Genomic DNA, 45,728 nt, shown 5'->3' with positions numbered 1-45,728 from the left:
GTGTGCGCGGGCCACGCGGCTACGACGCCGCCAAGAAGCTGGTCGGGCGCAAACGCGTGGCGCTGGTCGATGCCGAGGGGCACGTCCTGGGGCTCGCCGTCGTGCCGGCCAACGTTCAGGATCGCGATACGCTGACGGCGCTGGATAACGGCAAGGCGGCGTGGCCCAGCCTGCGTCTGGCCATCCTAGACGGTGCCTTCACCGCCGAGCGCTGCAAGGACTGGTGCCATCTGCACGGCATGCGCCACCGCGTCGTCGAGAAGGACCCGGATCAGAAGGGCTTCGTCGTGCTGGAGCGGCGCTGGCTCGTCGAGCGCACTTTCGGCTGGCTCAGCCACTGGGGCGGCCTGCTGCGCGAGCGTGCCGGCCGTCTCGACGTGGCGACCGGTCGCCTCACCTGCGTCGCCTGCCTCATGGCCGCCAACGCCCTCAACAATCCAGCCTAAGCTCTCGCCCTCAAACAGGCTCTCAGATCCATCCATATTGCAAGCCGATCGGGCGCAGCTCTAGTCGACGCCCGCCGAGAGCAAAACAAGGGAATTGCCACGGCGGCGCCGCGCCGGTCTCCTGGGATGTCCGTGCCGCGTCGTCCCGGCATTTCCTCCCTACAGGTGGGCGGGAACGATACGAAGTTACAGCCGTCCTAGAACGAGCGAGAAGCTGAGCAAATATGGCGAAGTGGAAGCCGGCGGGCCACCTACAAATTGGCCAACGTCGACCCAGGTGTGTTAACAACGGTCCATGTCCTCGTTCCTGGCGCCAAACGCACGCAATAGGCTAACCCAAATGGCCGAGATCAGTAAGTTAGATTTATCCCGCAGATTTTATCAATGTATATCTTACATAGAATAAATATCCCAACGTAAGTCCGAGAATGACTCCTTGTAGACAATTCAACGAAATGCCAACGAGACGGGCTGAGCCATGGAAAAAGAAAAGAATAAGGGATTTGCTGCTGCGTTTAGCGAACGTATTCCGATAGCGGGCCCATCGATTACTGAAGTGGAAATTAATTGTGTAATTGATGCTGTGAAGAACGGCTGGTACAATAACGCGTTTGAGCATATTCTAAGATTTGAAGAGGCGTTTTCGAACGCCGTCGACCGAAAATATGCAGTTTCACTACCGTCTTGTACTGCGGGCATACACCTTGCACTATCGGCGCTAAATATTGGCCCAGGAGACGAGGTCATCGTACCCGATTGCACTTGGATTGCAAGCTGCGCGCCGGTCAACTACGTTGGAGCTACTCCAGTTTTTGCAGATATCGACAAAAATACTTGGTGCATTTCTGGAAATTCGATTGAAGACTGCGTATCGAGCAACACAAAAGCCGTCATTGCAGTTAATCTTTATGGCAACATGCCAGATTGGGATGACATACTTCGCATCGCACGAAAGTACAACTTATTCATCATAGAAGATGCAGCTGAGTCAATTGGGTCGCTATATCGAGGGAGGCCCGCCGGTTCCTTCGGAGATTGCTCGGTATTCTCGTTTCACGGATCAAAGACTCTTACGACGGGCGAAGGCGGCATGTTCGTCTGCAATGATAAAAAAATGTATGATCGCATAAACAAACTGAGAGACCATGGTAGGGTACCGGGCGATGTGATGTTCAACAATGATGAGATTGGTTATAAATACAAGATGTCCCCTATCCAGGCGGCACTCGGGCACGCCCAACTTTCCCGTCTGAGCGAGCTTGTGGCGATGAAGCGTCGAATATTTAGTTGGTATAAAGAACGCACCGCAGCAATAGAAGAAATTACATTAAATCCAGATAGCGATAATGTATTCAATAGTTATTGGATGTCAACTGCGATCCTGAACGCATCAACTCAGCTAAACAAGACAATTCTTATTCCGATGTTAAGGGACAGCGGTATCGATGTACGTCCATTCTTTAATCCTCTATCATTGATCCCAGCGTACAGTAGAACAGCCCAAGCAAAAGCTGCTCGTGAGCGAAACCATGTCGCGCATAGCATCTCGCCGTGGGGCATTAACTTACCAAGCTCTCTTGTCATGACCGAGTCCGACACAGATCGAGTAGTAACCGTTCTCCTGGAACTGATTCAGAAGAAATTGTAAGAAGTTCGATTACCAATCATATGAAGCTCTATTTTCCAAACAAAGAATAGAATGGCGATATGTCGTGTTCTACGAGCTATCTTAACAATGTTGGACAAATTATGAAGGATTCTCAATTTGCCCATAGCAAAGTGTACCAATAAACCATCTCATGAATTTATGTATACATGATATAATTTTCATATGATTGTGATCTATAAAATTCACAGTGGCCGCAACAAGGATTCATCAAGAGATGCCTCCACCGTCTGCCGATAGTGTAAAATTTCAAATACAAGTTTTTGGCTTAATGGAAAATCGGTTTACATCAAACGGGTTGAAAACCAGAAGAAAAATTGAGATATTTCACTGCATCCCAGATTCGCATGGCCGAACATAGTTCGATTTAAAGATAGGGCATATCTAACACAGGTTGATCAATGATTATGAGGCGTGATCACGGTAGTTCACCCATTGCTAGTAAATTCAATGGCGCAAGTCTGCTTTAACAACGCATGAATCGCAAAGGAGCATCTGGTGAGCGACGACCGAAAGATTTTCGACGAACAAAGGCGTACCAGTTCTATTGACATGGGAAAAGATGAGGCCTTATTTCGCGAGTCTACAAAACTGTTGGCTTTAGCAGACAAGTATCGATACTCTTACCTGTGGAAGTGGCTTGGAGTGCCGATAATACAACTCCCATCCGATGTATTAGCCATGCAGGAGGTGGTTTGGGACAGGCGACCGGATGTGATTATTGAAACCGGTGTGGCGCGAGGGGGTTCGATCATTTTTTTCGCGTCGCTGCTTGAGTTGATAGGGAACGGCCGTGTCATTGGCATCGACATTGATATTAGGCAGCACAATAGACGTTCAATTGAAGACAATATTTTCTCGAAGCGGGTAACGTTATTGGAGGGATCGTCGATAGCCGATAATTTATATGAGCAAGTCATGAATTTAATACCGTCTGGTAGTTCAGTAATGGTAGTTCTTGACTCTGACCATTCTTACGATCACGTAAGGAAAGAATTGGATTTGTACGGAAAACTTGTCAGCCCGGGCCAATATATGATTGTCGCTGACACGATGCTGGGCAGAATGACAGCAGATGAAATCCCAAAAGAGCGTTCGAAGATTTGGTATAAGGGTGACGAGCCGCTTTCGGCACTTCATGATTATCTAAATGAGCATGATGATTTTGAGCTCGACGAAGAACTAAACGGAAAAATGATCCTTTCCAGCTCTACGGGCGGCTATTTAAGGAAGAAATTCGACGGCCATTTAGTTCAACATTCCGATCGGGGTTAGCTATGCAGCAGCATTGGGTAAAGAGGGGTTTTATCTACAATGTTTCGGGATTCGGGTTCTTTAAAAGTCACGTAACAAGGCCAATACCTTATCTCATCGACGACTCTAAGTTACGAATTTTCTTTGCATCGCGCGACAACACAAATACGATGCTTCCGACTTTTATTGACGTTGAACCGGGTGACCCTAGAACTATCATCGCCATGCCGGAGGTACCCCTCGTCGACCTTGGCGAAAAGGGCACATTTGATGACTCGGGCGTTGTCTTCGGTAGCTATGTTGACTACGGAGAAGATGTAATGTTCTATTACGGCGGGTGGAAGCGTCGCCGTGAAGTAAGCTTTGAAGTTTCTATTGGAATGATAAAGTGGAATAAAGCGGCCGACACTTTCGAAAGAGTTTTCAAGGGTCCTATAGTCGCGCAGGACATCTATCATCCTTTTATGGCAGCAAATCCATTCGTAATCAAAGAAGGTGATCGTTATCGAATGTGGTATTGCTCTGGCACGGGCTGGAAATTCCCAGAAGGGAATCCGGAGCCTCTATACACCGTATTTCATGCTGAATCGCATGATGGCGTTAGGTGGCAAGTCTCGACAGAGCCCTGCATTCGATATGCTTACGACGGCGAGGTGATTTCGGCGCCATGGGTCAGTAAAACACCAGACGGCTACACGATGTGGTATTCGACGCGTGGTTGCAAGGATCGTGTCTCGAAAAACTACGTTATCGGCATGGCCCGGTCGGCGGACGGCTATAAGTGGATAAGATGTGATGAAGAGGTCACTCTTATTAGGTCTGATTCAGGTTGGGACTCTGAAATGGTTTGTTATCCCGGGTTTTATAAATACAAAGGGCGCGATTTCATGATTTACAGCGGAAACCATGTTGGGGTTGGCGGCATTGGATATGCAATACTGAATAATGATTAACATTGGCTGGAAGCTATTTTATCATTTTAATGATTGTATATCACGCTTGCCGACAACAGCATTTAGCTGCTATTGAGATGACTTTCAATTGAGTTTCGGCTCCCATCATCGACGCGCCTAGCGGGACTTATGATGATAAAACATGATTATGACGAGAATTTACTTGATCACACTATTATTATAGCGACCTATAATCGGCCAGAACTATTCCGGTCATTAGTTAATTACATCGTTCGAAAGTCTACGACAGTCAGGGTTTTAGTCCTGGACTCAAGCAGATCTGACGTCGTAGCCCTAAATTCTTCCGTTGTTGGTCCTCACAAGAACCAAATATGCTATAATGTATATGATCCGAGCTTAGATCCTATCGTGAAAATAGTTATGGGTATAAGAAAGGTCACAACTTCTACGGTCTCTTTCTGTGCAGACGACGATCTATTATTTTTTGACGGCCTGTTGGAGGCAAGAGAATTTCTGTTGAGCGACGCATCTTACTCAGTCGCGCACGGGCTTTACATGAATTTCACACTTTCGGATGAGAATATTTCAATATTTAATGAATACGGTGGAGCGGGGATCGAAGCTTCACATCCCGGTGCGCGGCTGTTCCAGTTTCTTCGCCATTACGAAGCTGTCTTCTATGGCGTGTGCCGTACAATTGATCTCCGAACTGTCATTGAAGAGAGTGCACGTTTAGATGGCGACGCTTTCCAGGAGCTTTTCCAGTCTTGTGCGCTAGTTATTGCTGGTAAAACAAAGCGGTTCCCGAAATATTTCTATGCCCGAAGATCTGGACCTCCAGCCGACCCATCAAGAAGGAAGTGGCAAACTTTTTTTTGGTTTTCAGATAACCCCGCGGAAGTTTTCAGTCAATATGCGATCTATCGCCATGCGCTGTGGAGATACTATAAGTTAAACGTCATTGATGGCGAATTTGATCGCGATGAGTTTTTTAGGGTATGTGATATATCCCATGCTTCGTACTTCGCGAGCGGCTTCTCGGAGCACTACCATTATACCCGCCTAGAACAGCTTTGGCCGAATGACGGGTACAGATTCCATTCGGACATTTTCCAAGCGTTACGATCCCAGAGTGAAAGGGGCGGGGTAATGGGTCGCATTGAATCTCTTATGGGCAGGCTCCAGAGTATATCCGAACGTAAAAAATTAAGTCAGATCAACAAGACTGTTCGAACGTTGGAACGCAAGGTGTTTGATGACACAGGCTTCGGGCGCAGGTTAGATTTACATCCTTCTGCTAGTTGGGCGGCTGATCTTCCCGTGTTTACGACAGCATATAATGAGTTGTGTTACTATCTGATGACTGACGTATAGGGTTTCCAAAATGCTCGTGCTTACCCGGTCCTGCACCGTGTTTGGGCCGTTTTAGGGCCTTGCCGCGACTACCAGCCCGGGTCCGGATCAAAGCCGCGCGAGATCTGCGGCAGGACCTTTTCAGCCCAGGCCTTAGACGCCCCCACGAGTAGCAGGGATCGGGCTTGACGCCGCTTTCAGCGCTCGCCGGAAGGCTTCCCGCTGTAATTACCCAGGCCTGTGATGGCAGGGTTCAGGCACCGATGGTTTTGAGGACGGTGCTGAAGGGGCTGCTGCCTGTGAGGCGGGCGGTGTCGACGACGGTGCGGATGGCGGCCTCGCCCTCAGCCGCCCACATGGCGCGGTATCCGTTGGTCACCTTCCGCTGGACGACAGCCGGACGAAGCAGCCGCTCGGAGCCGTTGTTCGTGGGCTCGACCTTTCCGGGATAGGCGAGGAAGACCAGGAGCTGATCGCGCGCGCGGCTAATCTTAGCCTGCAGATCGCGGGTCAGGTCACAGCGGCTCGGCGTGGTCAGGATGGCGCCGAGTTGCCGATCCAGGCTCCGGCGCTTGGCGGCCAAGGTCGAGACGGCCAGATCGGTGACGCGCTCGGCCAGGGCGAACACGCTTCCCAGCCAGAGTTGCAGGCGCCAGGGGACGGGATCGTCGCTGACCTCGACGACGTAGGCGACATCGCGGGCCAGATGCGCCAGGCAGGTCTGGTGCTCATCCGCGTGGCCTTGTTGGGCCGTGTAGCGGTCGGAGATCCACACCGCGGGCCGATGCCCGTCCATCATCTCCCGCACCACGACGGCGCCGCGCGTCGGCGAGGCCGTGTGCACCACGGCTTGCGCCGAGTGGAAGATCCAGTGGTAGGCGTTCGAGCCTTCGATGCGCACGCCGGTCTCGTCGCAGGCGACGACCTCAGCCCGGCGCAGGGCCGCGACGGCCGCGTCGCGACCCGGACGGAAGCGGCCCTGCGCGCGGCGGAGCAGGTTCATCAACCCGCCCTGGCTGAGCGTCAGGCCGAACAGGTCGGAGAGCGCCGCCTGCAGCCGCTCGTAGGACAAGGCCTGAAAGGTCTTCAGGTCCGTCGCCACCGCGTGCAGCCGTGGGCCGAAAGGCGTGCCGCGCGCCGCCTCCGGCACAGGTGCGACGCCCTGCTCGCCGCAGCTCGGGCACCGAACCGCCAGACGCTGGTGCTGCGTCACGATCGGCGCCACCGCGGGCAGCTCGATTTGTTCAGAGACGCTGACGATCACTGCCGGAAGAGCGGCGTGCAAGCGGCGACCGCAGCACGTGCACGCCTCAGGACGATGCTCGACGATCATAGCGGGATCGGCGCTCAGCACCCGGCTGTGACCCTCGTGACCGGGCTTGGCGCCGCCGGGCTTGGACTGCGCGCGCTGCTCCTTGCGATCGCTCGCAGGCGGCTTGGACGACGTGCGCGAGGTCTTCTCTGGCCGCTGCAGCCGCAGCACCAACTCGATCAGCTCCTCGCGGCTCAGCCGTTCCAGTTCGCTTCGGCCCATCCCGCGACGGAATCAGCGAAATCCGACCCGCGCAAGAGGCAAGCTCGTCCCGGCAAGCCGCGCAGCGGTGGGCGTTCAGCCGCCGACCAATCCACCCCGTGAGTAATTACGGCCCGCTTATGGGCCGTTCGACCTCTAGGGGCCCGTTCGAGTAACGAGGCTTGAAGCTGCTTTGAGAGGGCGAGACCGGAAGCGCTGATGGCGTATCACCGGGCTGAGCGGCTGGCCTGTGCCAGGTGTCAAGCGAAGTGAAGATTTGACCCCATTGGTGGAGAGGGCCCCTGAGGTGGGTAGGATCAGGCGGCGGTTTTGACCGTCTGCCGGGGCTGCTGCTCCTCGAACTGCACGGGGCTCAGATAACCGAGCGCGGAGTGCTGGCGGCGGGTGTTATAGACTTCTTCGATGAAGTGCGGCAGCCTTAGCCCTCCGGATGGGCCTCCCGGTACTCCGCCCAGAGCACCATCAGGTTGACCCCGGGGCGGCGCAGGGCGCGGGCGTTGTCGAGCAGCACCTCGCGCGGTACGCTGCCGAAGGCCTGGAACGCGCTCTCCAGCCCGGCGAACCAGTCCGCCTGCCGCTCGTGGCCAAAGGCGCGCACGTGCAGGCGGCGGGAGTAACCGAGCGTGACCACAAACAGCGACACCCGGGTCGGCACGCCGCCGATCTCGACCCGTCGCTCGCCGAAGTCGATCTGCATCTGCTCGCCCGGCCGCGTCTCGAACCGGACGCTCGCCCGCGCGGCGATCACCGAGTCCCGCCGCAGCGGCGCCACCGCCCGCTCGACCGTGCGCAGGCTGACGTGGACGCTCTTCTCGGCAGCTAGATCCTGGCGCACGACGTCGGCGTTGCCCGCATGCCGCCGGAAGCGCTCGGCCAGCCAGTCCGCCAAGCCATCGAGCCGCAGCTACCGGCTGCGCGAGAAACGTCGCAGTGGCCTCCTGCAGGAGGCTGCGGCCCCCAACCCATCCGTGATCCCGTCATAAGCCGAAGAGGGACCGGCCGCTTGTAAAATCCTTCCAACTCATGGTCTCTGAACAAAGCAAACTGCTTACACCTTCCCCGAGATTGGCAATCGCATCAATTATCGAAACATATGGCGTAAAATCACCAGCTAACTGAGCATATGAGATCTTCTTGTAGTTTATATACTCGACTTGTACATGATGTTCGTCGAATCTACTATGATCAAGATAATTCGCCGCCCCATGCCCCGTAATATATGTAGATCCACCGAGCGCCATGCAAATCTTAAGGAGTCGTTCTGTTCCAGAACCTTCAAGCCCGATCTCTGAAGAACGAATGAAACGAGGATTCAATTTAAGCCATCGCGCAAGAAACTCTAAAGCATTTATATTGAAATCTGCCAAGCAGCTCGTATCATAGTGATAAATCTCACGGACGAGCTCAAACATAGTATCAAAATACCTCGCCTTCGAATAGATGTGTCGAATGCGCTCGAGATGTTTAGTTCTCCATCTTTCTTCTGCAAATTTTACCTGTTTTATCAGCACATTTGCATACTGCCTTTCAATTGGTGCCGTTAGCCAAGATGTAGAGGGCCCAGTCTTCAATTGAACTCTATTTGTAAAACTCCGGCCGAATGGGAGCTGCACATCGTCATAATGAACATATATGTCCGCCATCTTGATCTGCTCGAATACGCCAATCCAGGGCAAGAACAACGGTTGCAATACAACAATCTTGTTCTGCATCACTGCGACCTCGCATTCTTCAGGTACCATTTGCCTGATAGGCAGACTTGTCAAAAATAGATCTACAATTGAAACAATCCCAAAAATAAAAAACTTGACATAGAAACACCTTCAAATTAAACCAATGATCGCTTCGAAATACAATTATATTACGTCCCTCTTTATCAAACGGACCTCTGATTTCGGCGCGGTCACAACCGACCTGTCCTGACAGTTCTCCATGACAACAGCGCCGGGAGAGATGACACAATAATCACCTAGCACTATATTATCCCGCAGTGTCGCATTGACCCCAAGGAAGGCGCACTGGCCAATGATGCAATTACCAGAAATTACCACATGAGAACTCACAAAGGAATGATCGCAAATCTTGCTGTGATGTCCAACATGATTCCCCGACCAAAGAAAAACATTGTTTCCTAGCGTTACATACGGCTGAATTACATTATTTTCGAGAACTAAGCAGTTTTCCCCGTAGCTGTTTCCGAAATAAGACGCTTTCGTGCTTATATATGATGCGCAGCTGTAACCTTTTGCTTTTGCCTCAAGAAAACGCGAACGTCTAAGTTGATTTGTCTTTTTGTAGCCAATTGCAATAAAAATATCGAACTCTTCGGGAGGAAAAAGTTTCTCAATAGTCTCGAAGGGATATACGGCGTGGTCAAGAAATCGATCTTGAGAAATGTACTCTCCAGCGTTCGTAAACGCAGCGATCTGACGTTCACTATCTCGCCGAAAATAAAACTCTGCTACCTCTGCAATAGCGCCGGTACCGTAGATAATCAAGCTTTTCATCTTCATTCCTCTTATCCCGACGCTGAAGCCATTTTCGTTCTAGTGTTAAACTCGTTATAAGATCGCCATAAATGGCGCGCATACCGTCGATGAACCATTATTTATACAGATAAACTGTGTACTCGTACATACCATAAGAGTGGTCAATCTTAATGTTGCCAGTGACTTCGCTTAAACACCAAGCTAGTATCTCAACAGGACTCCTATAGTACAAATTCTTAGAGTAGTAATTAGATTTTGTGGTCATTATGTTAAAAGCAACGCCTATATTGCAAGTTTGAAACATTCTCTTGATCAACTTAGCTGCGTATATGTCCATGTCTAAATTGGTGACATCTAGCTTCTGCGTCAATATCCCATTACAAACAACATAATCAAAACATGCCTCAGGCGAAAAGTCCATGAATTCGGACGAAATAAAGGTCCCATGATTAGACGCATGATGGGACTTTGCCCATCGTATCATGTTTTGTGCGCCATCAATGCCCGTATATATAATATCAAGCTTACGCTCTTTAATAAAGTCCAACAGACCGCCATAGCCGCATCCAACGTCCAGTAGACTAGGCCGATCATATTCTGCGAACCGGATAACGTTTATCATGTTTTGATATCGCGTCATAAGTTTATTGGCATCGCTCCCCCAGTCAACGCCTTCGCTCGTCGGCCCGTACTTTTCAAAAGCTTCAGAATAATGATTAAGAAGCTTATCTGCGATACTTTTCATGCAATCCTCTCGAACTCACGAGCATCATCCCGATTTGTAAGTTCGCTTTTGGACTTATTGAACTATACACTTTACTTCTCACGCCATAATTGTTCCGCGACTACAAATTATTAATATTTGCGTTGCGACCGGGAGTCCGGCCAGGACATTACGTTCCCATTATCAAGAAATCGAGTTGGAGCAGTTCTTTCTTGCAATCCCAGTTTTCTGTGATATTTTTTCGAGCGAGCAGCAACAACGTGTTGCTTGCTGAGAATTATACACCTGCTTTCGAAGACGCTCAATGCACTGCATATGATGTCCGATTTCCAAATCGGTTTAAGTCGCGCCGATTAGGTACCTGCCCGCTAGCTAAGTGTGATTGCCGATGATCATCGTGAAGAATCCTTTCATCGCAACTTCGACATGATAAAGAATAATCTTCCAATCAGTCGCCCCATGTACCAACCCTATGTTGTTGCTTCTGAATACACGCCGATTAGATCAAATTGCCAACCAAATAATTTTTTAACGCGTCGGAAGTAGTTCTCGTATTAGCGATTTCAGACGCGCCGCTGTCGGCTCCAACATCAGTGCCCCACATAGATTGATTAGAGCGCCCCACTTGTTGCCCGAATTTTTTAGTATCGAAGCATAATGCGCCGCAGCCATTGCTGGAAACGAGTATTTTTTCCGATGAACATTCGCTTTTTCGCTTTGTGTAAGGCGGCCAACCAGTTCGTCGATTGTAGTCTTCATTTCAATAATATGTCGCGTCCCCTGTATGATCTTAGCGCTGTCACTCCCCGAATGCCATCTTGCGGCTGCCAGCGGCTTTGTGGTTGTTGCAGCCACTGCGCAACCATCTGACGCGGCGCGGAAGGCCATCTCCCAATCTGGAGTGAAGGATAGGCTTTCGGTATAGCCCCCAACTCGCTCGTAAACAGCCCTCGGAATGACAAGTGTCTGTGTCGGAGCTCGGTTCGAAAAAGCTTGCTCCAGTCGAAAATTTTGTATTACACCGGGGCTAGCACAGGGAGGAAATGACCGCCCGATTTCATGGCCGTTTTCATCAATACCGATTATCGGAGCCATGAAAATCGTGCCCGTGGAATTTTCTAGAATTGCATCTTCCATAATTAAATAAAAGTCCTCAAGAACCATATCATCGTCGTGAAGTATGTGTACATATAATCCTCTTGAAGCTGCTATACATGAATTAATATTTTTTATTCCACCAATGTTTTTCGAGTGCCTGATATATTCAATTCTCCCTGGCGAGATATTCTCAATCATATGTTTGACATCGAACGTTGATGTTGCGTTATCTAATACACCTATTTGCATCCTGTCTCGGCCAGGATCCTGCCTAAGAACGCTTTCTAAAGCCTCCTTCAAATAACGACTCCTATTATAGGTTGGGATCATCACTGACCAAAATGGTATGTTATTTGATTCATTGTTAGCGTATATTTTGGCCGGCTCAAAATTTGACCGCCTTATTATGCTCTTCATAGATCGACCTCGATAACGATGTTCTTATGGCGCAGGAAAGCTTAAATAATAAATTTTTACTATCATGTAATATTTAGTTCTATAAAAAAAGCAGCACTAGTTTTATTTACAGCGGCAGATGTGAACGCAGGTAATCTCGACCGATTTGGGATCCCGCCCCATAAGCGTAGTGTCCAGGACGGAAAAATGACCGAAATTTATTTTGACGCAATATGTCGTCCGCAGTGTACTCTGCAATACCTTCGAGTCGGTCCATCATTTCGTCGACTAACGCGGCAATCGCGGTAGGTTCGACGTTTTTCGTTGTTAGCCCGCGCCTACGAAATTCTTCGGCCAACCGAAAATTAGCGATGTCCGATTTAAATATCTCGTCAATTTCTAGAGCGCGGCCACTGGCATCTGCAACAGTCTGGGGAATTGCCAGATCGCTGACACCAAGCGCGTATGATCCGGATAGTGGGGTTGTGTTAGCAAGAGCAGATGGTCGCCCAAACATCACTGCGACATTATGCAACCCTGAAGAGCAGCCGAGAAAAAAGCGACAGCTCGCCACTAAGCCGATGTCGAGCCGCGGCGATTTATATTGACTACAGGCATAATCGATCACACCTTGGCGAGGAGGCATAGGTTTCATTGTCGGATCCCCCATGCGGATACACCAGCCTCCGCGCGCTACGATTCGATCTATAGCTTCGTGATAGTCGTTGATCTCGACATTACGATGAGAATGAAGGTGTTCATCGTAAGGTGAATAGCCACCACCGCGAGCATGCATACAAACAAACCATGCTCCGTCTGGTACACCCACTGATCTTAGAAAATTCTTTGTGATCGCCTTGTCGCGTGCATATAGATCAAACAGTGGAGGCCGAGTTCCCCACCGTCGATAAACATCATAGCCTAAAGCGGTCTCGTACATTGCCACTGCATAGGGCGCCGTATTGATTGTATATCCGGCTTTGGCTAGGGCTTGTTGTATAATATCAGCTCGCTCAATAAGAGGAATAATAGCGATGTAGCGTGAAAAATATTCTGCTAAAACAGGGTTGGCAAAACCGCCTGGGGTTGGTTCTATCATTACCGCTGTTGGACGTCGGCCCGTTTTCATAATTTGATCTCTCAGGAAGGTATCGCCTTCCATCGCGAGGTGCCCGATCCGCTGTGCGAGCGACATGTTGACATGTTTCAGCCCCACGAAGTCGAGTATAACCTTTGCCATCCGCGATGTGTATCGGCTGATTAGCGCGGCGATCAAAATTTTTACAATCGTAGGCGGCATACAAACTTGCCTTGGTATGTTAACGGGCTGCATTATATTTTTGCGGCGAGCGCTTCGCTTGCCACCGATGGCCCGTTTACCAGATGCTATAGGCCGCCGCTATCCGTTGACGAATTAGGCGGTTGTCAGACGCTCTTGGAGCGGCTAACAGAGTGGTCTGTCTGATTGAGTGTAATGAGGCTTGCTGCTAGGCTGGTGAAGGTCTGATAGACGTCGCTGTGTCGCTCGTATCGGATGGGCAGGCGTGGGAAGCGGTTGAACGAAGCGTAGGTGCGCTCGCATCATGGCCCATGCGACCTACTCAGCGAGCGTGATGCCCGACTTGAGTTGCCCTCACCAAACCCGAAACGGGGCTGGTTGCATCTGAGCACGGATGAACGCGCGCGGCGAGCGCGTGCCGAGCCCATGATGGGAAGGGTATTCGTTGTAATCGGTGATCCAGGCGCCGATCCGATCCAGAACGGTGTCGGCGTCACGACGGGGTTACACGCGGGGATAGTCGCGCTTGAGCGTTTTCACGAACGCCTCGCTCACCCCGTTGCTCTCGGGCAAGCACACGGGTGTGAAGCAGGCACCAGGCCAAGGGCTGCCGCGAAGGACAGAGTATTGGCGGCCGTGAAGGCCGAGCCGTTGTCGGCCAACCACTGCACGGTATGGGTTGCGCGCAGGCCGCCGAAGTGAATTTCCAGGCTGCCGAAACGCGCCTCCACGCAAGTCAGCCTGAGATTGCGCCATCTGACCGGTGACCCTGCCCGGCCACGCAGGCGATCACCTCCCAGTCATGAGTTTCGAAGGACGTCGGTGATCAAGCTCTGATGCGCGGGTAGGCTACCGCATTCCCGAGTGTGCGTCCGGAGCTGTCCCGATCTTACAGCGGGCGTCGGCCTGTCGGCCGGCCACAAAGCGTCTGACGGGCATTCCCCTGCCGTGGTCCCACCCCCACCGATGCGCGAGGGATGATCCGCCGCTCGGCGGCGCGTCAGGTGGCCCGCGCCTCGCGGGCGACGGACCACATGAAGCCGACGAGCTCGCGGGCGATGGCGGTGCAGACCACCGTCGTCTTCTTGCCCAGCCCGCTCAGCGCCCGGTAGCGGGCCGTCAGGCGGCTCTGCGCCTTCCAGGCGATCTCGCGTACCCGTTGCGGTGCCTCCTCCAGGCGGTAGAGCTTCTCCTTACCGACCTTGGGCGGATGACGGTAGGTCCAGGCGCTCTCGACGAGCATGTGGCGCACCCGTCCGTTGCCGGCCTTGGTGATCCCGCCGCGCCGGACCGTGTCGCCGGTGGAGCGCTCGCTCGGCACCAGGCCGAGGTAACCCATGAGCTGGCGCGGGCTCTCGAAGCGGGTGACGTCGCCGACCTCGGTGGCGAAGGTCACGGCCACGATCAGGTCGACGCCGCGCAGGGTCTGCAGGGCGCGCACGACCGGGCCGAGCGACCACGTCGGGACGAACTCGGCGATGGCCGTCTCGAGGCGGGCGACGCGTTCTTTGCTGATTCGCACCGCCTCGACCATCTCCTGCAGCGCGATCTAGTGGGCGGGGTGCTCGAAGCGCTGCTCCTGGAGCCAGCGCAGGTAGCGCATCGTCCAGCTGGTCTTTCGCGGGTAAACGCGCCCGTGCTTGAGCATGAAGGCGCTCACCTGCTGGCGATGCACCCGCAGGCTCTCGACTGCCGCCGCGCGGGCGCGGACGAGATCGCGCATGGCCTCGTGGCCCTCGTCGGGCACCCACACCGCGGTCAGCTCGCCGGCGCGCAGAAGTTTGGCCAGCGCCAGGGCGTCGCGACGGTTCGTCTTGACCCGATCGCCGGGCTTTCGTGGGATCAGCGAAGGGGCGACCACGATGCAGGAATGGCCGAGGTCGGTGATGAGGCGATGCAAGCCGTAGCCAGTGGGCCCTGCCTCGTAGCAGAACTGCAGGTGCGTATGCTTGGCGGCCAGACGCTTGACGAGCCGGCGCATGCTCTCGGGCGCAGCATCGATCTCGCCAAGATACCGAACCTTGCCGCCGCGCTCACTGTCGGCGACCGCGATGGCATTGCGCAACTTCGACACGTCGATGCCGACGAAAACCTCGCTACACTGCTCCACGGCTCGCCCTCCTACGGTGAGGATCGGCTCGGCCTACCCGAGCAACCCTTGAAGGCGCAGTGTAGGGCGAGCCACCCTCAGCGCCGCGGACATACGGTCTTACGGAACACCCGCTTATGGTTCAGCGCGGGCTCGTCGGTGGCGCGCCGCCTCCGGTTCAGGATCGCCGTCACCCGCCGATAGCCGTTGGTCGGCCGCACGTCCGTGAGGGCGCGGATGGCGATCAGGACGGCCTCGTCGTCGGCACGGCGATAAGGACCGCGCGAGCGCGGCGCGCCCCGTATCCGCTCGACGCGGTTGGAGCGGGCCACGCCGAATACGTCGACCACGTCTTTCACCGGGAAGAGCCCGCGGGCGGCGACGGCAGCGGCCACGCGGCTTTTTTACTCATGCGACGGCCAGCGCCTCCTTCAGCATCTCGACCGCCAGCGTCTTGCGTCCGAGCAGCCGTTCCAGATCGCGCACGCGGTCTTCCAGCTCGCGCATCCGGCTGGCGGCGCCCCCCTCGTCGTCGGCCTGCACCGCCACCTGTCCGCCCTCGGCCATACGACGCCTCTATCCGAACAGCAGGCTCGGCGAGAGACCATGCATCTGGGCCACCGCCGAGACGGTCATGCCGGGCTGCATCGTCTGCTCGACAAAGCGCACCTTCTCGTGGGCAGTGTAGCGCCTCGACATAAGCGGACGTCTAGGCTTCCACCTAGGCCCTCACAGCTGCGCCCGGCGTCCCATCGGAATGGGGACCATTCCACCGACCCCGGTCAGTGGGTGGACGGCGCGACATCCTCGCGGTACCTGTCGAGCCCGCTGAGGGAACTATCGACACCATTCAACAGCGACGGTGACAGCATGCCGTATGCCGGAGTGGCGATCAGTTGTTTCGACAACTCACAGAGATTTGGATATGCCCAAAAGTCTTAGCCAAATTTTTTTTACAAAAACAGGTAAGTCGGTGACTAAATGGGAACAGTATTTATCAATGTATGAGGTTGAGTTGGCGCCTTATATATTGAGAAATACACCCATGAACCTGTTAGAGATAGGCGTCCAAAATGGCGGGTCACTTGAGATCTGGAGCGAATATCTTCCGGAAGGATCATACATCACTGGCATCGACATAGATCCCCAAGTAAGAGATCTGAAATTCGAAAATGCGAACGTGCGGGCGTTCGTTCAAGATGCAACAGACGAAAATGGCATCGATAATCTGCTGCAGCATCAAGATTTCGATATCATAATTGACGACGGATCTCACATTTGCAGCCACGTAAAGAATACGTTCAAAATCTTGTTTCGCCGCTTAAAACCCGGTGGCAAGTACATAATTGAGGATCTTCATACGAGTTACTTTGAATCGTTTGAAGGAGGGTATTTAAAACCTGGCTCATCGCTGGAATGGATCAAGTCTTTCGTGGATATACTGAACTTCGATTACTTTCAAAACGACCCCAGTCTAAGCATCGCAGACAAGGACGCGATGCACGAGTTAAGCTCTACAGTCGGGCGCGTCGCTTTATACGATTCCGTTGCGGTGATCGAAAAGCTGGCCAACGAGAAAACGCGGCCGTTTCGACAATTGATCTCCGGCGAACAATCGACTGTTTATTCTGAGTCTCATTGGCTTTACCAGATATCTCCGGAGTCCCTCAAGGCAATCATGTTCGGCTTCCCTGCGGCACGTAAACTTGACGGACTCCTCGCTCGTCGCCTCCAAGCTGCTCAACATGAAATTGTCGAGCTTAAACTTTCTCTTGAGCAGGCCCGAAAAGAATTGGAGGGTGGACGACTCGGCTAGCCTCGGGCTACCGGCACCGCAGAATTATGTCCGACGCTCCCAACAAAATCCGCGGCCAATATAAAGGGCATTCCAGCTTCCAATAATTGTTGATGTCTACGCTAATCATCAAACGCACAGGATGCGATAAAAGCGAAAATTATACATAATCGTGCATCAATATCCCAAGATGGGACTCGCTGTATGTATTGATAAAAAATGTCGGCAGCTTCAGGTATAATTCGCGCCGATTACCTTCAAAAGTAGACATTGGCAAAGGTGATTTCAGATGCTGAGACTGGAATTTATTGGTGTCCAGCTTTGTGTATGCTGATCGACGATCGGACCGAATTGCATAGCCTACAAACCGAAGCGTGATGCGATGAATGCGAAGTACGACCACCTTGAAGCTCTCATGATGCATGTCCGAGCTTCAATTCCTAATCCAGAACTGGGCTTGCCCGATCCAGTCTTTGCTTTCGCAATGGAAATCGTTCCGATGGTGAACGTTGACCTACTTTTGCGTGACGAAGCAGGGAAAATACTGCTGGCCTGGCGAGAAGATGCGCTCGGGATTGGGTGGCACATCCCGGGCGGAATCATACGGCTCAACGAGCAATTTTCAGACCGCATCCGAGCAGTCGCAGATCGAGAGCTTGGTGTGGACGTAGAGCATGAGGCTGACCCATGCTGCATCCTAGATGTGGACCGCTCTTATAAGCGTGGACATTTTATCTCCCTCCTATTCCGTTGTAGGGCTATATCGAAATTCCGTCGCCCCTACTTATTTGCCAACCCAAATAGTCCTAGGCATGAAGATATCGCCTGGTTCGCGACGCCGCCGCAGGAGATGTACCCGACCCGGGCCTACCCAGCGTGGATTTGGGCTCAACGGCCAACGGAGTAATAGCTTATCGCTTCTGAAAGTTGTTCCTCTTTTTTCTGTGGCCGAGTAAGAGGTACGAGATCCTCCGCGGGCAAAGAGGATTAGTACGAGCGCGATAGCTGATCAAACCGTCACTTTCTCAAACGTCCTCTGCCAATTCTTCCTCCATCGTCCTCGGGGGAACCACTCCGACGGAAAGTGGGTGTAGCCTCGCCGCGCGCGATGCCGCAATCCTCGTTGCATCCGCAGTACTCGCGTTGAGACCGAGTGAGATGCAGCAGACCCGCACGCCTGGCGCTCGCGACGCCTTCATGACTCGCGGCTTCAGTCTGCTGTGGTAGGGTAGAAGCAAGACCGTCATCGCTCGGCTCCGGAGCCGTTCCGGAAATAAGAACTTGGCGCAGGACAGGGAGAAGACTCACAGCGAAGCCGCTCGTCGAGCGGCACCCGGAACGATAGTCGTTTACGGTCGTTGCGAACTATAGCGAAATCTGAGGGCGAACGACGGTCCATTGATCAACATGATGGTAGCGGACATATAGGACACTTGAAATCAGACAAAGTCAAATGCAATCTAAGTTATGTTAAAAGAGCGATCAATCAATTATGACCAAAACCTGCGATCTCGAAGCTACTTTGAATATTGACATCATCGATTATGCAATAACGGGCCGGTTGCAAAGTTCGGATAGGATTTCGATAGTACGTCTTCTGCTTGTAGAGATTGGTGTAGAGGCCGGAACAGTAGCGCACCCCATTCAAGCACATCCGAATGATACAGAAGCGTGCTATACGTTTGATTTCGCATTTGATGGCGACATCGTTCGGGCAGCTTTGTGGCTCCGCCGTTTCGATCTTTCGGCTACGACGCCTGATGGCCGGAATATATCTATCGCAATACCAAACAACTATATAGAGACACTCGAAACTCAAGGCTCAAAGTCAAAGATTTTTGGAAGTATCGCTTTCGCTGGTAGATCGTGGTTATTTGAAAACCGAGTGGAGTTTGCTGACGAACACTCTAACACTCTTCCTAGCCCAAAGTCGTATCCAGTTTTCGGCGTCCTCGGAGCGGCATTCGGTGACAGTATGTGGCGCGACGACAACGGCTGTCCAAGTGCAGACGGTATATTAAATTGTATTCCTCATGTCTACCAAGCGATGATGCAACACAAAAAACTTCGGCTTCTCATTGACATGTCAAACGAAGGACAACCCTTATTGGAAGATTGGATGACGTTGCTCCATAATGCTCTTGACCAGCGCGGCATTCCGTCGGGCCAATGCGTATTGCTTCAGCAGAATAGAATGTTTTTCCAACAATACCGTGACTGGATCTTAAAACAGCAATTCGAGCCCATGCGTATATTTGCCTATGACTATTACCCGCGTCGCATGATCGGTTACATGGAAAATATGGAGCCTCTTCTTGCAGTCAAGGCTGGACTTAGATCAAAATTTTATACCTGCTTGAATTTTACACCGAGACCAAATCGGACTTCCGTCGTCAGCTGGTTGATGGTAAACGACTATATCACGAAGGGATATGTTTCATTTGGCTCCTTCGATCTTCGAAAGAAAGGCCAGCATTCTCCTGAGCTGTGTAGCTGGTTCCCAGAAATATATGAAATTCAGAAGGGGTTGCAGATACTGCTGCCTCACCTACCTCTAGTCATCGATTTGGATCCTGCAAGCCAGGCACCGCCTGAGTTTGAATTAGGCCCCCCTTATATCTACGCAGATTCGTACTTCTCAATTGTAACTGAGACTGAGGTTTCCGGCGGTGACATGGTGCGGATCACCGAAAAGGTGATAAAACCGCTCGCCATGTACCATCCAATTATAATAATTGGCAATCCTTACAGCTTGCAATTACTTAAAGGCTTGGGTTTCAAGACTTTTGATGGATTTTTTGACGAAACGTATGATCTTATTCTCGATCCCTCTGCGCGTGTTAAATATATTATGAACGAGATTAGGAGAAAGCTCGCCATGACGAAGGAGGACTTACACTGTGCCTACTGGCAACTTTGGCCTACCCTCGCCTATAATGCTTCGCACGCTCGTCGAGTACTGGGTGCCCGTTATAGATATCAGATCGAACCCGACATCATTGAACAGATCAGCGCCAACGACGTCAATCACATTTTGGGTGGGTGATTAATATTACTAACCACGTCCCTGGAGCTAATGATTTTTAGAGATTTTTCTGTTTGAGCTGAGTCGGACTTTTGGGTTTACGCGACGGTGTGGCGCTGATTCACTGGGCGCTCCCTATGAGGAGCTAGCCATGGGCCTTTGCGCCCGCGCTAACCCTTCAGGCCGTCGCCTGAAAACACCGCTTACACTGAGCTCTTGTTGCGATATGTCTTCACCCTGGCGGAGAGTGTCATCGATCGGGCCGCCTCGACGCCGGCCGCCAAACGCCGGAGCCTGGATCAGCAGCCCGGCGCCATCCTCGCCTCGCCGAGCCGCTGCGACCTGACGCGCGAGCCACAGGACAGGATCAGCCGGGCCCGCGAGCAGCTCCTGGTCTTCCTGGCCTAACCCGGCACGGTCAAGCCCACCAACAACGCCTCCGAGCCGTAGCACGCGTCCGGCCGTCGCCGAGCGGAAGATGACCAACGGCTACCGCGCCATGTGCGCAACCTGGGGCGAGACCGACATCCGCACCGTCGTCGACACAGCGAACATCGCGGGCACCCGCTCCTTCGCCACAACCCTCAGGTCCGTCGGCATCTGAGCGCCGCCGTCACAGGCGTGGATAATCACCGACCGAGGGTGAGGCCACATCCGCACTGTCGTCGGCGCCGCGCGCCCGACGGGCGCCAACCTCTTCGCCATAATCTTTGAGACCGCCGGCGCTCGCCCCCCCTCACAGGCCTGAGTAGCTAACTCCGAAAACGTAGTATACAGAAATGGCGCTCCCTGAAAACCCGCCGATCCCTTTACCTTGTTTTAGGATCCAATAGCAAACGAGATAATTCAACGCCTTATCATGCCGAATGAATTGTCTCTATTCAACTCTATATCCTCAACCATCCACTGGATTCCCTGATCTAAGAATATCAGCGGCTTCCAGCTGAGGTATTTTTGCGCATTTGTGATATCTAACACGCTTATCGGCACGTCGAAAGCTCTTCCCTCTGATCTTTTTACTGCGAAAGGCCCAACAACGCAGCGGCTTATAGACTCAACAATACTGTTGATCGAGCGTTTTTCGCCACCGCCAATATTGTAAGTTCTCGGTAGATCTGATCCCTCAAACTCGACGGTGGATAATTTAAATAATGCCGCCGCGACATCATGAATGTGAATGAAATCACGTACTATCGTACCGTCTCCAAAAATCTCGATTTCGCGATTGAAGAGCGCATTGTATATAAAAGTGGCAATAACACCTTGCCCTCGAAGTGCGTTCTGGCCAGGGCCATAAGGGTTCGATATCCGAGCGATCCGAATATCCAATCCATATTCATTCCTAAATAAATTTAGATAATTTTCACATGTCACCTTACTGATGCCGTATGCGTTAATAGGGTTAAGCCTATGATCTTCACCGGCTGGTATTGAGTTGAGCTTCCCGTAGACCGTCCCCCCAGACGACGCGAAAACTATTCTTTTACCCCCTAGACGTTTTGCTGCTTCGAGTAATTTGAGTGTCGAACCTACATTTTGGTATAGGTCACCAACTGGATCTTTCTCAGCGGTATGCGGTACCGTTGACCATGCATAATGGTGAATCGTTTCACTCTCATCGATAACGTGTATTATCTCTTCGACTGTGGCGGTTGATAAATCTAGCTGCGAAAATTTGCTTCCTTCGATGCTCGGCGCTATTAATGTTCTGCTTACAATTTCAACGGAGTGGCCATGCTCGATAAGCGTCCGACATACATGACGCCCGATGAAGCCCGATCCGCCAATTACAATGTGCCTATTCCTCATAGTCGCGTCTTGCCGCTTTTGATAGCTCGATCATTTTATTGTCAAGTTTTTTTACGTAGTTTTCCATTTGAAATAACCTTGAAAAATCTTTCATTCTCGCTTTCATCGGTTTAGCATCTCCAGTCTCTGATAGTTTACAAATTGCGTCTGCTGCGGCCTCAACATCAAATCTCTCTACAACATAATGAGAGAATTCGCATGACTGCTCAAAGAGCTCCGCGATGCCACTCGCTCGCCTGAAGCAAATTATGGGTATTCCGTGGCATGTAGCATCGATTGCCACGTTCGGCATAGGATCGAGCCTAGAGGATAGATAGAGTAGATCGATTCGGCTGTAAACGTAGTCAAGGTCATACATTTCTGGAAAGAAATGGACCTTGTCTCCAAGACCGTGCTCTCGAACAACCTTTTGTTGGTATTCAGCATAGGCAGTGTCTGATTCATCCCAGCCGCCTATCCAAATGAAAAATATATTCCTTATTGGGTACCGCTTGTAAAATTCGAATGCTGTTTCGATAAATAGGTCAACTCCTTTTCGATGTGTTACCCGCCCCATTCCCGCTACTATGAAATTGTCTTTGTTGCGGAGCATCTCTATCCGCCTCCCGAGGGGATTGCCGCTCGAGCGAACCGTCTTAGCATCTTCGATAGGAAGGCTCGATCTCCCCTGCGCTAAGATTTCATAGGGCACGTTTAATAGACACGGATAATGAGACACGCAATTACGTGCAACTAAGTCAGTCGAAAATACAACGTGCGTCGATTTTTTAAATAGATCATTTAGCGACCCAGGTGGAATCCATTCGTAGTCTGCGAACTCATGCACTAAACTTAAAGTTGGAATGCCAATCTCCTCAAATGAAGGAACAAAACAGCGCGTTTCGACTGAATTCGCGATAGCATATTTAGGTTTGTACATCTCATATAATCTTTTGGCCAGCAAATAGCATTGGGCCGGGAACAGAACGACGCCGTCTGGTATTACAATTGTTACTTCGGCGGATTTTTTGATCGACTGAATTATTGGGCCCGTTGCTTTGACTAGAGCAATCACTCTGTATTTTTGCTTGAGGTGCTCGATCAGGTTCCACCCAAGGATTGGCGCTCCGGTCCGGCTGCATTCATGGAACAAAACAACGATAAATTGTCTTTCGGTCGTAATTACGTCCTTCATTACAATTTTGTCTAAGATTGATCTAGCTCTACCTTCAGATCGGCCGAAACGCAAGTAATGAACAAGGGCGTTGTATTTACTTTTACCAATATCGTCATTTATATATCTATAACCTTGAGCGTCAAATCGTTTAGAAGGATTCAAACCTGAACGCTCTCCAATATCAACGTAATGGTTTATTGGATCGATTGTTTCGTCGGTTATTCCAGCGGCTATGCGGTACCAGCAATCATCAAATAACCCACTCCTTGCGATCATCTCCCGATCAACGTCCTGAGTTTCAGTCTTGCCAGGACCTGTGTCGGCCCCAGCTTCAGGAACGTTATCTGCTTCTGGGAACTTATATTCCCGGCCCTCGCTACGTCCGAAACGAAGATAATGTTCTGCTGGATCTACCCTGGCGGCGGCAACGTCCGGGTTGATCAACAGATATGTGTGCGGGTCGAAATCGCCCGGTGTTTTTTCGCTTTCCATATGCTCCGCCCGTGCTTTCCGTTCACTGAATCGATGACAGCTACTTTCGTTTGCGTTCAGTGTTTCCTTCCGCGAGGACATTTCCGTCCTATTGGCTCATGCGCGCGGCCTGCAATGAGGCCTGCCCGGCGTCCCTTCGATCAGGATCCCCCAATTACATCGTCTTTCGGTGAGGCGCGCACAATGAGCGTTGCGGCCGACGTCGAGAAACAACAAGGGACGTCCACCCGTCCCTCGTAGCGAATGGTGATCTGGCGGATTGGTCGGCCAGGGCAGAGTCCGCTCGATGACCGACCTGTGCCGTTCCAGACCGCTGATCGTAAGTCTTGTCCGCGTTTGGCTAAGAACACACCGCCTTCGTGCGCGATCTCCGCAGAACCGCCCTTTTGATTGCAGGGCGATCGGTGTAACCCCGGGCAGTTCCTCGAGGTGCCGCGTCGCGTTGACCGCCGGTACTGCGCGTCCTGCCGTCGTCTGGCCGTTGGGAGCTAGCGACCGTCTGAAGCCGACGAGCTCTCGCGCGCTGGCGGTCCAGACCACCGTCGCCTCCTTGCCCCGGCCGCTTGGCGCCAGATAGCTCACCGCCAGGCGACTCTGCGCCTCCCACGCCATTTCACCCATCCGCCGCGGAACCGCCTCTAGGCGGTAGAGCTTCTCCGCTAGGTTCACGCGCTTTCGGCATGCATGTGGCGCATCCGCCCGCTTGCCACTTTGATCGTCCCCCGCGCGGGGCCAAGTCTTGGGTGGAGCGTTCGCTCGGTAGCAAGGCGGAGATAGCTTATTCTCGAAGCGCGTCAGGTCGCCGACCTCGGTGCCGAATGTCACGGCCGCGGCCAGATCGACGCCTGGCAGGGTCGGAAGGCCCCGCCCGACCGGGTCCGAGCGACCACGATGGGACGAACTCAGCGATGGCCGGCTCGATGCAAGTGACGCGATCTTTGCCAATGTGCACCGCCTCGACCATTTCCTGCAGTGTGATCTGGTGGGCCGGATGTTCGAACCTCGGCACCTTGAGCCAGCATACGTAGCGCATCGTCCAGCCCGTCTTAGCGTAAGTAGACGCGGTCATGCTTGAGCATGGGGGCGCTCACCTTCTAACGCTACACAAGCTCTGAAGCGACCGCAGCCACATGGAACGGACGAGATCGCGTATGGCGTGACGACGCGCGACGGGCACTTACATCGACCTGAGTTCACCGGCGCGCAGGAGCTTAGCCAGCATCAGGGTGTCGGGGCGGTTGGTCTGGCCTGATCGACGAGTTCTCGTGAGACCAGCTCCGGGGAGACCATGATTCAGGAATGGCCAAGGTCGGTGCTGAGGTGATGCAAGCTCTTGCGTGTCAGGCCCGCCTCGTAGCAGAACTGCACCCGCGCCTGTTCAACAGCTAGACGCTTGACGAGCCAACGCATCCTCTCTATCGCGACGTCGGCCTCCCCGAAGTAGCGTATCTCCTCACGGTCGCCATCGGCAACGGCGAGCGCGTTGCGCATCTTCGACCCGTCAGGTGCCATGAAAACATCGCTGCATTGCTCCACCGCTCGCCCTCTCAAGGTGAGGATCGGCTTGGCCCATTCCAGCACCGTTTGATGGCCGAGCCTTGAGACGAGCCCTGCAGCGCCGCGGACATACGGTCATACCATAGATCTCACCGACCCCCGGCACGCAAGCAAGCCGAAATAGGGACCTCCGACGCAGTTTGGCCGCTTTCGTTGCCAATGCATGTAGAGGGCAACCAAGGTCGAGGAAATGGCTATAACGAGGACCGCGGGCGCGAAAATGGGCGCCTTCGAAACCTATCTGCATGTCCTGCATGCTCTGATGTTGCGCGACATGCGTGCGCGGTTTGGAAGCTCCCTATGGGGCTACGGGGTCGTGGTATTATGGCCATGCGTGCACGTTTTTGTGTTAATCGCAATCTATACATTTCAAAAGATGCCGGTTCCGCTCGGTGACAATCGCCCCCTATTCTTTGCCACCGGAGCTGTACCTGTATTGATATTTCAATACATCTCTCGCGAAGTTATGAAATCTGTCTTTATGAATAGACTGATTACTTATTATCCACAAGTAAAGCTTTTTACCTTATTTTCTCTCGCATATTGGTAGAAATTGTCATCGGTTTCCTGAGCTTGCTGTTAGTCTGCGGAGTTTTGCTCGCTCTTGGCGTTGACCCTCGTCCGCATGACCCGTTCCTGGCCGTATGCGGGTACCTGACTGCTATCTTGCTGGGAATCGGTCTAGGCGCCATCAACGTAGCAATAATCGGATTTTTTCCTGGCTGGCTGATCGGATATGCGCTGTTCAGTATAATTGTATATGTTACAAGTGGCGTAATATTTATGCCAAGTTACTTGCCAGACAAAGTATATTACTGGCTTAAATTCAATCCTGTTTTGCAGATTTGTGAATGGATGCGGTCGGCCTACTATCCATCTTCGACGTTGGAGATCGACTACCTCTACGTGGTTATGTGCTCGCTGGCCTGCCTGGCTGTCGGATTGTTCTCACTGAAGACGGTTGTTAGCAAAACGGCGGTTTGACGTGTTAGCGACCCAGTGAACCGAAGAGTGGCTTAGTTTGCAACTGCAAGACGGCTGACCAAGCGACGGGCCAGCCGCTCTAAAATGATGCTCAAGGCAAAGTACACAAAAGTGCTGAGTTGCCGTTGCTTGGGTCGGCTGCCCCTCAGATCTCTTCCGCAAGGAGCCCGCCAATAAGCCCGTGGGTGCTTCCTATCTCACCCTCGGCCCGCCGAAGACGCGCCCAACCCACCTAATACTCCTCATCGCGCCGTGGCTGCGGGTAAGCGACCTGGGCATCGAGGTTGCCGAGCGATCAAGCGACGACGCACCGGATCCCAACAGCAGATCCAAGCTAACGATGTTTATCGCACCAGACGAGGCACCAATGACCCAGAAATCCCAAGGCAAATAAGGCCGTGACGATTATTGTGTTTGGCGACGACCATGCCTTCCATACTTTTAGGATGTGCGCGAACGTCAAGCTGCGTGCACTCGGACCTTATACTATGCGGCGGCTGGGGCAGGGCGGTGCCTTTAAAACCTTAGAGATCGGGATGCCCGAGTCCGGCGACACGATGATCTATATGGTCGGCAGCGAGGACATCCGGCGCTTTCTGTTCCGCTCTACGCCAATGAAAGGGGGCGACGTCAAAACCACCATCACCGCCTTAGCCCAGGGCTATACTGAAGCAGTTAGGTGGTTGACGACGCTTTTCGATTTTCCTGTGCGGGTCTGCATTGTTGGAGTACTCCCGCCAGTAGAACCACAATGGGACGATACGGCGTCGCCGCCGTACGGGACGTTGAAAGCGCGGTGCGACGCCCGTAAGGCTTTAAATATTGCTTTGAGCGATAGCTGTCACGCCTTAGGGGTTGCTTTCGTAGGGGTCCCCAAGCTCTACGAGACGCCAGATGGCACCCTAAATCCGTGTCTAAGCGATGGTCGAGGACACATCGCAGAGGATCATGTGTATCACCTGTGCGAAGCTGTCGAGCGCATTGCGGGAGTTCGGCTCGGCCACAAACGACCAGACCGACTCACCAGCTTGCGTAAGCGATACGCGCGGATATGGTCGGTTCGGCGGGGCGATCTAGCATCGCTGCGGCAGATCGGAACCTCCCAGCAGAGCCTGTCCCGGCTATGATCCGGGCCGACCGGAAGCTCGCTGGACTGATTAATGCGCTGCGGTTGCAGGTCCGGCGTGCCGTTACGCTACCGTCGCCGATATTTAGATCCACAGTCACGTCGCCGACAATCCTACAAGACACAACACACCTCGTCGATCCGGAACTCCTTTCCTGGGTCGCGAATGGACCCGCAGTGACTTACGATCCCGAGCTCGTTGCAGTGGTTCGCGCCGCAATGACGGAGCAGGTGGCCAGTTCGGACCCTGATGCTGATGGTCTGCCGGTGAGCGTTTCTGAGCATAAGATACAAATTGCATCGGGCGAACCACAGATTAGCATCCTCGTAGCCACTCCAAAGCGACAAAGCCCGGTCCGATTCGGCATTCTTTATGTTCACGGCGGAGGCTTCATTGTTGGAAGCGCTGGATTAGCGCTCCCATTCATTCGACAAGTTGTGGCCGCCCTCGACTGCGTTGTAGCGGCGGTGGATTATAGGTTGGCTCCGGAAGTTTCGTTCCCGGTTCCGCTCGAAGATTGCTATGCAGCACTGGTATGGTTTGCCCGTGAGGCAACGGCGCTCGGCGTAGACCCAACGCGGATCGCCGTTATGGGCGAGAGCTCAGGCGCAGGCTTGGCAGCGGCTCTCGCGCTCGTCAGCCGCGACAGAAGGGGACCCGCGATAAAATTTCAAAGCTTATTATGCCCAATGCTCGACGATCGAACGGTTACAGAGCCAGATCCCAATCCAACTACTGGACAATTTATTTGGAATCGGGATAGTAACCGATTCGCTTGGAAGTGTTACCTAGGTCGAGAGCCAGGTTCCCAAGGCGTATCGCACTACGCAGCGCCGGCGCGAGCGATTAACTTGTCTGAGCTGCCGTCGACGCATATCCAGGTAGGAACCTTAGACTTATTTTTCGACGAAAATCTCGAGTTTGTTCGCCGCTTGGCGCGGGCTGCAGTACCTGTCGCGTTCGAGGTCTATCCTGGTGCTTACCACGGGTTCGAACTGATGTATCCTTCTGAAGTCACTAAAGACGTTCAGGCGCGAAGGCTAAGCCGGTTAGCGCGAGCCCTCGCCTGTCGGTAATCGTTCAATGTTCATTGATGCATCATTGATAACTGCAAGATTCTACAGATATGCGCCAAGATATCTTCCGAAATAATTATTTACCTCCGTCATCGCAAGCATCGCATCTTGGTTCACTTTAAGCATTTGTTAGACTGAGGTCGATCGTGATTAATTTTACATTTTAAAATCGGCAGATGAATGTTGGCTTTAGCTAGTACCCATCACCGGCAGGTGATGCACGAGGGAATGGCCTAGTAACGGCATCTGGCATCAACATTATTCTATAACTTCCGCTGGCTCTGCGCAGCCAACTCCTGTTAATTGGTTCAGTGAATGATGCTGTTCAATGTCGCGGCTCAAAATTAGAAATGGCTTCGATCAGCACGCAGGGGCTCTCCAGTGAGGCAAGAAAAAACGGTCATGCTGTCTCTAGGATTCGGTTGCGAGTCGAGACAGACTATAGAACAGATATCAGTTACAATGGTATCAATGCCATTTGATAATATAATAACTCCGAAGAAATTGTTGCTAGAAAGCTTAAGATTTGACGGAAAGGTTTTTGAATTTAATTCTGATGATTGCAAACCTACGTGGGATCGGGTCCCATTTACGTATGGAATTGAGGCAAAAGGACTTTTTTATATGCATGAGTTTCCCATAGATGCTGACTTCAGTCAAAGAAACGAATGGGCTCAAAAGTTCAATGCTTTGAGTGCAAAATATCAGCGTCGATGGCTAAAATTTAAAAGCTTATGCCAAGATGATAATTATGAGAAAATCTTTTTCCTGGCAAATTCACAACATCTATTTAATCACTTTTACCAAAAAGGCGGCCAGTATAGCGACTCTTTTGGAATAGATGCTGATTTCGTTTTAGAGCTGATTGAAGAACTTGAGCATTTCGGCGCTCAAAACTTCCGTATAGTGCTTTTATGCGGAAACATCGACGACTATATTTCTGTAAATTCCCTCCCCGACCGTTACAAAGATTTGCTTTTAACCCGCTTTGTTGGCACAATAACATATCCGATGCCGGATATTCTCGTAAGAGAATTATCATATACGTTATTTAAATCTGCATTTCACGGGCCGGACATCTCGGCCGTCTGTGGTACATATATAGGCGGAATGCAAATCATGCAAACCTCTGATAATACCGCTCTTATTACTAATTTCGGCATCGCTTTAGGCGAAGTCCGTTTATTCCCGGGAGGGTATATAGTCGTTTTCAATGGAGAGGCAAATTTTACCATGAAAGCCTGCATAAACGACAATAAACTAAGATTTGCAAACCGAGATGAATGGACAAGAATAGAATCATAAATCATAGGATGTAATTTTTAGCCGCTCAGGCCCCTCAGCGACGCGGATTTCCCTACCGCCATGTTTTTCGGGAGCGCCGGCGGTGAACACAGGGGCGAGACGGCCCTCTCAGCTTCGGCCCTCGCAGACGTCGCCGCGTGGTTGCAGGGGAACACTCGTGAGGGCCGTTAGCGTTTCGAGGCGGATCAGCCGCGTCTCGCGTGCTACAACCGCAGCGGAAGTCGCTACGCTGAGAGGCGTCCGATGGTAGGTTCGACAGATGCGGTGTCCGCGGCGGTTGCTATGAAGTCCAAGGAATTGTGGAAGCGTGCCGGAGGATCGGCTGCGCGAGGGCTCGACAGCTTCGACGACAATCTACCTTTCTGCAACGCGGCCTACGTGTTCGGGCCACCCAGGCGGACTGGGTCAACCTTTTCCGCCTCGACGACAATGCAGCGTGCTTGGTGTCGAAGCGGGAAGAGGATAGCAGACTCTCCTGGCCGGCGATAATCGTCGGTTTAGTGCGGCTCACGGCAGCGCAACGACATTGAGGCCGAGGGCTGTTTCGTGCTCCTCCGCGGCGCCGGGTGGTAAAGCAGTCCTTCGTGTGGAAGACCTGTTGTCCGCACCTTTTTTCCAGAAGCGCTACGCCATCACGCCGGAGCGTCTCTCTTTTATTATCTTCGGCAACCTCATGCTCAACCGCGCCAAACCAATGATGGCGGTTCGATAATAAATTCTAAACTCTGCATTGCCACAAATCAGAGTTTTGGAGGGCAGGTTTGACTCTTCTTATCATTCAACAGCGTATATTTTTTTAATTGCCATGATTTTTTACTGATTGAAATAAAATTCACAGACTAGAAGCGAGTAGTCTTGGAGAAACTCCGCGAGGCTTTAATGACTGTGCATGTCTTTGGCGACAGCCATGGAAACTATCTCTTTTCAAGAACTGAACAGACAATCTTGCACTGCACGGTCGGACGAACCATGCACCGTGTTGCTCGCGACGGCATCGCGGACATGGTGCAGCCTGTTCACTTAGGTGTTGATGATACTGTTATCTTCGTCTTTGGCGAGATCGATGTGCGCTGCCATCTGCTGCGAGTCGCGGCTTCGAAGGGACGCTCACTTCAAGAGGAAGCCAACGATCTCGCGGATCGGTATATCACCGCATTAAGAAATGCGTTTGCCGGTTTTCCAAGCCGGCCGCGGATTTGCATCATGGGCGTTGTTCCACCGATCGATCCTCTCGTACAGAATCCTATTTTACCCCATACGGGCACGCTTTCAGAACGCTTGGTTGCTTGGTTTCTCCTCAATGAAGCGCTTCGGGCGCAAGCCCAAAAATATAAATGTGTTTATGTTGAAATCCCGGCGAGGTACCGCTCGCTGGACGGGTCGCTCAAACGGCGGTATAGTGACGGAATAGCTCACATTGCTAAGGACTGTTCCGAGGCTGCGGTTCGGGCAGTCGAGAAAGCGCTTGGTATGCGTCTGGCATTTCGCCGACTGCCAGTGCGGCGGAACTTTATGCGCACTATTATGCGGCAAATTGCGATTTTAAACGACGATTACGCTGTCTTGTGGACACTTGGTGAATCCAACGTAGATAGATAGATATTGCGTGCGGATGATATGCCGGCCAGATACACTATGGGTATAGTAATGATTATGCGGGTGGCTCCAAATGTTCAATCCGGCACGCCTCAATACTGATGCGTCATAGGATAAAGACTTTGTCGAGGTGAAGGTAGGTCCGCTCGGCGAGCTGCAGCCGCACGTAACGCGCCTGCTCGCGCGACAGCTGGAGTTGCAATGGCCTGCCGTCCGCTCCTCCGAACGTGTAGCCGCCCTGGTCATGCACTAGCCGCCACGCTTCGCCGTCGTCCGACACCAGCACGCGCAGCGTTCGCGATCGATCTCGTGCTGCATCCATCCGGTTGAAGATCCGCACCTCGTTTAGTGGCTTTACCGCCTCGAGATCCACCTGCCACCATGGTGCGTCCTCGATGTCGGTGTGGAACCCGGGCCGGCCCGTGGGTGCACCATCGAGACACCCCATCGGGCTGTCGGCCACATCGAAATGCGACCACTCGCAATAGCTACTCTGTGCCGCGGGCTTCCCCACGCTCAAGACCCCGTCGTAGAGCGGTAAGGTGGGATACTCCGGGCGCTTCCGGCAATAGAATGCCTCGCCGTGGCCGGCCTCGTTGAGCTGTAGCCACCGCGGATTGAGGCCGAACTCCTTCAGGAAGGCGGTGACCTCCTCCAGCGTGCACCCACCCTCGTAGAGCGGTGCATCGCTCACCTCGACATACACCCCGTCGACCTCCGGCAGGCTCTGCGTCGCGCCCCGCAGCACTCGCAGATCCGCCCCCTGTGCATCCACCACCAGCAGGTTTGGCACCCGCCCCGGGCCGTGCTCGGCCACGATCGCGTCCACCGTCGTCGTCACCATCCGCTGCACGCCCGTATAGACGATGTCCGGGTGATGCTCGGCGTGCGCGCCCAAGCCCAAGAGGCTCGAGGACTGCCCGCCGTTGCTGGCCACGTTGAACAGCACCTCCTCGCCCGCGCGCTCGGCGCAGACGGCCTGGATCGCCTTATGAAACGGCATGCCGGCGAGGTTGGCCTTGAGGATGGCGAAGGCGTCGGCCACCGGCTCGACGTACAGGCACGGGCTCGCCCCATTCGCCTCATAGTCATTCCGCTCCTGACCCTCATTCGCGCCGACATGGAGGATGCCGTTCACGAAGAAGCCGGCGACGTTCATCTGCTGCAACGCTTCCAGCATCAACTACTCCTCGGGCGGTGACCCGACGGCTACGGCTTCATCGGATAGCGCGCCTTTCTGTTCCGTAATTGTGTCGCACTGGGGTCGGAGTCCCCTCCATACGCGTGACCTCCGGCGACGTTGGCGACTTCCGGAGGACGCCATACGTTAGGGCGCACCGGTCGCTCGCCCAGTAGGGGGCCGCATCCTGATCCTTAGCGAGCCGTTCTCAACAGCGGTCGCCGGAATACGCTGCGGAACCACGCCGTCGCATCGCCCCGGCGCCCTCCGTCGCTGCAACGGCGCACCGCGTCGAACACGTTGTCAGCGAGGAACTGGCTGACCGTAGCGCGGCCGGCGCCGTCATAATGCACAACATTGGTGAATAGGCCGGGGCCGACGTCCGTCAGGACTCGGCTGGCGTCAATCAGGTGCAGGTTGCCCGGAAGACTTCGAACCCGCAAATCCGTCAACGCCGCCTCGAAGCGATCGTAGAGGCGGGTGAGATAGGCAAGTGTCCCTGGAGAAGCGAGACTAGCCTCTGCCGGCTCCAGGCTGCGCTTCCGCACAACAATTGGTTCCAAGGCGTAGAAGACCGGGATGTCGACCGCCCGTGCCAGCCGGACAAACTTCCGCAGCGAAGCCTCGTAGCTGCGCGCGACGCTCGCTTCCCAGTCCGGCGAGCCGTAATCAACACGCTGCCGGCTCTGCCGAAGCAGGTCAAACGCGCCATCGATCACACCATCATAGTCGAGGCCTGACTGCCAGGATCTATCGTTCGTCTCGCTAAAGTAATGCGCGTAGAGATATTCTATAAGGAATGCGTTGTAAGGATATCCTGGACGCGGATCGAACGTCAGGGGCAGGAAAGCATCGGTTCCACCACTAAGAACTATAAGTACGTCCGGATCGAGATCAAGTAAGCGGGTCCAGATCAAAGCGCACATTTGTTCGGTGCAGGACGAGACCACACCGAAGTTAAAGACTCGGACGCGGTCGGAACAAGTCGCCCGGAGGAGATCCTGGAGCCTGCCCGGTACCAAATCCTGCCAACTCGCGCCATCCAGCATCGTGCTGTCGCCTAGGACAAATATCCGGATCTCGTTCGGATCGGTGCGGTGTCCGGCCGGTTCAGCGTTGAGAAAGCCAGCGGCATCGTAGGGCAGGCACTGGTGTTCGGGGCAGTGGCCGGGTCGGCCTGTGAAGCCGACGAAGGGAACAGGATATCGAACGGACGCGTCGAAATACCGAACGTGGTGGAGAAATTTCTCGCGGCGTCCCGGCTCATCATTCATGGACGACATATGCCACATCGGAACGTCAAATAATTTAGACCGCACAGTACTCTCGGGTGCTCTCTGTGTCATGCTCCCATTGTTATCATTTTGGTTCGACGATCATGATCGTTGCAAAATTGCTACGTCTGGCAGGGAGATCTGAACCGCCACTGCGGCTCGGGCTCGAAGATCGGAAACCAAGGGTGTCACCCAGCATGTTCTCAGGCACTCGCCGACAAATGAGGCGCGGATCGTCCGCTGCATGCTGCAGGCGCAGGACGCCCCGTCGGGTCCTTGGACCAGACGAGACGATGATCTCAACCGGCGGTCACGGCGCGCCGTGCATGCGAAGGGAGGAGATCCTCCGGCAGTCGTCGTTTGGCCCTGGATGCACCAAGCCGGCGGAACCTCGATCGCCTGTCACATGCGTGATCCGGCGAGCGCCGCACAGCAAACCGCCCTTGAGGGGCCATCCATACGGATGGCTGCGAATTGGAGCGTCCATGCTGAACCACGACGCAGCGACCAGCCGACACCGCAGTATTTCAATGAGCGGCCCATATCGACTCAGATCCGCCGGCCCACTTGAGAAGCGGCCGATCGTCCGAACGCGGTCCAGGCCTAGCTCGGCCGCGGTCGAGGCCTGACGAAGGGCAAACCCATTTTCTTGCTGTCGAGGTAGCCCCGCCGACCGTCCTGGTCGTGAGCGGGGCTGGAGCAGTGGCGGGGCCCTTCCCGCCGCTGAGCCGGACGCATCCATGCCTCACTCCTTATATGTAACTCGCCCACCGGCCCGAGGGCCGCGCAACCGTCGCACCCAATTCGGCAACGAGCCCAGATTGGACAGGCCCGCCGCCAGGCCACACCCTTCCGCCATCCTCGCTCCTCGGACTGCGTGAGGCAGGGATGCGAGACCGCACCATTTCCTGGGCCGCAGCGCTACGCGATCTGAAGGCCGACCGGGCCACACGCCCCATCACCCGCGAGGAACGCCTGCGCTCCACCGCCGGCCTGCGTGGATCACCACCCGCGGCGCTCAGCGCCTGGCGCGGCGTCTCGGGCCGGCGCTACGTCGTGGTCGTCCACGGCTTCGATCAGCCCGACCTCGTCACCGCTCACCCGGCGGTCGTCCTCGCCGTACGCCGCGATGCTGAAAGTCGTGCCAGCCCCGTCGCCGTCCGGGCCTGCGAAACTGGCGATTCCGGCTATCTCGGCTGGCTCGCCGCCTGCGCGCAGCTCGGGGCGGTCGAGATCCACGTACACCGCTTGGCGGAAGGTCAAGCCGAGCGCGCGGCGATCGCTAGAGATTTGACCGGACCGGTGCCCGCTGCCGGGGTATCGCCATGACCCGCCGCGAGTTCACCAAGGCGGTCCAACGCGCCGCGCTCGCACGGGCCGGGGGCCGCTGCGAAGGAGTACTGACGGACGGCACCCGCTGCCCCTGCACCCTGCAGGTCGGGCGTTTCCACTATGACCACATCATCCCGGCGGCACTTACCGAGGACGCCTCGCTCGCCAATTGCCAGGTCCTTTGCCGACCCTGTCACGCGGCCAAGACGGCCACCGATGTCGCCGTCATCGCTCGCGTGCGCCGCCAGCGCGACCGGCACACGGGCATCGCCGAACCGCACCGCCGTCCGCTGCCGGGCAGCCGCGCCAGTCCGTTCAAGCGGTTGATCGGCGGTGGGATCGTCCGCCGCGATACAGGAGAGCGTCTTCGATGACGCTGGACGGTCCGCGGCGTCACGAGCCCGACCCTCAGAGCCGTTGCCACCGAGCAGGACCAGACGTGCCACCTTCTCAACCTCAGCATCCGCCCGGGCCGGATCCGCTACGGCGCGTCCCGCTCAACCTCGGCCGCCTCGACCTGCTCGGGCACAAGGTCCAGCCGCTGGAACTCCCGTTTGATTTTCCTGCGCGGGCGCTAAAGAAGGCGCCCGGGTGTGCCGCGAGCCGCACGGCCAGCAGGGTAACGATCGAGAACAGAACGGGCAGTCAGGCGTGGCGTGGGCGATCACGATATCCGACTACTACCGCTGAATTTCGACGCCGAGGTGGCGACAGACTTCCAAGAGAGGCAATCCGACGTCCCAGCGCCGTTACGCTCCACAACACGATCATCTCCGGCCCGCGCTCGGGGTCAGTGCAGTGCAGCGCGGCCTCCGCCTGCCTTATCCCAGTACACTGGGCCGTCAATTATGGGGTCCTGTGGCTTTTACTCCTGAAGAACGCCATTGAGCCTCATCGCCGTAGGCTGCAACCCCTTGACTCAATCCGACCGGCAACGGCTCTAAGCACGTCGATTTGGGAGAAGCCAGTCGCGCCACGTTGGCGAGCGTACAGGCTGATCCCAGGCTCGCTTGTTTCTCAGCAACATATCATGCTTGAACATTTCAACTAATTCAAAATCAGGCAGAAGCTTCAATATGGCGCTCGCATCTAGCGCCCCCTTATATAATTCCTTTTCAGAAAATTCGGTATAGAAAAAGCGAGTATTCAGCAGAGTCTTGCGCCCGCCGGCTATTAAGTCCTGCTCAGCCCCTTGAACATCAGCCCATATGAGATCAATGTATTTGACTCCCACTTCTTCTGACCAAGCATCAAGAGTCGTCACCTCCACCTCTATTGTGTTATCGAATTTGACCCAGGGAAATTCATGCAAATGCTCTTTAGGCGGGCGGATAGAGCCGGAATGGTCCCAGCCCTCAGGATGGTATTTTTTAATGTCTTCCTCCGGCGTCGCTGGTGGAACACCATCACTTTGGTAGAATGTAGTCTTGCCGATATGATTTCCGAGCGCGCATTCCACCATATGTACTCGTGGATTACCCGGCCTCGATTGAAAATTCCTTATCGGCCGCGGATCCGGCTCAAAAGCGAACACCTGCCCGTAGGGGAACCACTCGGCAAACCTTACACTCTGGTCCGCCATGTGCGCGCCAACTTCTAGAATGGTGGGATTGCTGCGCCCAATAAGATCAATGAGCTGATCACGGTCTGCTCCGTCTCGCAACATGTACAGTCTCTCTCGAACTTTTATCTCAGAGCCAGCAGCCGGCGATGTCGGCCTATTAGCTCTTTTCCGAGGGATAAGCTACATGCCGACGAGCGCTGCGAGCGCTTGGGCCAGCTGTCCGATATCTTACCAGCGTCTCAGCCTTTTTTATTTAAGGCGGGGGTGAGGCTCGCGTCCTGGAGCCGCGGATCACCCAGCGTGCACTCGAAGATATTGCGAGATGGAGGTGGGCGAATTTGATAAAATCTTAAAAACTTTGTCCGTTGCATTCCCAGGCTGACGGGGACTCAGATATTGATAATTGACGATAATAAAAATATAATAATTAACGAAATATATAATAATGCATCATTGCCAAAACCAGCAGTAATTCATCCGTATCGACGCGGGAGAGCTGTTGGAAAGGTAGCGGAACAGTCACTTCGAACCCCTCGATGTCCAGACAAGCAAATGCGTGGAGGTTCAAAACTGCAGCAAATTTCGCATGGTTTTTAGATACTTAAAACCTACTCTCTCTGCCGAGGACCTGCTAATCGGCCAGAGGCATAGTCTCAGCAACCTGTGCCATGCCTGCCAGGGCCTCCGCGTAGTCCGGTAGAGCGCGGAACGCTTGACGCGCCTCCTCTGTCCCAAAAACGACCGAGAAGGCATGCGTGAAGCCGTCCGCGCGTGATCGAGGATCAACATCAGGGCCGCACGCGAGAGAATTCACCGCGCCAACACGGTCACACAACGCAATGAGGGATTGTAGGATTGCATCGCGCTCCATAGAGGCAGCACAGCTGTTGAATTTGAGCAGAAGAGTATGACGGATCATCGGACGACCATGTTGTTGCCACTCGTCAGACTGGTAGTTCCGAGTGTATCTGATACCACTAAATCTGATTTGGCGCCGGCCTTCTTATCCATCCCGTCGCTCACGCGCTTATCCTAATCTTCTTCGCCCGCCCATGCGCGCCACAATTCAGGACCTTATAGGCCTGTTTCGCGAGCTGCGCCTCTTCACGGCTGGGTGCGCCGAGGTCTGAGGTGCACCCCTCGATCTCCGGACCCTTATTCCGACACGATCCGGTGCGCCATCGGTATTGGTCTGGCAGAACGCATCATAGATCCGCTCGCAATCGGCACTCGCGCCCCACTTTTCATTCCCGCCAATTGATGCCCGAGCGCAGGACCCGTGCCGGGTTGCCGACGATTAGACTGTTCGGCCCGAAGTGACCCGTAACGATCGAGCCGGCACCAACGACGGAATTGCGGCCGATATCCGCCCCTTTTAACACCATCGCCCGTGCCGCAATCCAGACGTGTTCGCCGACGCAGATATCCGCGGCTTGGTTGATGCGCTCGCCCGTCGAAACGTCGAAGATTGGGTGACCGTCTGAAGCCGCGAACACCGTGTCTCCAGCGATCAGGCACTGCGCACCGATATTGATCCGCCCGCCCTCGTGCGTGCTGAGGTTCACCGAACCTGCGAAGCCAACCGAGCGCCCGATGTCGATCCGGGCACCCTCGCCGAACAGGTTCAAGCTTAGACGGCCGATCACACAATCCTGGCCAATCGACACCGAAGCACCCGACCCGATTGTAAGGGTAATGTCGCCGCTGGACACCGGTCCGTCGATCTCGACCCGTGCGCCCACGCCAGTGAATAGGATCGTGCCCGTTGAATAGCGACGGAATTTCTCGGACAACACAAGGTTGTTCGCGCTTAGATTACCGCGGATCTCGACCGTCATACCATTCCGTTCCGGTTTTGTCGGGTCAAATCTGGGTCGTTTTGGATCGCCCCTATCAAGCCCGCAATTAACAGAGCAATCGTAAATCTCATAGCGCGCAGGACTACGCCCGAGCATCCCGAACCTACAAGCGGCGCCCCTAAGACCTGCTCGTCCGCCTCTTCCGCTAGAGCTGTAGCCGCGATCATGGTTGCATAAACGGCAGCACGCCCATCGGCAGCCTCAGCCTCGCCGAAACATCCTGTTGATGCACCAAAACTAGAGCGGTACCCGGTCACCCTCACGCCAGCGCGCTGGAACCGACACCCGTCTCGGCTCGGAAGTGGTCGGCGTCACATCAGCCGCGTGACCGTCCGTGATCGTGTCATCGCAGGACCGTCGACGCGGGCTAGCCCGCATGCTCTCCCGACTGCGGCGAGCCGGAGGCTCAACCCGGCCCTGCCGGCTCGTCAGGTATTGCAGCGCGTAGCTCGTCGCGTCGACCTGATCGTCGTGCCGTCCGTTCGGAAACGCCAGCAATTCCGCGACATAGGCACCCAGCCAAGGCGCATTGACCGGAAGATGGATCTGTCCGGCTTCAAACCTCGCTGATTGGGCCAACAGCCGCGCCTCCTTGTCATAGCGGGGTGGGATAAGGATCGGCCGTAGCATATTGGTCTGCCGCAAATCGTGGAGGAGGGCGTGGCCTAAGTGCGTTTTCTCGATCAGCGTCACATCAGCCTGCCATCTCTGGTGCAGGGCAACGATCGCTCGGCGCAAGTCTGGCGCCTCGAGACGGTCGCGAACGACGTCGAGCAGGTAGAAGTCTAAACCTACGGCGCCCCAGACCGTCCCGACGGACCAATCGGCGGTCTCTGCAAGGGTCGAGGCAGTGTCCCAGGCAACGACCACACGGTCGAAGCGGGGAGGGGGTCGATCATAGGTGCGCAGCCATTCGCGGCGAATTACGTTGCCGCCAGCCGAGGCCGGATCCTGCTGGTACTGAGCTTGGAACGTCAGCGAACCCTGCGACCGTCGAATCTGCTCTAGAACCTCTATCGGATCGCGCTCCGGATGGAGAAGCTCGCCCACCCGACGCCGGTGGACGTCGCCCCGCACGTCGCTCAGGCGATGCACCGTATCCTCATTGGCGATCGCCGGCAGCGACACGACTTCCCACGCATCCCGCTCGAGGACATGTCCGACGAGGTCATCGGCGTGCAGGCGCTGCATCACGATGACGATGGCGCCACGCTGTTTGTCGTTCAGCCGGGTGAGCAGCGTGTTGTCGAACGCTTCGTTGACGCGCCGTCGCTCCGCCTGAGACCGAGCATCGACCGCCTTGATCGGGTCGTCGATCACGATGAGATCCGCGCCGCGCCCGAGCACCGCACCTCCCATGCCGGCAGCCAGAATCGAGCCTCGGAGTGTGGTCGTCAGCTCGAGGTCGCGTGGAGGACGACCGCCCAGCTGAACGTTCGGGAAGGCCGCGCGAAACCACAGGCTCTGCGCTACCATCCGCCGATCGACGCTGAATTTCCGGGCCAAGTCCTCGGTGTGTGACGTGCAGATGATCCGTCGCGTCGGATCCTGTCCCAGCGCGAACAGCGGAAACGCCACGCTCGCGATGATCGATTTGCCTGAGCGCGGCGGAACGTTGATGATCAACCGGCGGATCTCGCCGCGCAGGACGCGCGTGAGCATCCAGCAGAGGTGCTCGTAGTGCCAGTTCGGCGAGAACGCGGTGCCCGGCTCGAGCGCGGCGAAGCTCCGCTCGACAAAAGTGGCGAGATCCCTGCGAAGGGCGGCCGACAGAACGTCAAGCGCAAAATTCTCGTGAGCAGCAATCATCACCCGACCTCCGATCCGTAGGACGGGTCAGATGCGCCATTATCGTTGTCGCTGACCGATGCCGCTCCCCTCGCATCGGAAAGCTCGACCGTGATCTGGCGGCGCATGCGGGCGAGATGATTGTCGAGCGCGTCCTGACCGCGGGCGAGTTGCGCATCGATTTCAGCCGGATCAGCCGCGGTCGCCCCGAGACTGGCAAGCTTGAAAACGGATAGGCCCGCGCGTACATCTCTGAGGCCTTTGACGCACAGCCCACGGAAGATGGCCTCACCGATGGTGATTTCCATCGTCTTTCCATTCAGCGTAATCACGATTTTCTCGGATAGAACGCGCGACATCATCTCCTGTAGAGGTTCGATCGGCTTGCGCGGCCTGCCGCGCCGATTGCCTGAGTGTCCCGGAGCGAACCGTCCCCCGGTCGTGCGGTCGCCCGATTCCGGCCGGAGGTCATCGAGGCTTTCCGATCTTTCCCGTGGCCTGAGATCATCCTGCCCCTCGAGGACGCTCTCGATGGCGTCGCTTGAGACGTCCTGTGACGCGCGGTCCCCACGATACTCCGGGACCGGCTCGATGTTTTTTCTCTTGCGAGACATGCCGGCCACCTCAGGCGATCGCCGCGACGGCCGAAGCCGCCCGTTCGTTTGGTTGAGCCTGCAGCCGCATCTCGGCTACCTCGGCGAACGTCAGCCCTGATTCAGCATGGCGGGCAGGCGACCCGGTTAGGGCTTCCATGCGCCGCACGGCGACATCGACGTAAACGGGATCGAGCTCAATCCCACGCCCGATCTGTCCGGTGCGGTGAGCAGCGAGCAAGGTCGTGCCCGAGCCGCAAAACGGGTCGAGGATCAGGCCGCCGCGCTCGGAGGTGTCGAGCAACGCGTCGGCGATCAGTCCCACCGGCTTCACGGTCGGGTGGAGCGCCAAAGCCTCCTGCCGTCCCGCCCCGAAACCGTTGAGCCCGGGCGCAGACCAGATCGTGGTGCGGTTGCGTCCATGGCGGCCCAGCGAGACATTGTTGATATGCCGGCCGCGCCCATGCTTCATCACCAGCACGAACTCGGCCTGCTGGCGGTACAGGCTACCCATCCCACCGACGCCCTTGTCCCAGACGCATGTGGTGAGCTGCGTGAGACCCGCCCCACGCGCGGCAGTCAGCAACGGCAGCATGCCCCGCGCGTCGATGAACATCTCGACGATCGCCCCGTCTTGCAGATGCGGGATCATCGCGGTGAGGAAATTGACGAAGAAGGTCGAAGCTTCGGCCTCACTCATGCCCGATCCCTCGACGAACTCGCCGTGTGTGCCGCTGACGTACCCGGCGATGCGACAGCCGAATGGGGGGTCGGTCGCCACCTTCTGAGCACGCTGGCCGCCGAGTAGGGCGACGTAGCTGTCGGCCGTCCGGGCGTTTCCGCACAGGAGGCGATGGCCGCCGGTGAACTCCCAAAGATCGCCGGGGCGAGAGACCGCTGCGCCCGGCATGTCAGGCAACAGGTCAGCGGGATCGGAGCCATCAATGCCGGGCGCCGCCAGCGCGAAGTCGACCTCCGGCATGCTGAAGCCCGTGAATGCGATCAAGTCGGGGTCAATCGCCAACAGATGTGCGAACTCGCCGGCGAGGACCTCCGGGTCCCACCGGCTCTCCTCGCTAATCTTGTTCAGCGAGATCCGAAGGGTCCGGATCTCGGCGTCCGAGAGATGATCGACGGCGATCGTCGGCACCGTCTCGTGGCCAAGCTGGAGGCAGGCGGCATAGATCGCGTGGCCGTCGATGATCTCACCGGTGGCGGTCACCAAGATCGGGACAAGGCATCCGAACCGCACGATATTCGTAGCGAGGCGGTCAACCTGTCCGCGTCCCCGCCGCCGTAGCGGCCTATCGAGCGGGCGCAGCGTGGCGATCGGCTGATGCGTGACCGTGACGCGCGCGGGAGCCGTCCGTGTTACCGGCGAGATCGCGGTTGGGCCTGAGCGGGCCCCTACTCGCGCAAGGCGCTGGCGCACACGAATTGTGGTATTAGTGGTCATAATGGCTCTCGCCCCGCGCAGGTGGAAGACCGAACAGCAGAATGCGTGCCCAACGGCGCCCCAGCAAAACTGCGGCACGTTGAATCTGCATCCAGGCTGCCGGACTTTCGCAAGTACGCGCGATGCCGAGTGCCTGCCTCCCTCGGTCTATAGGGGAGGAGACTTGGAAAGGGATGCTTCCGCTACCGGCCCACAAACAAGCGTGGGCGCCGCGGGTGCTTCCGTCCACTGACGAATCAGCAAGAACGACCTTAGCGCAACCTTAGCTGGAATGGCAAGCGGAATGGATCAGCGGTCAAGCCAAGCGGATGAGACCCGTTCATGGGCTGCGTGGATCGCAATTAGCGTGAAAAATGCAAGGCTCCTTTTGAAGAGATTTCCGCACTATTGGACTGGACTACACCGCGAGTTGGAGCTTTCGTGGGGCTATGACCGAACAGTCCGGCAGAGATGCCGCAGTCGATTCGATGGCTATGAATCGCGCGCAATTGACCGACATACAAAGCGAAAGATCAGATCTTGGATTGCTTGATTCTCGTGCATGCGCAAAGAAGCCAGAATTGAAACTATTTCTGATAATCGCCACGGAGACGTGGATTTGCTCGGATCTACCTCGTCGAGGCGATTCCAATTTGAGTACCGGTCATAACGCGGCGTCGATCACGGTCGGCCCCGCGCGCGGTTGATAAGATATGTCTTCATCGATGCCCCGCCGGCGACCTCAGCCGAGTGCGGGGCCGGGGCAGTGGCGGGGCATATCCCGCCGCTTGATTGGATGCTCCGTCTCAATGACCCACCCCCTCATATGTTTGTCGAGGCAGCGCTCGCCGGATGCGCGCACCCGCCTCCCGGATTGGTTGATCCCGGATCTCGCATCGGAACACTCCGCAGGCTGGCCTTGCCGCAGCACACTCCTCGCCCCGGAGAGTGCGGGAGGCGCTCATGCGTGACCGCACTCTGTCCTGGGCCGCGGCCTTGCGCGACATGAAGGCCGACCGCGCGACCAGACCGGCGATCCGCGAAGAACGTCTGCGCACCGCGGCCGGATTGCGCGGCGCTGCCCCCACCGCCCTCAGTGCATGGCGCGGCGCCTCCGGACGGCGCTACGTCGTCGTCGTTCATGACCTCGATCAACCCGACCTCGTCGCCGATCAGGCGGCGGTCACCCTTGCCGTGCACCGCGACGCCGAGGGGCGCGCCACCGCTGTCGCCGTCCGCGCCTGCAACGCCGGCGATCCCGGCTATCTCGGTTGGCTCGCCGCCTGCGCGCAGCTCGGGGCGATCGAGTTGCACGCGCACCGCTTGGCCGAAGATCAGGCCGACCGCGCGGCGATTGCCGCGGATCTAGGCGGACCGGCGCAGACGATCACCGCTGGAGCGCCGCAATGAGCCGCCGGGAGTTCAGCAAAGCGGTTCAGCGCGCCGCTCTCGCCCGCGCCGTAGGGCGCTGCGAGGGCGCTTTAACCGACGGCAGCCGGTGCCCATGCAGTCTGCAAGCCGGACGCTTCCATTACGACCATATCATCCCGGCAGCGCTGACCGAGGACGCCTCGCTCGACAACTGCCAAGTGCTGTGTCGCCCCTGCCACGCAGCCAAAACAGTCATCGATCTCGGCACCATCGCGCGGGTGCGTCGTCAACGTGATCGGCACGTGGGCATCGTCGACCCGCATCGCCGGCCACTACCGGGCAGCCGTGCTAGCCCGTTCAAGCGGCTCATCGGTGGTGGAATCATTAGACGCGACACCGGAGAGCGCCTTTGATAATGCCTGAAATTATATCTTCAGAATCGTGGTTTGGTCTGTAGTAATATAGGGCGCCCAACAGAACGGCAGGGAGGCGGGTTTGCGGCGATGGGTCGAAATGGCTCGCCCGCGTTTGCCCGATGATCTCTGGGACGCGATCGCCCCACTTCTACCGCCGCCCCGGCCGCGCCCGGAGGGCAGTCGGCCTGCGATCGCGAACCGGGCGGCGCTGACGGGCATCCGCTTCGTGCTGCGCTCGGGCCTGCCGTGGGAGATGCTGCCGGCCGAGATGGGCCGTGGCTCGGGCATGTGTTGCTGGCGACGGCTGCGGGATTGGCAGGCGGCGGGCGTGTGGGCGCGGCTGCATCAGGTACTGCTGGAGCGCCTGCACGCGGCCGGCCAGCTCGACTGGAGCCGGGCCTGCCTCGACAGTGCGTGGGTGCCGGCTAAAACGTATGGCCCGCCCCGTCCGCAAGTGGCTCTGGATCCGCTGGTCTGAGCAGTCTGCATAAACGTATCCGGCCTTTCGGCGGAGCCGTTGGCCAAGATGGAGATCCGCGCATTCCGGGCCTCATAAAGGGGACGGCGTCGAGCGCCATTTTACGGGAGAGGCTTCCAGAACACCGGTCGACTGTCAGGCCATCTTCTTCTCACCGCCCGCAGACATCGGAAGGCCAGCGCATGTTCCGCCGGCCGAACTCGGATCAGGCGGCGACCGCCGCCGGCTCGTAGACCCGCCCGTGGCGCAGCAACGCCCAGACGATGCGGGCGATCTTGGCGGCCAGCGCCACCACCGCCGTGTTGACGTGCGCCCGCGCCAGCAACCCGCGCAGCCATTGCCCGAGATGGGTGTCGCTCTGCCGCAACGAGGGCAGCGCGGCGCGCGCGCCCTGGATCAGCGTCTTGCGCAGGTACTTGCTGCCGCGCTTGGTGATGCCGACGAGCCGGGGCTTCCCACCTGTCGTCACCTGCCGCGGCACGAGGCCGAGCCAAGCCGCTAGGTCGCGCCCGCGGGCGAAGGTCGTCACATCGCCGATGGCTGCAACCAGCGCGGTCGCGTTGAGCGCGCCGATCCCCGGGATGGTGGTCAGCCGGCGTGCGTCCGCGTCCGTGCGGGCCTGCTCGGCGAACTCAGCGTCCAGCGCGGCGATGCGCCGGTCGAGGCCCTGCCAGCGCTCACGTACCTCGGCCACGAGGGCGCGCATGCGTGGCGTGAGCGACGTGCCCGCCTCCATGTCGAGCAACTCGGTCAGACAGGCGGCCAACTTGGCGCGCCCTTGCGCCACGACGTGGCCGCGCTCCAGAAGGATGGCGCGGATCTGGTTCATCAGCGCCGTGCGCTCACCGACGAGTTGGTCGCGCACCCGGTGCAGGGTCTGCACGTCGAGCTGCGCCTCGGTCTTGAGCGCCACGAACCGCATCGTCGGGCGGGTGGCCGCCTCGGCGATGGCCTCCGCGTCGCGATCGTCATTCTTGTGCGCCTTGACGTAGGGACGCACGTACTCCGGCGACATCAGGCGGACCGTGTGGCCCTGCTCGGCCATGGCGCGGCCCATGTGATGGGCACCGCAGCAGGCCTCCATCGCCACGACGCATCCCGGCAGCTTCGCGCCGAAGGCGATCACCCCCTCGCGCCGCATGCGTCGGCGCAGCACGACCCGTCCCGCCGCGTCCAGCCCGACGAGGCTGCAGCTGTTCTTGCCCAGGTCGATCCCGAGAACCGCGATCGTCATCGTCCCGCTCCCTTCCTCTTCTCGGCTCACTGCAAGCCTA

37 protein-coding genes and 6 pseudogenes are annotated in these 45,728 nt (G+C 55.8%); 20 read left to right on the top strand and 23 right to left on the bottom strand.

The annotated features are described in order from the left end of the window. The 5 genes from Q8W71_RS25640 to Q8W71_RS25620 form a co-directional block, all read left to right on the top strand. The coding region (locus Q8W71_RS25640) for a transposase (protein ID WP_305528247.1) at positions 1–446 on the top strand (446 nt) is incomplete at its 5' end. Between the two features lie 478 nt (positions 447–924). Continuing rightward, positions 925–2,094, top strand: a complete 1,170-nt coding sequence (locus Q8W71_RS25635; RefSeq protein ID WP_305528246.1) for a DegT/DnrJ/EryC1/StrS family aminotransferase — start codon at positions 925–927, stop codon at positions 2,092–2,094. A gap of 570 nt (positions 2,095–2,664) precedes the next feature. Then, positions 2,665–3,387 (top strand): cephalosporin hydroxylase family protein, encoded by a 723-nt coding sequence (locus tag Q8W71_RS25630; protein WP_305528248.1) that lies wholly within the window; start codon positions 2,665–2,667, stop codon positions 3,385–3,387. Between the two features lie 2 nt (positions 3,388–3,389). Further along, entirely contained in the window at positions 3,390–4,319 is a 930-nt protein-coding gene (locus tag Q8W71_RS25625) for a glycoside hydrolase family protein (protein WP_305528245.1), read from the top strand. A 129-nt stretch (positions 4,320–4,448) separates the two neighbouring features. Then, positions 4,449–5,654, top strand: a complete 1,206-nt coding sequence (locus tag Q8W71_RS25620; RefSeq protein WP_370875535.1) for a TIGR00180 family glycosyltransferase — start codon at positions 4,449–4,451, stop codon at positions 5,652–5,654. A 232-nt stretch (positions 5,655–5,886) separates the two neighbouring features. On the opposite strand, the gene tnpC is transcribed toward Q8W71_RS25620, so the two are convergent. From tnpC to Q8W71_RS25565, 11 genes and pseudogenes are all read right to left on the bottom strand, one after another. After that, complete coding sequence (tnpC, locus tag Q8W71_RS25615; RefSeq protein WP_305528243.1) at positions 5,887–7,167, bottom strand: IS66 family transposase; 1,281 nt, start codon at positions 7,165–7,167, stop codon at positions 5,887–5,889. Positions 7,168–7,651: 484 nt separating this feature from the next. Beyond that, positions 7,652–8,062: pseudogene (locus Q8W71_RS25610) on the bottom strand (DDE-type integrase/transposase/recombinase); the annotation flags it as partial. Between the two features lie 82 nt (positions 8,063–8,144). Then, positions 8,145–8,879: a WbqC family protein gene (locus Q8W71_RS25605; RefSeq protein WP_305528242.1), complete on the bottom strand. Its 735-nt coding sequence runs from the start codon at positions 8,877–8,879 to the stop codon at positions 8,145–8,147. Positions 8,880–9,023: 144 nt separating this feature from the next. Continuing rightward, positions 9,024–9,680, bottom strand: coding sequence for an acetyltransferase (locus Q8W71_RS25600; protein ID WP_305528241.1), 657 nt, complete (start codon positions 9,678–9,680; stop codon positions 9,024–9,026). 91 nt (positions 9,681–9,771) lie between these two features. Next, positions 9,772–10,401: a class I SAM-dependent methyltransferase gene (locus Q8W71_RS25595; protein WP_305528240.1), complete on the bottom strand. Its 630-nt coding sequence runs from the start codon at positions 10,399–10,401 to the stop codon at positions 9,772–9,774. A 507-nt stretch (positions 10,402–10,908) separates the two neighbouring features. Then, positions 10,909–11,808 carry a glycosyltransferase family 2 protein gene (locus tag Q8W71_RS25590; protein ID WP_305528239.1) on the bottom strand — a complete coding sequence of 300 codons (900 nt, stop codon included), beginning with the start codon at positions 11,806–11,808 and terminating at the stop codon, positions 10,909–10,911. Positions 11,809–12,001: 193 nt separating this feature from the next. Further along, positions 12,002–13,114, bottom strand: a complete 1,113-nt coding sequence (locus tag Q8W71_RS25585) for a TIGR04372 family glycosyltransferase (RefSeq protein WP_305528238.1) — start codon at positions 13,112–13,114, stop codon at positions 12,002–12,004. A 1,039-nt stretch (positions 13,115–14,153) separates the two neighbouring features. After that, a pseudogene (locus tag Q8W71_RS25580) lies at positions 14,154–15,263 on the bottom strand (IS110 family RNA-guided transposase). 77 nt (positions 15,264–15,340) lie between these two features. Further along, positions 15,341–15,637 (bottom strand): hypothetical protein, encoded by a 297-nt coding sequence (locus tag Q8W71_RS25575; protein WP_305528237.1) that lies wholly within the window; start codon positions 15,635–15,637, stop codon positions 15,341–15,343. 13 nt (positions 15,638–15,650) lie between these two features. Beyond that, positions 15,651–15,809, bottom strand: coding sequence for a helix-turn-helix domain-containing protein (locus Q8W71_RS25570; RefSeq protein WP_305528236.1), 159 nt, complete (start codon positions 15,807–15,809; stop codon positions 15,651–15,653). A gap of 9 nt (positions 15,810–15,818) precedes the next feature. Beyond that, entirely contained in the window at positions 15,819–15,941 is a 123-nt protein-coding gene (locus Q8W71_RS25565) for a transposase (protein ID WP_305528235.1), read from the bottom strand. 226 nt (positions 15,942–16,167) lie between these two features. Between Q8W71_RS25565 and Q8W71_RS25560 the strand changes: the two genes are divergently transcribed. The 4 genes and pseudogenes from Q8W71_RS25560 to Q8W71_RS25550 all read left to right on the top strand — a co-directional run. After that, positions 16,168–17,058: a class I SAM-dependent methyltransferase gene (locus Q8W71_RS25560; protein WP_305528234.1), complete on the top strand. Its 891-nt coding sequence runs from the start codon at positions 16,168–16,170 to the stop codon at positions 17,056–17,058. 361 nt (positions 17,059–17,419) lie between these two features. Continuing rightward, on the top strand, positions 17,420–17,944 hold the full coding sequence (locus Q8W71_RS32980; protein ID WP_370875534.1) for an NUDIX domain-containing protein: 525 nt from the start codon (positions 17,420–17,422) through the stop codon (positions 17,942–17,944). Positions 17,945–18,529: 585 nt separating this feature from the next. Further along, positions 18,530–20,083: a hypothetical protein gene (locus tag Q8W71_RS25555; RefSeq protein ID WP_305528233.1), complete on the top strand. Its 1,554-nt coding sequence runs from the start codon at positions 18,530–18,532 to the stop codon at positions 20,081–20,083. Positions 20,084–20,272: 189 nt separating this feature from the next. Beyond that, positions 20,273–20,666: pseudogene (locus Q8W71_RS25550) on the top strand (IS66 family transposase); the annotation flags it as partial. Positions 20,667–20,908: 242 nt separating this feature from the next. Here the strand turns inward: Q8W71_RS25550 and Q8W71_RS25545 are convergent. The 3 genes and pseudogenes from Q8W71_RS25545 to Q8W71_RS25535 all read right to left on the bottom strand — a co-directional run. Next, entirely contained in the window at positions 20,909–21,871 is a 963-nt protein-coding gene (locus tag Q8W71_RS25545; RefSeq protein WP_305528232.1) for an NAD-dependent epimerase/dehydratase family protein, read from the bottom strand. Next, entirely contained in the window at positions 21,861–23,519 is a 1,659-nt protein-coding gene (locus Q8W71_RS25540) for a glycosyltransferase family 4 protein (RefSeq protein ID WP_305528231.1), read from the bottom strand. The genes Q8W71_RS25545 and Q8W71_RS25540 overlap by 11 nt, the downstream gene beginning before the upstream one ends. 468 nt (positions 23,520–23,987) lie before the next feature. Then, positions 23,988–25,055 (bottom strand): annotated as a pseudogene (locus tag Q8W71_RS25535) (transposase); the annotation flags it as partial. Positions 25,056–25,266: 211 nt separating this feature from the next. On the opposite strand from Q8W71_RS25535, the pseudogene Q8W71_RS32975 reads away from it, so the two are divergent. The 6 genes and pseudogenes from Q8W71_RS32975 to Q8W71_RS25510 all read left to right on the top strand — a co-directional run bounded on the left by Q8W71_RS32975 (position 25,267) and on the right by Q8W71_RS25510 (position 31,167). After that, positions 25,267–26,060 (top strand): annotated as a pseudogene (locus tag Q8W71_RS32975) (ABC transporter permease). A gap of 398 nt (positions 26,061–26,458) precedes the next feature. After that, a complete protein-coding gene (locus Q8W71_RS25525; protein WP_305528229.1) occupies positions 26,459–27,187 on the top strand; it encodes a hypothetical protein in 729 nt (242 codons plus the stop codon). Beyond that, the gene (locus Q8W71_RS32970; protein WP_370875533.1) at positions 27,112–28,263 is read left to right on the top strand and encodes an alpha/beta hydrolase; all 1,152 of its coding nucleotides are present in this window, start codon (positions 27,112–27,114) and stop codon (positions 28,261–28,263) included. Before Q8W71_RS25525 ends, Q8W71_RS32970 begins: the two co-directional genes overlap by 76 nt. A gap of 402 nt (positions 28,264–28,665) precedes the next feature. Then, on the top strand, positions 28,666–29,568 hold the full coding sequence (locus Q8W71_RS25520; protein WP_305528228.1) for a hypothetical protein: 903 nt from the start codon (positions 28,666–28,668) through the stop codon (positions 29,566–29,568). Between the two features lie 586 nt (positions 29,569–30,154). After that, a complete protein-coding gene (locus Q8W71_RS25515; RefSeq protein ID WP_305528227.1) occupies positions 30,155–30,280 on the top strand; it encodes a hypothetical protein in 126 nt (41 codons plus the stop codon). 143 nt (positions 30,281–30,423) lie between these two features. Continuing rightward, on the top strand, positions 30,424–31,167 hold the full coding sequence (locus Q8W71_RS25510; RefSeq protein WP_305528226.1) for a hypothetical protein: 744 nt from the start codon (positions 30,424–30,426) through the stop codon (positions 31,165–31,167). A gap of 103 nt (positions 31,168–31,270) precedes the next feature. Here Q8W71_RS25510 and Q8W71_RS25505 read toward each other — a convergent pair whose 3' ends face one another. After that, a complete protein-coding gene (locus Q8W71_RS25505; RefSeq protein ID WP_305528225.1) occupies positions 31,271–32,344 on the bottom strand; it encodes an FkbM family methyltransferase in 1,074 nt (357 codons plus the stop codon). A 194-nt stretch (positions 32,345–32,538) separates the two neighbouring features. Then, on the bottom strand, positions 32,539–33,618 hold the full coding sequence (locus Q8W71_RS25500; protein ID WP_305528224.1) for an SGNH/GDSL hydrolase family protein: 1,080 nt from the start codon (positions 33,616–33,618) through the stop codon (positions 32,539–32,541). 888 nt (positions 33,619–34,506) lie between these two features. Between Q8W71_RS25500 and Q8W71_RS25495 the strand changes: the two genes are divergently transcribed. Beyond that, a complete protein-coding gene (locus tag Q8W71_RS25495) occupies positions 34,507–34,947 on the top strand; it encodes a hypothetical protein (RefSeq protein WP_305528223.1) in 441 nt (146 codons plus the stop codon). Continuing rightward, the gene (locus tag Q8W71_RS25490) at positions 34,944–35,324 is read left to right on the top strand and encodes an HNH endonuclease (RefSeq protein WP_305528222.1); all 381 of its coding nucleotides are present in this window, start codon (positions 34,944–34,946) and stop codon (positions 35,322–35,324) included. The genes Q8W71_RS25495 and Q8W71_RS25490 overlap by 4 nt, the downstream gene beginning before the upstream one ends. Before the next feature lie 566 nt (positions 35,325–35,890). Here the strand turns inward: Q8W71_RS25490 and Q8W71_RS25485 are convergent. The 6 genes from Q8W71_RS25485 to Q8W71_RS25465 all read right to left on the bottom strand — a co-directional run bounded on the left by Q8W71_RS25485 (position 35,891) and on the right by Q8W71_RS25465 (position 41,976). Continuing rightward, positions 35,891–36,616: an FkbM family methyltransferase gene (locus Q8W71_RS25485; protein WP_305528221.1), complete on the bottom strand. Its 726-nt coding sequence runs from the start codon at positions 36,614–36,616 to the stop codon at positions 35,891–35,893. Positions 36,617–37,145: 529 nt separating this feature from the next. Next, positions 37,146–37,433, bottom strand: a complete 288-nt coding sequence (locus tag Q8W71_RS32965) for a Dabb family protein (RefSeq protein ID WP_370875532.1) — start codon at positions 37,431–37,433, stop codon at positions 37,146–37,148. A gap of 325 nt (positions 37,434–37,758) precedes the next feature. Beyond that, positions 37,759–38,352: an acyltransferase gene (locus Q8W71_RS25480; protein WP_305528220.1), complete on the bottom strand. Its 594-nt coding sequence runs from the start codon at positions 38,350–38,352 to the stop codon at positions 37,759–37,761. Positions 38,353–38,610: 258 nt separating this feature from the next. Then, the gene (gene terL / locus Q8W71_RS25475) at positions 38,611–40,182 is read right to left on the bottom strand and encodes a phage terminase large subunit (protein ID WP_305528219.1); all 1,572 of its coding nucleotides are present in this window, start codon (positions 40,180–40,182) and stop codon (positions 38,611–38,613) included. Then, the gene (locus tag Q8W71_RS25470) at positions 40,182–40,775 is read right to left on the bottom strand and encodes a DUF5681 domain-containing protein (RefSeq protein ID WP_305528218.1); all 594 of its coding nucleotides are present in this window, start codon (positions 40,773–40,775) and stop codon (positions 40,182–40,184) included. Before Q8W71_RS25470 ends, terL begins: the two co-directional genes overlap by 1 nt. 10 nt (positions 40,776–40,785) lie before the next feature. Further along, a complete protein-coding gene (locus Q8W71_RS25465) occupies positions 40,786–41,976 on the bottom strand; it encodes a DNA modification methylase (RefSeq protein WP_305528217.1) in 1,191 nt (396 codons plus the stop codon). A 1,161-nt stretch (positions 41,977–43,137) separates the two neighbouring features. Here Q8W71_RS25465 and Q8W71_RS25460 point away from each other — a divergent pair. The 3 genes and pseudogenes from Q8W71_RS25460 to Q8W71_RS25450 form a co-directional block, all read left to right on the top strand. Next, complete coding sequence (locus Q8W71_RS25460) at positions 43,138–43,599, top strand: hypothetical protein (RefSeq protein WP_305528216.1); 462 nt, start codon at positions 43,138–43,140, stop codon at positions 43,597–43,599. Beyond that, positions 43,596–43,973, top strand: coding sequence for an HNH endonuclease (locus tag Q8W71_RS25455; protein WP_305528215.1), 378 nt, complete (start codon positions 43,596–43,598; stop codon positions 43,971–43,973). The genes Q8W71_RS25460 and Q8W71_RS25455 overlap by 4 nt, the downstream gene beginning before the upstream one ends. Before the next feature lie 100 nt (positions 43,974–44,073). Continuing rightward, a pseudogene (locus Q8W71_RS25450) lies at positions 44,074–44,415 on the top strand (transposase); the annotation flags it as partial. 244 nt (positions 44,416–44,659) lie between these two features. Here Q8W71_RS25450 and Q8W71_RS25445 read toward each other — a convergent pair. Next, a complete protein-coding gene (locus Q8W71_RS25445; protein WP_305528214.1) occupies positions 44,660–45,688 on the bottom strand; it encodes an IS110 family RNA-guided transposase in 1,029 nt (342 codons plus the stop codon). Between the last annotated feature and the right edge of the window lie 40 nt (positions 45,689–45,728).

Source organism: Methylobacterium amylolyticum (genome assembly GCF_030700245.1).
Taxonomy (GTDB): domain Bacteria; phylum Pseudomonadota; class Alphaproteobacteria; order Rhizobiales; family Beijerinckiaceae; genus Methylobacterium.
This window is presented reverse-complemented; position numbering and strand designations above follow the sequence as displayed.

Bases quoted from the DNA above. Each gene is read 5' to 3' on its own strand.
- Q8W71_RS25590 (WP_305528239.1), bottom strand. From the start codon at position 11,808: ATGATCCCAACCTATAATAGGAGTCGTTATTTGAAGGAGGCTTTAGAA.
- Q8W71_RS25555 (WP_305528233.1), top strand. From the start codon at position 18,530: ATGACCAAAACCTGCGATCTCGAAGCTACTTTGAATATTGACATCATC.
- Q8W71_RS25480 (WP_305528220.1), bottom strand. From the start codon at position 38,352: ATGACGGTCGAGATCCGCGGTAATCTAAGCGCGAACAACCTTGTGTTG.
- Q8W71_RS25625 (WP_305528245.1), top strand. From the start codon at position 3,390: ATGCAGCAGCATTGGGTAAAGAGGGGTTTTATCTACAATGTTTCGGGA.
- Q8W71_RS25540 (WP_305528231.1), bottom strand. From the start codon at position 23,519: ATGGAAAGCGAAAAAACACCGGGCGATTTCGACCCGCACACATATCTG.
- Q8W71_RS25455 (WP_305528215.1), top strand. From the start codon at position 43,596: ATGAGCCGCCGGGAGTTCAGCAAAGCGGTTCAGCGCGCCGCTCTCGCC.
- Q8W71_RS25485 (WP_305528221.1), bottom strand. From the start codon at position 36,616: ATGTTGCGAGACGGAGCAGACCGTGATCAGCTCATTGATCTTATTGGG.
- Q8W71_RS25560 (WP_305528234.1), top strand. From the start codon at position 16,168: ATGCCCAAAAGTCTTAGCCAAATTTTTTTTACAAAAACAGGTAAGTCG.
- Q8W71_RS32965 (WP_370875532.1), bottom strand. From the start codon at position 37,433: ATGATCCGTCATACTCTTCTGCTCAAATTCAACAGCTGTGCTGCCTCT.
- Q8W71_RS25470 (WP_305528218.1), bottom strand. From the start codon at position 40,775: ATGTCTCGCAAGAGAAAAAACATCGAGCCGGTCCCGGAGTATCGTGGG.
- Q8W71_RS25495 (WP_305528223.1), top strand. From the start codon at position 34,507: ATGCGAGACCGCACCATTTCCTGGGCCGCAGCGCTACGCGATCTGAAG.
- tnpC (WP_305528243.1), bottom strand. From the start codon at position 7,167: ATGGGCCGAAGCGAACTGGAACGGCTGAGCCGCGAGGAGCTGATCGAG.
- Q8W71_RS25600 (WP_305528241.1), bottom strand. From the start codon at position 9,680: ATGAAGATGAAAAGCTTGATTATCTACGGTACCGGCGCTATTGCAGAG.
- Q8W71_RS25520 (WP_305528228.1), top strand. From the start codon at position 28,666: ATGCTGTCTCTAGGATTCGGTTGCGAGTCGAGACAGACTATAGAACAG.
- Q8W71_RS25500 (WP_305528224.1), bottom strand. From the start codon at position 33,618: ATGAATGATGAGCCGGGACGCCGCGAGAAATTTCTCCACCACGTTCGG.
- Q8W71_RS25490 (WP_305528222.1), top strand. From the start codon at position 34,944: ATGACCCGCCGCGAGTTCACCAAGGCGGTCCAACGCGCCGCGCTCGCA.
- Q8W71_RS32970 (WP_370875533.1), top strand. From the start codon at position 27,112: ATGGTCGGTTCGGCGGGGCGATCTAGCATCGCTGCGGCAGATCGGAAC.
- Q8W71_RS25545 (WP_305528232.1), bottom strand. From the start codon at position 21,871: ATGAGGAATAGGCACATTGTAATTGGCGGATCGGGCTTCATCGGGCGT.
- Q8W71_RS25620 (WP_370875535.1), top strand. From the start codon at position 4,449: ATGATGATAAAACATGATTATGACGAGAATTTACTTGATCACACTATT.
- terL (WP_305528219.1), bottom strand. From the start codon at position 40,182: ATGATTGCTGCTCACGAGAATTTTGCGCTTGACGTTCTGTCGGCCGCC.
- Q8W71_RS32980 (WP_370875534.1), top strand. From the start codon at position 17,420: ATGAATGCGAAGTACGACCACCTTGAAGCTCTCATGATGCATGTCCGA.
- Q8W71_RS25565 (WP_305528235.1), bottom strand. From the start codon at position 15,941: ATGTCGAGGCGCTACACTGCCCACGAGAAGGTGCGCTTTGTCGAGCAG.
- Q8W71_RS25605 (WP_305528242.1), bottom strand. From the start codon at position 8,879: ATGCAGAACAAGATTGTTGTATTGCAACCGTTGTTCTTGCCCTGGATT.
- Q8W71_RS25505 (WP_305528225.1), bottom strand. From the start codon at position 32,344: ATGCTGGAAGCGTTGCAGCAGATGAACGTCGCCGGCTTCTTCGTGAAC.
- Q8W71_RS25445 (WP_305528214.1), bottom strand. From the start codon at position 45,688: ATGACGATCGCGGTTCTCGGGATCGACCTGGGCAAGAACAGCTGCAGC.
- Q8W71_RS25635 (WP_305528246.1), top strand. From the start codon at position 925: ATGGAAAAAGAAAAGAATAAGGGATTTGCTGCTGCGTTTAGCGAACGT.
- Q8W71_RS25630 (WP_305528248.1), top strand. From the start codon at position 2,665: ATGGGAAAAGATGAGGCCTTATTTCGCGAGTCTACAAAACTGTTGGCT.
- Q8W71_RS25585 (WP_305528238.1), bottom strand. From the start codon at position 13,114: ATGGCAAAGGTTATACTCGACTTCGTGGGGCTGAAACATGTCAACATG.
- Q8W71_RS25595 (WP_305528240.1), bottom strand. From the start codon at position 10,401: ATGAAAAGTATCGCAGATAAGCTTCTTAATCATTATTCTGAAGCTTTT.
- Q8W71_RS25570 (WP_305528236.1), bottom strand. From the start codon at position 15,809: ATGGCCGAGGGCGGACAGGTGGCGGTGCAGGCCGACGACGAGGGGGGC.